The organism is Alkalihalobacillus trypoxylicola, assembly GCF_001590785.1.
Lineage (GTDB): Bacteria > Bacillota > Bacilli > Bacillales > Bacillaceae_D > Alkalihalobacillus > Alkalihalobacillus trypoxylicola.
Window position 1 is genome coordinate 554454 of sequence record NZ_LTAO01000012.1, and the last position, 57671, is coordinate 612124.

48 protein-coding genes, 2 tRNA genes and 2 other annotated features (2 of these 52 cut by a window edge) are annotated in these 57671 nt (G+C 36.5%); of the genes, 44 read left to right on the forward strand and 6 right to left on the reverse strand.

All coding sequences use genetic code 11. The annotated features are described in order from the left end of the window. Positions 1-69, forward strand: a tRNA-Gly gene (locus AZF04_RS09805) (it extends 2 nt beyond the left edge of the window). A gap of 23 nt (positions 70-92) precedes the next feature. Beyond that, positions 93-169: transfer RNA gene (locus tag AZF04_RS09810), tRNA-Arg, on the forward strand. Positions 170-357: 188 nt separating this feature from the next. Here AZF04_RS09810 and AZF04_RS09815 read toward each other — a convergent pair. Next, the gene (locus tag AZF04_RS09815) at positions 358-1539 is read right to left on the reverse strand and encodes a restriction endonuclease (RefSeq protein WP_061948547.1); all 1182 of its coding nucleotides are present in this window, start codon (positions 1537-1539) and stop codon (positions 358-360) included. A 298-nt stretch (positions 1540-1837) separates the two neighbouring features. Between AZF04_RS09815 and AZF04_RS09820 the strand changes: the two genes are divergently transcribed. The 6 genes from AZF04_RS09820 to AZF04_RS09845 all read left to right on the forward strand — a co-directional run bounded on the left by AZF04_RS09820 (position 1838) and on the right by AZF04_RS09845 (position 8549). Continuing rightward, positions 1838-2371: a GNAT family N-acetyltransferase gene (locus AZF04_RS09820; RefSeq protein WP_061948548.1), complete on the forward strand. Its 534-nt coding sequence runs from the start codon at positions 1838-1840 to the stop codon at positions 2369-2371. A gap of 1250 nt (positions 2372-3621) precedes the next feature. Continuing rightward, positions 3622-4560 carry an aldo/keto reductase gene (locus AZF04_RS09825; RefSeq protein WP_061948549.1) on the forward strand — a complete coding sequence of 313 codons (939 nt, stop codon included), beginning with the start codon at positions 3622-3624 and terminating at the stop codon, positions 4558-4560. A 320-nt stretch (positions 4561-4880) separates the two neighbouring features. Continuing rightward, positions 4881-5993, forward strand: coding sequence for an acyl-CoA dehydrogenase family protein (locus AZF04_RS09830; protein WP_235599955.1), 1113 nt, complete (start codon positions 4881-4883; stop codon positions 5991-5993). 19 nt (positions 5994-6012) lie between these two features. After that, positions 6013-7044: a methionine ABC transporter ATP-binding protein gene (locus AZF04_RS09835; protein WP_061948551.1), complete on the forward strand. Its 1032-nt coding sequence runs from the start codon at positions 6013-6015 to the stop codon at positions 7042-7044. Continuing rightward, complete coding sequence (locus AZF04_RS09840; protein ID WP_045480682.1) at positions 7044-7703, forward strand: methionine ABC transporter permease; 660 nt, start codon at positions 7044-7046, stop codon at positions 7701-7703. The genes AZF04_RS09835 and AZF04_RS09840 overlap by 1 nt, the downstream gene beginning before the upstream one ends. 21 nt (positions 7704-7724) lie before the next feature. Continuing rightward, complete coding sequence (locus tag AZF04_RS09845) at positions 7725-8549, forward strand: MetQ/NlpA family ABC transporter substrate-binding protein (RefSeq protein ID WP_061948552.1); 825 nt, start codon at positions 7725-7727, stop codon at positions 8547-8549. A 5-nt stretch (positions 8550-8554) separates the two neighbouring features. Here the strand turns inward: AZF04_RS09845 and AZF04_RS21185 are convergent, their stop codons facing one another. Beyond that, complete coding sequence (locus tag AZF04_RS21185) at positions 8555-8713, reverse strand: hypothetical protein (RefSeq protein WP_156479507.1); 159 nt, start codon at positions 8711-8713, stop codon at positions 8555-8557. A 305-nt stretch (positions 8714-9018) separates the two neighbouring features. Continuing rightward, entirely contained in the window at positions 9019-9180 is a 162-nt protein-coding gene (locus AZF04_RS21190; RefSeq protein ID WP_156479508.1) for a hypothetical protein, read from the reverse strand. Between the two features lie 352 nt (positions 9181-9532). Between AZF04_RS21190 and ytxJ the strand changes: the two genes are divergently transcribed. The 3 genes from ytxJ to AZF04_RS09860 all read left to right on the forward strand — a co-directional run bounded on the left by ytxJ (position 9533) and on the right by AZF04_RS09860 (position 11046). Beyond that, positions 9533-9853: a bacillithiol system redox-active protein YtxJ gene (gene ytxJ, locus AZF04_RS09850; RefSeq protein ID WP_412459203.1), complete on the forward strand. Its 321-nt coding sequence runs from the start codon at positions 9533-9535 to the stop codon at positions 9851-9853. Further along, a complete protein-coding gene (locus tag AZF04_RS09855; protein WP_061948554.1) occupies positions 9850-10089 on the forward strand; it encodes a glutaredoxin family protein in 240 nt (79 codons plus the stop codon). Before ytxJ ends, AZF04_RS09855 begins: the two co-directional genes overlap by 4 nt. Positions 10090-10197: 108 nt before the next feature. Further along, positions 10198-11046 (forward strand): patatin-like phospholipase family protein, encoded by an 849-nt coding sequence (locus tag AZF04_RS09860; protein WP_061948555.1) that lies wholly within the window; start codon positions 10198-10200, stop codon positions 11044-11046. 21 nt (positions 11047-11067) lie between these two features. Here the strand turns inward: AZF04_RS09860 and AZF04_RS21195 are convergent, their stop codons facing one another. Together AZF04_RS21195 and AZF04_RS09865 are read right to left on the reverse strand one after the other, a co-directional pair. Then, a complete protein-coding gene (locus AZF04_RS21195; RefSeq protein ID WP_156479509.1) occupies positions 11068-11235 on the reverse strand; it encodes a hypothetical protein in 168 nt (55 codons plus the stop codon). A gap of 25 nt (positions 11236-11260) precedes the next feature. After that, the gene (locus AZF04_RS09865; RefSeq protein ID WP_061948556.1) at positions 11261-11674 is read right to left on the reverse strand and encodes a hypothetical protein; all 414 of its coding nucleotides are present in this window, start codon (positions 11672-11674) and stop codon (positions 11261-11263) included. Positions 11675-12062: 388 nt separating this feature from the next. On the opposite strand from AZF04_RS09865, the gene ilvD reads away from it, so the two are divergent. The 31 genes from ilvD to AZF04_RS10015 all read left to right on the forward strand — a co-directional run bounded on the left by ilvD (position 12063) and on the right by AZF04_RS10015 (position 53930). Further along, on the forward strand, positions 12063-13730 hold the full coding sequence (gene ilvD / locus AZF04_RS09870) for a dihydroxy-acid dehydratase (RefSeq protein ID WP_045480665.1): 1668 nt from the start codon (positions 12063-12065) through the stop codon (positions 13728-13730). A 2-nt stretch (positions 13731-13732) separates the two neighbouring features. Continuing rightward, positions 13733-13984 (forward strand) — a binding site (T-box leader). Between the two features lie 125 nt (positions 13985-14109). Continuing rightward, positions 14110-15834 (forward strand): acetolactate synthase large subunit, encoded by a 1725-nt coding sequence (gene ilvB / locus AZF04_RS09875; protein ID WP_061948557.1) that lies wholly within the window; start codon positions 14110-14112, stop codon positions 15832-15834. Next, a complete protein-coding gene (gene ilvN, locus AZF04_RS09880) occupies positions 15831-16355 on the forward strand; it encodes an acetolactate synthase small subunit (RefSeq protein ID WP_045480659.1) in 525 nt (174 codons plus the stop codon). The genes ilvB and ilvN overlap by 4 nt, the downstream gene beginning before the upstream one ends. Before the next feature lie 122 nt (positions 16356-16477). Continuing rightward, positions 16478-17500, forward strand: a complete 1023-nt coding sequence (gene ilvC / locus AZF04_RS09885) for a ketol-acid reductoisomerase (protein WP_045480656.1) — start codon at positions 16478-16480, stop codon at positions 17498-17500. Between the two features lie 109 nt (positions 17501-17609). Continuing rightward, entirely contained in the window at positions 17610-18698 is a 1089-nt protein-coding gene (gene leuB / locus AZF04_RS09890) for a 3-isopropylmalate dehydrogenase (RefSeq protein WP_061948558.1), read from the forward strand. A gap of 31 nt (positions 18699-18729) precedes the next feature. Further along, positions 18730-20151, forward strand: coding sequence for a 3-isopropylmalate dehydratase large subunit (gene leuC / locus AZF04_RS09895; RefSeq protein WP_061948559.1), 1422 nt, complete (start codon positions 18730-18732; stop codon positions 20149-20151). A gap of 13 nt (positions 20152-20164) precedes the next feature. Continuing rightward, a complete protein-coding gene (gene leuD, locus AZF04_RS09900) occupies positions 20165-20749 on the forward strand; it encodes a 3-isopropylmalate dehydratase small subunit (protein ID WP_045480647.1) in 585 nt (194 codons plus the stop codon). Between the two features lie 138 nt (positions 20750-20887). After that, positions 20888-21928, forward strand: a complete 1041-nt coding sequence (locus AZF04_RS09905; protein ID WP_045480644.1) for a tetratricopeptide repeat protein — start codon at positions 20888-20890, stop codon at positions 21926-21928. Positions 21929-22132: 204 nt separating this feature from the next. Beyond that, complete coding sequence (tig, locus tag AZF04_RS09910; protein WP_061948560.1) at positions 22133-23437, forward strand: trigger factor; 1305 nt, start codon at positions 22133-22135, stop codon at positions 23435-23437. 475 nt (positions 23438-23912) lie between these two features. Beyond that, positions 23913-25187, forward strand: a complete 1275-nt coding sequence (gene clpX / locus AZF04_RS09915; protein WP_045480637.1) for an ATP-dependent protease ATP-binding subunit ClpX — start codon at positions 23913-23915, stop codon at positions 25185-25187. 138 nt (positions 25188-25325) lie between these two features. Beyond that, a complete protein-coding gene (locus AZF04_RS21770; protein WP_268753416.1) occupies positions 25326-25448 on the forward strand; it encodes a hypothetical protein in 123 nt (40 codons plus the stop codon). 208 nt (positions 25449-25656) lie between these two features. After that, positions 25657-27327, forward strand: coding sequence for an ATP-dependent protease LonB (gene lonB / locus AZF04_RS09920; RefSeq protein ID WP_045480634.1), 1671 nt, complete (start codon positions 25657-25659; stop codon positions 27325-27327). A 166-nt stretch (positions 27328-27493) separates the two neighbouring features. Continuing rightward, entirely contained in the window at positions 27494-29824 is a 2331-nt protein-coding gene (gene lon / locus AZF04_RS09925; protein ID WP_045480631.1) for an endopeptidase La, read from the forward strand. Next, positions 29821-30408, forward strand: coding sequence for a ribosome biogenesis GTP-binding protein YihA/YsxC (gene yihA, locus AZF04_RS09930; RefSeq protein ID WP_045480629.1), 588 nt, complete (start codon positions 29821-29823; stop codon positions 30406-30408). The genes lon and yihA overlap by 4 nt, the downstream gene beginning before the upstream one ends. Before the next feature lie 539 nt (positions 30409-30947). After that, the gene (gene hemA / locus AZF04_RS09935; RefSeq protein WP_061948561.1) at positions 30948-32336 is read left to right on the forward strand and encodes a glutamyl-tRNA reductase; all 1389 of its coding nucleotides are present in this window, start codon (positions 30948-30950) and stop codon (positions 32334-32336) included. 17 nt (positions 32337-32353) lie between these two features. Then, complete coding sequence (locus tag AZF04_RS09940) at positions 32354-33163, forward strand: cytochrome C assembly family protein (protein WP_045480623.1); 810 nt, start codon at positions 32354-32356, stop codon at positions 33161-33163. A gap of 106 nt (positions 33164-33269) precedes the next feature. Then, positions 33270-34202, forward strand: a complete 933-nt coding sequence (hemC, locus tag AZF04_RS09945) for a hydroxymethylbilane synthase (protein ID WP_061948562.1) — start codon at positions 33270-33272, stop codon at positions 34200-34202. A 9-nt stretch (positions 34203-34211) separates the two neighbouring features. Further along, positions 34212-34985, forward strand: a complete 774-nt coding sequence (locus AZF04_RS09950; RefSeq protein WP_061948563.1) for a uroporphyrinogen-III synthase — start codon at positions 34212-34214, stop codon at positions 34983-34985. Next, complete coding sequence (gene hemB / locus AZF04_RS09955) at positions 34982-35962, forward strand: porphobilinogen synthase (RefSeq protein ID WP_061948564.1); 981 nt, start codon at positions 34982-34984, stop codon at positions 35960-35962. The genes AZF04_RS09950 and hemB overlap by 4 nt, the downstream gene beginning before the upstream one ends. A 15-nt stretch (positions 35963-35977) precedes the next feature. After that, a complete protein-coding gene (gene hemL, locus AZF04_RS09960; protein WP_061948565.1) occupies positions 35978-37264 on the forward strand; it encodes a glutamate-1-semialdehyde 2,1-aminomutase in 1287 nt (428 codons plus the stop codon). 239 nt (positions 37265-37503) lie between these two features. Further along, positions 37504-38649 (forward strand): stage VI sporulation protein D, encoded by a 1146-nt coding sequence (spoVID, locus tag AZF04_RS09965; RefSeq protein ID WP_061948566.1) that lies wholly within the window; start codon positions 37504-37506, stop codon positions 38647-38649. A 14-nt stretch (positions 38650-38663) separates the two neighbouring features. Next, a complete protein-coding gene (locus AZF04_RS09970) occupies positions 38664-39590 on the forward strand; it encodes a hypothetical protein (RefSeq protein ID WP_061948567.1) in 927 nt (308 codons plus the stop codon). After that, positions 39571-40587 (forward strand): spore coat protein YsxE, encoded by a 1017-nt coding sequence (gene ysxE / locus AZF04_RS09975; protein WP_061948568.1) that lies wholly within the window; start codon positions 39571-39573, stop codon positions 40585-40587. The genes AZF04_RS09970 and ysxE overlap by 20 nt, the downstream gene beginning before the upstream one ends. A gap of 891 nt (positions 40588-41478) precedes the next feature. Next, entirely contained in the window at positions 41479-44367 is a 2889-nt protein-coding gene (locus AZF04_RS09980) for an extracellular solute-binding protein (protein WP_061948569.1), read from the forward strand. A gap of 12 nt (positions 44368-44379) precedes the next feature. Beyond that, positions 44380-45261: a carbohydrate ABC transporter permease gene (locus tag AZF04_RS09985; protein WP_045480597.1), complete on the forward strand. Its 882-nt coding sequence runs from the start codon at positions 44380-44382 to the stop codon at positions 45259-45261. Between the two features lie 16 nt (positions 45262-45277). Continuing rightward, positions 45278-46147, forward strand: a complete 870-nt coding sequence (locus AZF04_RS09990; RefSeq protein WP_045480594.1) for a carbohydrate ABC transporter permease — start codon at positions 45278-45280, stop codon at positions 46145-46147. A gap of 12 nt (positions 46148-46159) precedes the next feature. After that, the gene (locus AZF04_RS09995; RefSeq protein ID WP_061948570.1) at positions 46160-48199 is read left to right on the forward strand and encodes a YIP1 family protein; all 2040 of its coding nucleotides are present in this window, start codon (positions 46160-46162) and stop codon (positions 48197-48199) included. Next, entirely contained in the window at positions 48186-50561 is a 2376-nt protein-coding gene (locus tag AZF04_RS10000; protein WP_061948571.1) for a DUF5696 domain-containing protein, read from the forward strand. The genes AZF04_RS09995 and AZF04_RS10000 overlap by 14 nt, the downstream gene beginning before the upstream one ends. Beyond that, positions 50558-51418 carry a carbohydrate ABC transporter permease gene (locus AZF04_RS10005; protein WP_064504092.1) on the forward strand — a complete coding sequence of 287 codons (861 nt, stop codon included), beginning with the start codon at positions 50558-50560 and terminating at the stop codon, positions 51416-51418. Before AZF04_RS10000 ends, AZF04_RS10005 begins: the two co-directional genes overlap by 4 nt. A gap of 15 nt (positions 51419-51433) precedes the next feature. Beyond that, positions 51434-52438 (forward strand): carbohydrate ABC transporter permease, encoded by a 1005-nt coding sequence (locus tag AZF04_RS10010; RefSeq protein ID WP_201030530.1) that lies wholly within the window; start codon positions 51434-51436, stop codon positions 52436-52438. A gap of 40 nt (positions 52439-52478) precedes the next feature. Next, positions 52479-53930: an ABC transporter substrate-binding protein gene (locus AZF04_RS10015; RefSeq protein ID WP_061948572.1), complete on the forward strand. Its 1452-nt coding sequence runs from the start codon at positions 52479-52481 to the stop codon at positions 53928-53930. Between the two features lie 82 nt (positions 53931-54012). Here AZF04_RS10015 and AZF04_RS10020 read toward each other — a convergent pair whose 3' ends face one another. Beyond that, complete coding sequence (locus tag AZF04_RS10020; RefSeq protein WP_061948573.1) at positions 54013-54213, reverse strand: hypothetical protein; 201 nt, start codon at positions 54211-54213, stop codon at positions 54013-54015. Between the two features lie 176 nt (positions 54214-54389). Continuing rightward, positions 54390-54619, forward strand: a binding site (T-box leader). Positions 54620-54712: 93 nt separating this feature from the next. On the opposite strand from AZF04_RS10020, the gene AZF04_RS10025 reads away from it, so the two are divergent. Together AZF04_RS10025 and AZF04_RS10030 are read left to right on the forward strand one after the other, a co-directional pair. Further along, positions 54713-57361 (forward strand): valine--tRNA ligase, encoded by a 2649-nt coding sequence (locus tag AZF04_RS10025; RefSeq protein WP_061948574.1) that lies wholly within the window; start codon positions 54713-54715, stop codon positions 57359-57361. Positions 57362-57483: 122 nt separating this feature from the next. Further along, positions 57484-57671: the beginning of a bifunctional folylpolyglutamate synthase/dihydrofolate synthase gene (locus AZF04_RS10030; protein ID WP_061948575.1), read on the forward strand. The gene runs 1141 nt beyond the window's last position; only the first 188 of its 1329 coding nucleotides appear in the window; the start codon lies at positions 57484-57486; the stop codon falls past the right edge of the window.

The following is a 57671-nucleotide window of genomic DNA, read 5'->3' on the forward strand; positions in this document are numbered from 1 at the left end:
GGGTGTAGTTTAGTGGTAAAACCTCAGCCTTCCAAGCTGATGTCGTGAGTTCGATTCTCATCACCCGCTTTCCTATTATATTTTAAAATTTTGTCCCAGTAGCTCAGCAGGATAGAGCAACGGCCTTCTAAGCCGTCGGTCGGGAGTTCGAATCTCTCCTGGGACGCCATTTGAATTATACATAATCCCCTGATATGACAGGGTTTGATACTGATAAGGGATGTTAACACAGATTTAAATACTGTGGGAGCATCTCTTTTTGTCATTTATATATAGTATTTTTTTAGGAATTCTCGCAAGGATTGCAGAATTGTGATTGTTAAATAAATAAAAAATAAGGGATAAATTATAGTTCCCTTATTCTTCAAATTCAAAATAATCGCTATCTATTTTTTTTACAATATATTTCCTTTCTTGACTAACACCGACATTGAATTCAAGCATGTAGCTTCCAAGTTGTTCACCATCTATTAGAACTATCTTTTTTTGTATTCGGTTAATGAACTCTTTTGCTTCTTTAGTGAATTTTGATGTGGTGATAAAAACACCTTTGCGTGCATTTTTTCCTTCCAGACTTCCAGTAAAGGCTTGAATGTCAGGACGCCCAACAGGGTTATTCCAACGTTTAGCTTGTACATAAATTACATCCAAACCAAGTTTATCTTCTTTAATAATTGCATCTACACCATCATCATTACCATAATCTGTAGTTTGTCCGCTACCTATAAAACCACCGTAACCCATAGCAAGAAGTAAATCTAGCACTATAGATTCAAAGTGTTTTGGGGTCACGCTTTTTACTTTCTTTAGTATTTCTAGAGATAATAGCTTATTTATTCTCTTAAATTGTTCATCCATTATTTCATTAGGAGTATTAGTGTCATTTGAGTCTTCATTATCAAGAAAAGAATCAGTAGAAATATCATGCTTAAAATTGTCAATATTTTTTATGAACTCGTTAATCTGTGTTATGCTTGCTACCTTTGGAAATTGTTTCAACACTAACTGGCCTAATTCAGTTATGCGGTATGAATTTGATTCAAGCTGTTCAATTAAACCTGCTACCTGAAGTTCTCTTCTTGCATATCGAGCACGAATTTTGAATTTAGAATCACCGTTGTTTAGGTTAATGTTTTTTTGTTCGACGCTCATAGAAAAAAAGTCTGTTAACCTCTCATTGATTATACTCACATGGTGAATTTGACCATCTTTTAAAACGTACAGATATGGTATGTTTAAATCACGAGGGGTTGGTAAATTCAATGTAAACCTATTTTGAATAAGCTTATTAATCTCATTATATGGAATTGGTTTGGGGTTCTCATCCAAAAAGTTAATTATTTCTTCTTTTTTTAATTGAATGTCTCTAAGTCTTTTTATATAGTGTATAAAGTCAATTGAATCTTCATTAAAATAAGCATTTCCATCATCTATACTTTTAGAAGGTATGTATGCCGAAAAATGGCTATACCAATCTCTTACTGTTGTTCTAGCATAACCACATTTATCTGCAAGTTCTGATATTGTGTATAAATTCATTGATTTTCTCACCTCTTATATTTTTGAAACTTTACTATAAATGTACTATATATTGAGTGTGCTATGTTATATAATTCAAAAAAATATACTCATTACAAGTTTTATTGTTTGAGAGTAATAAAGTGTAGAACAAAGTATCTTCATCTGGAGATAGTTTATAGACTTGTGAGAATGTTTTAAGTGTTGTAAGATTGTGACTTTTAAAGAATTTGTAGAGGGATAGATAAATTAAATGATGTTGTAAAAATTAATGTAGTCTGATATAAAATCAAAGTCAATAGCTAGAGAGGTGAACAAAATGTTTCCAACTTTAGAGACAGAGAGGTTAATACTTAGAGAAATAACAAAAGGAGATACTAATGCTATATTTACTTGTTTTTCCAACGAATTTGTAACTCGTTTTTATGGTCAAGAAACATTATTAAATATTGAACAAGCAGAAGCAATGGTTAATTTTTTTGAAACCAATTATAAGCAAAAAAGAGGTATACGTTGGGGAATTGAAATGAAAGGATACTCAGAAATTATAGGGACTATTGGATTTAATGCGTGGTCACCTAAACATAAAAGAGCAGAAATAGGATATGAAATTCATCCTGACCATTGGGGAAAGGGTTATGCTTTTGAAGCTTTATCCAAAGTAATTCAACATGGTTTTGAAGAAATGCGTCTTACTAGAATAGGGGCAATCGTCTTTATTGATAATATAGCATCCAATAAACTACTATCAAAAATTGGGTTTCGAAAAGAGGGTATATTAAGAGAATATATGTATCAAAACAATCAATCATATGATACCTATGTATATTCATTGCTTAAAAATAAAAGGTAGGACACCTAGTCTATAAAAGGCTTCACCTACTAACAGGCCATTTAAAACTATGATTATGGTATATGCTAGAGCGAAATGAAAATGGTTTTTCTTCATGCATCGAACAAAATTCTACGTTTCATTAAAAAAGTGGTTGAGTACTTGTTTCTTACAATTATGAGAAGGTTTTTCTAAAAAACTTATAAACGAAAAAAAGAATCATGACTATGACTAGTAAAGACGCGATGTCAAAAAAGAGGTCGAAGAATTTAAAATCCCAAACCGTAACATTTACTTTGTCCATTTAAGATGCACACACCTTTGAATTAGTTTTTGAGTTCATTTCATAATTATAAGTAGTTTATAAGTAGATAAAACCGAACAATGATTATCTCGTATGACCACCAAAGAATGAGCGCCGTTTGAAAATCCACTCTGACGACGCTCTGCTTAGTCAGAGTTAGCTGAAGACAAGCCCTTGGGAAAGCAGCTGCCTAAAGTGACAATCATAAATCTAATCGTTCGGTTGTCATTAAAAGATAACAATGATGAAATGGCTTCATTTAATTTAAACATCTTTTTAAAGTAGCTCAAATGCTTATTTACAAATTGTAACAAAAAAATCGCTAATTGTAATCTATTAAGGTTATAAAGGTTTTGTTATGCAGTTTCCTACAAATGAAGCTGAAGCAGTGCTCAGCTCATTATTTTTTGACAATTCAGTGGGATGGTAGCGATTCCGAAAGCCACTTTTAAAAAATGTTCATTCGGCGTCACCTCACCGGACGCCGAGTATCTTATGGGAGCGAAGAGCCCAATACCTATCGTGTGTGGAGTAAATCACCCCCTTATCGTACCAGCCTTCGTTTCAGAATAGATGATTCTAACTGCTGATTTACGCATTTTTGGTAAGTGTCACCCTCCCTCATGTTCAAATTTTTATATATTGAATGAATTTCATCATTGCTTTATAAGTGAACGAATGGTAGCGAATTCACTCTTTGATTGTAACGGTAGGTAGTGACTCCCAAAGGATCAGCGCCGTTTGAAGATTCACTCTGACGAAGCTCTGCATAGTCAGAGTTAGCTGAAGGCAAGCCCTTGGGAAAGCATCTACCTAAAGTGAAAATCAAAAACCAACTCGTGCGGTTTTCATTATAAGATAGAAATGATGAATTTGATTCATTAGAGTAACTTTTATAATTATTAGAATTTTTGTTCTATTTACGAAATAATATGATATACTTATGGCAAAAAAAGAGGTGTTGGAGATGAAATCAATCCAAATTCCTGGTGTTTATAAGCCGGTTACAACTTTGATTCAAGGCTCTGATTATTTTACTCCTTCAAAGTTTGAAAGTGTTTGTGAGGTATTGGACCGTTATGTAGCAAAGGGTGGTACAACGATTGATACCGCTTACATATATTGTGGCGGAGAAAGTGAAGAATCAATCGGTCAATGGTTGGAAGAAAGAAAAAATCGAGAGGATATAGTGATCCTAACAAAGGGGGCTCATCATGATAGACAGGGAGCCCGGGTAAATAAAGAAGCTATTACTCATGATTTACATGTAAGCCTTAAACGATTAAAAACCGATTATATTGATTTATATGCCTTACACCGAGATGACCTGAGCGTTTCTGTGAAAATCATTATAGATACTTTGAATGAGCATATAAGAGCAGGGCGAATTCATGCGATTGGTGCTTCCAATTGGAGTAAGGAACGTATTCAGGAAGCCAATGAATACGCAGCTCGTAATGGGCTAATTGGATTTACCTTCAGCAGTCCTAATTTAAGTTTAGCAAAAGCAAACGAACCATTTTGGCCAGGGTGTATTACAGCAGATGATTCAGATATTCAATGGCATAAAGAGCATCAGCTTCCTTTATTATCGTGGTCTTCCCAAGCGAGGGGATTTTTTACCGGGCTTTATTCAAAAGAAAATAAGAGTAATAAGGATTTAGTTCGTGTATTTTATAATGAGGAAAACTGGGAGCGTTTAGAGCGGGCATCCAAATTAGCTGAGGAAAAAGGAGTAACGACGATTCAAATAGCGCTTGCTTATGTGTTGAATCAATCATTTCCTACATGTGCACTAATTGGTGCTAGAAATGAAGAAGAACTCGATTCATGCTTTGAAGGCTCAAATATCATCTTAACAGATCAAGAAATAGCTTGGTTAAAAGGAGAGGAAGTTATAGCTTAAACGAAAAATTAAAAACGAACCCCTTTTTATTGAATCAAGGAGAATGAATTCTTTCATCACACTTCTTGATTTTTTTCTTTTTAATTTAAAATGGTAGTTATTGGGTAAAGGAGGAGAAGTATTAGTGGGAAAAATTAACGGCTTTTGCATAATAAGGTCGCTGCCAGTTTGAATTTGAAATTTTAAATGAAAAATGATTGACTTCGACATGTTTTTGCATATAATAATCTATATCGTATAAATCATACCTTTTTAATAGGTTTTATGAATTAAAGGAGTGGATTCCTATTTTATTAAAGTTAGATAACCATAAAGAGAGATTGCAATTTTTAGAGCAAAAAAGTGCTGTTTTTAAGGAACGAGCAGCTTTACATGATTTAGAGAATACATTTCCATTTGAGAATTTTGAAGATTTAAAAGAAATAGGCTATCCTGCTTTAACAGTTCCAAAAAGATATGGTGGCCTGGAAATATCATTATTAGAAATGGTTCAATACCAAGAGGTATTAGGGAAAGCGGATGGTTCAACGTCTTTATCAATTGGCTGGCATATGGGGATTATCAAGCATTTGAATGACGAAAAGTCATGGGATGAATCGATGTATGAAAAAGTCGCAAAAAATATCGTAAAAACAGGTGCTTTATTAAATACAGCAGCTTCTGAGCCTGCAACGGGTAGTCCGACACGCGGAGGCAGACCAGAAACAACAGCTATTTTACAAGATGATTATTATATCATTAATGGACATAAAACATTTACGACTTTAGCTCCTGTCCTTCATTATTTTGTAGTAACAACGTATTTGCCTGAAGAAGAAAAGCTAGTTAATTTATTAGTACCTCGTGGGACGGAAGGTCTTAAAGTAGAGGAAACCTGGAATACGGTTGGGATGAGAGGAACAGGCAGTCATGATTTACTGCTCGAAAACGTCAAGGTTCCTAAAGAAAATCTAGTTGAATCTCTTAATAAGGGTAGAAAAGCTGCTGGATGGCTCCTTCATATTCCTGCCTGTTATTTAGGGATTGCACAAGCTGCACAGGAGGATGCGATCCAATTTGCTAAAAGCTATTCTCCAAATAGCATCGAAGGAACGATTGCTGACTTACCTAATGTGAAGCAAAAAATTGGCGAAATGGAATTACTTATACAGGAAAGTAAGCACTTCTTATATTCGGTAGCTCGTAAATGGGATGAATCGTCCTATGAGGAACGTCAAAAAATGACCCCTGAGCTGGGCGCTGTTAAGCATGCGGTTGTTAATCATGCACAACAAATTGTCGATTTAGCAATGAGAGTAGTCGGTGCACAAAGCTTAGCATTAAAAAACCCATTGCAAAGATATTATCGAGATGTAAGGGCTGGACTTCATAACCCTCCGATGGATGATATGACGATTATGCTTTTAGCTTCTGAGGCATTAAAACGCTCATAGAGATAAGGAGGGAACAAGAGTGATAGAGTTAAAAAGAATTTCGAAAACCTTTGAAAGAAAAGGAATTAAAAACGAAGCATTAAAGAACATTGATTTAACGATTAATAAAGGAGATATATTCGGAGTTATTGGCTATAGTGGTGCAGGAAAAAGTACGTTAGTAAGGCTTGTCAATTTCTTAGAAAGACCAACAGAAGGGGAAGTGTGGATTGAAGGCCAGCCTCTTCACAAATATTCTCCTTCGAAGCTTAGAGAAGTAAAAAAAACGATCGGAATGGTTTTTCAGCATTTTAATTTACTTGAAACGAAGACCGTTTTTCAAAATGTAGCGATACCACTCATTTTATCGAAGGAAAATAAAGATATCATTAAAAAAAGAGTAACAGAGCTACTCGAATTTGTTGGCTTAAGTGATAAAATGACGAGCTACCCTAGTGAGCTTTCTGGAGGACAAAAACAAAGAGTTGGAATAGCTAGAGCTCTTGCTTCAAATCCTAAAATTCTTCTTTGTGATGAAGCGACTTCAGCTCTTGATCCTCAGACCACACAATCAATTTTACAGCTATTGAAAAAGATTAATCGTGAATATCATATTACCATTATGATCATCACCCATGAAATGTCAGTTATTAAAGAGGTCTGTAATCGAGTAGCCGTGATGGAGCAAGGAAGTATTGTTGAGCAAGGATCTGTATTAGAGGTATTTGGACATCCTAAGCATGAAACAAGTAGAAAATTTGTGAAGACTGTCATTCATAATACATTGACGGATTCGATGAAAAAAACACTACTGGAAGAAAAACAAAATCATCATGACTCTAAACTATTTAAAATAGAATTAGTTGGGGATTTAGCATCCAAACCGATCATCAATGAGTTAATACAAAATTATCAAGTGAACGTCAACATCCTTTTTGCCAACACGGTCGATATACAAGAGACGGCTTTAGTCATTTTATATATCCGACTAAACGGAGGGGTTAAAAAGGTTGGAGAAGCAGTCCGCTACTTAGAGGGCTTAGGAATTCGCGTAGAGGAGGCGAGCGTATAATGTTCTCTACTTCAGTAACAATGGACCAATTTATGACCGCATTTAATCAAACAGTATATATGGTAAGTGTTTCATTATTATTTGGGGCTTTAATTGGAGTTCCTCTCGGAATATTATTGGTCATAACAAGACCTGGCGGCGTTTTAGAAAATAAGTGGATATATGGGCTGTTAAACCCTTTAATTAATATCGTTCGTTCATTGCCATTTATTATTTTAATGGTCGCGATTATTCCATTTACCCGATTAATTGTTCAAACATCGATTGGGACTAGTGCCGCAATCGTACCTTTAATTATTTATATTGCTCCTTATATAGGTCGGTTAGTTGAGAATTCATTATTAGAGGTCAATCCTGGAATCATTGAAGCAGCAGAAGCGATGGGGGCAACACCCTTTCAAATTATCCGCTACTTCATTTTGCCTGAAGCTTTTGGATCCCTTATTTTATCAATTACGACAGCAACGATTGGATTAATTGGAGCTACTGCCATGGCTGGAACGATTGGTGGTGGAGGAGTAGGTGATTTAGCAATTGTTTTCGGGTACCAACGATTTGATACCTTTGTTATGATCGCCACCGTTATTTTATTGGTCGTACTCGTCCAAGGAGTTCAATCATTAGGAAATATATTAGCAAGAAAAGCTAGAAGAAATTAATCATAGAAAGAGTGAACAGATATGAATAGAAAATTAATCATCTTTTTAATCGTCAGTTTTTCCTTCCTATTATCCGCATGTGGTTCAGCAAGTAATGGAGATGGTGAGGAAAAAACAAGCATTAGTGTTGGTTTTGGAGTAGGAACTTATGAAGAGCAGTTCCGCTTTGGTATTCTTCCTATTTTAGAGGAAAAAGGCTATGAAGTAGAAATGAATGTCTTTTCTCAAAATATGCAAGTAAATCCTGGTATGAAAGAAGGCTCTATTGATGCAAGTGTCTTCCAAAGCACCGCTTATATGGAAGGGATGAACGAAGAGCTTAATATAGAAATGACCCCTATTGCCTATGTTCCTAGTGCTCCACAAGGGCTATATTCTGAGCGCCATGATTCTTTAGATGCCGTCCAAGATGGATCAACTGTAGCAGTACCTAACGATCCAGTTAACCAGGAGCGTGCTGTGAGAATCCTAGAAGATTTAGGCTGGGTCACTGTAGCAGAGGATGCTGGAACCGTTGATTTTAATTTAAACAGTGTTGAAGTCGCTGATTATGATATTGAAATTGTCGTAATGGATCCTGCTCAAATTTTAGTATCATTACAAGATGTCGACTTTGGTGTGGTAAATGGAAATTATATTGCGAACGCTGACCGTAAGATAACGGAAGCTTTACAAATTGAAAACACACCAGTAGAGCATCGCATTATTGTTTCTATTTTAGAAGGAAATGAAGATACTCAATGGGCACAAGATTTAAAAGCAGCTTATGAATCGGCTGAATTCCAAGAGTATATTGAATCTCAGGAAAAATATGATGGCTTTATCATGCCTGAAGCTTGGCAATAATGAAATTAGATAAAGATTGGGATAAAATCAGCAATAAAGGCTAGGATAAAAAATGTTTTAAATGAGCTCATAGCAAAACTTGAAATAGTGTAATGGATGGATATACGTACAGGACCTTCCTTCTTAATTAAGAAGGAAGGTCCTGTTAAATTGGAAGTGGTCATTGGCAGCTCCCAACTAAACGAGGAGTGCCTTATGGAAGCGAACATTCGGACCACTACTATGTGTAGAGCTCTTCATTCCATGCTTATGTCCACTGTCTTTGTATGATAAAAAAACGAGTGGGCAGGCTATCTGATGTGATAACTTTTGTGTTTATTTATGAAGGAGGCAGAAGTCCAAATCCATAATAGAAACATTCATCTCGGTTAATCCCCTAGAATTTATCCTTTTAAAGGGGCAATATCCTCCAATAGAAATGTTCTTGAATGGAATAAAAGGAACGGAATAGTATTGGATGTTAACTTGATCAAATTTTTTCTTTTACCTTTGTATTTTCCGCCTCTAAATCCGTTACACGTTGTTCTAACGCTCTCCTTTTTGCCTTTGACTTTTTAACTAAAAAGAAGATGATACCTCCGATCAATAAAACCCAAAATAAAACTGGGAGAAGTGTTAAAAAGACATCCATGACTTCACCTCCTTGATTTACTATTTTTTGTTAATCATTTACATAACATGTATATGTTACTTTAAGTTTCAAAAATAGTCTAATGATTACTGTAGAGTAAGAGATGTCATAAGGGACTAAGGATAAATAGCTTATTTTAGCATCTATAAAAAAGTTGTTTCATATGAAGAAATTAAAAATGCTTTTATCTGTTTTTGCCTTTCTCTGTTTATCTTTGCATTCTTTACTAGCCATACCTTCTCTTTTTGCTAGTCGTTTGTTATGAGCAATTTGCAGGCAGTGCTTCCACCAATATGTTACAGTAAGAATAGATTCTATTTAAAATTGTTGAATGATAAAGGAGAATGTGATGATGAAACCATTAACATCCATTGAAGATTTGAGAGAATTTGTTGAACAACCAGGACAGCATCTACTTTTTAAACATAGTACAACTTGTCCAATCAGTGCAAAAGCCTTTGAAGAATTTAAATCATTCGTCGAAAATACAAATGCTTCAGCAGCTATTGTGAAGGTTATAGAGAATAGAGATGTATCGAATCAAATCGCAGAGGATTTTGATATAAAGCATGAATCTCCGCAGGTGTTTTTACTTGAAGATAGTCAGGTAACATGGAATACCTCACATTGGAAAATCACAGAAAAGGCATTAAAAGAGGTGACTTCATCATGAGCGAATCGGTGATTGTCTATTCAACAGATGGTTGTGTAGAGTGTAACTATGTTAAAAATATGCTGAAAGAAGAAGGGGTATCTTTTGAAGTTAGGGATATTTTTGAGAAGGAAGAATATCAGCAGGAAGTAGAAAAATTTGGCTTTATGGGAGTTCCGGTAACCGTCTATCAAGAAATGGCAATTAAAGGGTTTACCCCTGAATTAAAGAATTTAATTGCAAAAGCTAAGAATTAACTAATGAGCATCGAGAGTAAAGTATTCTCGGTGCTTAGAGTAGTTGTAGAGATGCCTCTTGTTGACTAATATTTAAGAAAAGAAGAAGTAGGATAAAGGATGTTGACTATGGAAAATACAGGACTCGTTTTAGAAGGTGGAGGAAGCAGAGGCATATTTACGGCAGGAGTACTAGAATATTTAATGAAGCAAAACATCTATGTACCTTATGTTATAGGAGTTTCTGCAGGGGCGTGTAATGGTTCCTCCTACATATCTAAGCAACTCGATCGGAATCGCGCGGTGAATATGGACTTTTTAGATCATCCAGATTATTTATCATACCGTAATTACTGGAAAAAAAGAGAATTGTTTGGTATGGATTTTCTTTTCGACTCATTACCTAATCAGTTAGTTCCGTATGATTTTGATACCTTTGAAAAGGCGGAGGAAGAGTTTGTTGTAGGCACAACCGATTGTATGACAGGGGAGCCCATTTATTACGAAAAATCAAAATCTGCTAAGGATGTACTTACGATTCTTAGAGCATCAAGCTCATTACCGTTTGTTGCACCGATTGTACCCTACGATAACCGAATGCTTATGGATGGTGGAATTGCCGACCCTATTCCGATTAAAAAATCAGTAAAAACAGGCCATACTAAAAATGTGGTCGTTTTGACTCAGCATCGAGAATATGTCAAAAAACCTCAATCTTTTGGATGGCTACTACGAAATAAATATCGCAGCTACCCTGGATTAATTAAGGCATCACAAATTAGACATCAGGTATATAATGAAACGTTACAATATATTCGTGAAGAAGAGAAAAAAGGGAACATATTTGTAATCAGTCCGCAAGAAAAATTAGAAGTAGGCAGAGTCGAAAGAAAAAGGTCTAAATTACTAGCACTTTACCAAAAAGGCCATAACGAAATAGAAAAAATTGCACCAGCTCTAAAAGAGTTTTTAATGTAGTTCATGGTGAAGGAGTCTTGGTTATTGCTTTTCCTCTTCTGGTGCTGGATGGGATTGTAAAAAACCAATTCCAGATAAAACGGCTACAATAGAGAGGATACTAGGTAAAAGCGGTGGCTCCTTCATCATAATAAAGAAAAATACCCCTATCACACCAGCAACAAGTAATAAAATAGAAAATAACTTCATGATTCAACCCTTCTTTCTTCTAAATCTATAATTTAGCAAGTCCATATAAAAATGGTAGCTTGGTTTGAGTGTTCAGAAATTCATCACATTGTTGCTCATTACACAATATTTCCGGCTCGTAAAAATAAACATGCCATTTTTTCTTTTTTAATTGCTTAACTATTTTTTTCTGAGCTTCTTTGCTAACAGCTTCGATAAAAGCTAACCGATATGGCACTAATGCAATATTTATGGATATATTAGCTACGGTTATTTTAGGTGTAGGATAGTACAATTCAGAAAATAACTTTTTGTATAAGATCCTCTCTGCTTCAGTTTGACACTCGCTGTACTGGTCTTTTACTAGAATGAGAGAAGCTCGATGCTGACTTTTTACTATTATAAAAGGAGGCTTTTTTGTAAAAATAATCCTCTTGAATATTTTTCTACGTAAACTCACTGTTCATCACCCCTTTTTAGTTTGTCCATATCCAGCAAAAAATAGACAATGAAATCCATAAATGTCCAAAATAAAAATCATCTCTTGATTTGTGTATCATGTAAACGGATTCAATAAGATTCAACTATTAGAATTAATCTAAATTATCTAATTATTTTTCGAAAAATGGTTGACCAGAAACAAGAATCAGCGTATTATTAACAACAATAATAGTTTCATAAGGAAAAACAAATGTCCTTCTGAAATGGATTATGTTGCATGTTTGCAACTGAAAATTCAGAATAGTAAATGTCGGAAAATAACGATAGCGAATTTTTATATCATATTTATTCGCTCTACCAAACATAAGATTTAGACATAAAAAAGCAAGGAATTGGGAGAGATTTTTATGAGAAGTAATATGATTAAAAAAGGAATAGATCGTGCTCCACACCGTAGCTTACTAAGAGCGACTGGTGTAAGCGAAGAGGATATGAATAAGCCATTCATTGGCGTCTGTAACTCTTATATTGATATTATTCCAGGACATATGCATTTAAACAAATTTGCAGAGGTCGCAAAAGAAGCGATAAGAGAAGCCGGAGGAATTCCTTTTGAATTTAATACAATAGGCGTAGATGATGGAATTGCAATGGGTCATATTGGAATGAGATATTCATTACCAAGTCGTGAAATTATATGCGATGCAGCTGAAACAGTCATTAATGCCCATTGGTTTGATGGGGTTTTCTATATTCCGAATTGTGACAAGATTACTCCAGGAATGCTCATGGCTTCTGTTCGAACAAACGTCCCTTCTGTTTTTGTATCAGGAGGACCGATGGAAGCGGGTCGTTCAAAGGACGGTCAAAGTCTATCCTTAGTATCTGTGTTTGAAGGAGTAGGGGCTTTCTCGTCAGGTAAAATGACAAGAGAGGAATTACTTGAAATTGAACAAAGTGCTTGCCCTACCTGTGGTTCTTGTTCAGGAATGTTTACCGCTAACTCAATGAATTCGTTAATGGAAATGCTTGGGCTAGCTTTACCTGGTAATGGAACAATTGTAGCGACTTCGGAAGATCGTCACCAATTAATAAAAGATGCTGCTAAGCATTTAATGAATTTAATAGAGAAAGATATTAAACCTCGTGATATTGTCACGAAAGAAACAATCGATGATGCCTTTGCACTTGATATGGCGATGGGTGGTTCGACAAACACGGTTCTTCATACATTAGCTATCGCACATGAGGCTGAAATTGAATATGATTTAAATCGTATTAATGAAGTGGCTGAACGAGTCCCTTATTTATCTAAAATTAGCCCAGCCTCCGATTACTCTATGGACGATGTTCATAAAGCTGGAGGAGTGAGCGCTATTATTAAAGAGCTTTGTAATATCGAAGGCGCGATTCATCCAGAGCGTATAACCATTACAGGGAAAAGCATATACGAAAACATCAAGGATGCAGAAATTACAAATGATGATGTTATTCGTCGCAAAGACAATCCGTATAGTCCTGTTGGAGGATTATCCATCCTGTATGGAAATATCGCACCAGACGGAGCCGTTATTAAGGTAGGAGCCGTTGATCCTTCTATCCAGGTTTTTGAAGGAGAAGCGATTGTATATAACTCACAAGAAGAAGCCCAAGATGGCATCGATAATGGTGAGGTGAAAGAAGGCCATGTCGTTGTCATTCGATATGAAGGACCAAAGGGTGGACCAGGAATGCCGGAGATGCTTTCTCCGACTTCGAAAATTGCCGGTAAAGGCTTAAGTACGAAAGTAGCGCTTATAACAGATGGAAGATTTTCAGGAGCATCTCGGGGAATTTCGATAGGTCATATTTCGCCGGAAGCAGCTGAAGGAGGTCCTATTGCCTTCGTTGAAAATGGTGATAAGATTCGAATTGATTTGACAAATCGTTCTCTTGAATGGCTAGTAAGTGCAGAAGAGCATGCGATAAGAAAAGAAGGATTTGTTGAGCCTGAACCAAAAGTGAAAAAAGGATACTTGGCAAGATACGCTAAACTAGTAACCTCCGCTAATACTGGTGGAGTCATGAAAATCTAAAAATAAAAACGTTGATGAGGAAAGTAATGGTTTGAATGACATCTACAGAGAGCCGTAGCTGCTGAAATACGGTGTTGTCACATTCGATGAAACTCCCCTCTGAGTGTTGGTCTGAACGCATAGCTATTAAGATCAACCGGGTGTTCACTAGCACTCGTTATTAAAATGGGTAAGCACAAGTTTACCCGCTAAGATCAAGAATATCTTGATGAATAAGGGTGGTACCGTGGAAAGAGAATCTTTTCGCCCCTTCGTTGGTCGTTTTATGACGATGTAACTGAGGGGGTGGAAGGATTTTTTTTCTTTCTAGTTAGCTAAAATATCAAAATAATGAGTCCATAAAGAGAGAAAGCAGGACAATAAACGAGGAGGATATAGGATGAAAATGGAAGTGAAAAAAGAGAGAAAGCATCAGGTAACAGAGGGACAAAAAATGTCAGGCTCTAGTATGTTAATTAATGCTTTATCGCTTGAAGGTGTTGATGTTATTTTTGGCTATCCAGGGGGAGCTATCCTTCCAACGTACGATGAAATTTTTAAAACAGGTATTCGTCATATTTTAGCTAGGCATGAGCAGGGTGCCGTCCATGCTGCTGAGGGTTATGCTAGAATATCCGGTAAACCAGGGGTATGTGTGGTAACTTCAGGTCCAGGTGCCACAAATGTTGTAACAGGAATTGCCGATGCGATGATGGATTCTTTGCCGCTTGTGGTTATTACCGGGCAAGTAAGTACATCCGTTATTGGTACAGATGCTTTTCAGGAAGCAGATGTTATTGGCATTACGATGCCTATTACAAAGCATAATTTTCAGGTGCGCACAGTTGAAGAACTACCTCAAATTATTAAAAAAGCGTTTCATATTGCAACAACGGGTCGTCCCGGTCCTGTATTAATTGATTTACCTAAAGATGTTTCACAAGGAGAAGGCGAATTCTTCTACGACAAACCACTTGATCTACCAGGATATCAGCCGACTACGATTCCAAACCGACTACAAATTAAAAAGGTAGTTGAAGCGGTCACAGAATCTAGAAAGCCCCTTATTTTAGCAGGAGCAGGCGTCCTACATGGTAAAGCGGCCGAAGAACTAAAACAATATGCAGAGCAACAGCAAATCCCAGTAACGAACACATTATTAGGATTAGGATCATTCCCAGGAGAACATGAGTTATTTTTAGGAATGGCTGGAATGCACGGAACTTATACAGCTAATATGGCTATTTACGAATGTGATTTGTTAATTAATATAGGAGCTCGTTTTGATGATCGTTTAACGGGTAATCTTGAGCACTTTGCCCCAAATGCAAAAGTGGTTCATATTGATATTGATCCAGCTGAAATTGGTAAAAACGTGGAAGTTGACATACCTGTTGTAGGAAATTCAAAGCAGGCGATTGAAATGCTACTGGAAGCAGATGGTGAAAAAGGCGAGCACGCGCTTTGGAGAGCTGATTTAAAACAGTTAAAGCAGGAATATCCACTTTGGTATAAGCAGGATGGAGAAGTCATTAAGCCTCAGCAATTAATTGAGCTTATTCACGAAGTGACAGAAGGAGAGGCGGTTGTCACAACGGATGTTGGGCAACATCAAATGTGGTCCGCTCAATATTATAAGTTCAACAAACCGAATCGCTGGGTCACATCAGGTGGCTTAGGAACGATGGGATTTGGTTTCCCTGCTGCAATTGGTGCTCAGTTCGCTGAACCGAATCTGCCTGTTGTAGCGATTATTGGTGATGCTGGATTTCAAATGACGGCTCAAGAGCTTTCGATATTACAAGAGTTAAATTTACCTGTCAAAATTGTGATTGTAAATAATGCGGCACTAGGAATGGTCCGTCAGTGGCAGCAGTTATTTTATGGAGAACGCTACTCCAATTCTCTATTCCCTATCCAACCAGACTTCGTTAAGCTTGCTTCTGCCTATGATATTAAAGGAATAAAGGTAGAGAACTTATCAGAGGTAAAGGATGCTCTAAAAGAGATGATGGATTATGATGGTCCTGTTTTAATGGACTTTAGAGTAGCTCAGGTTGAAAATGTCTATCCAATGATTTCGCCAGGAAAAGGGATTCATCAAATGGAGGGGGTTAAACCATGAAAAGAACATTAACAGCCCTTGTAAATAATAGCTCAGGAGTTTTGAATCGAATAACAGGACTGTTCGCAAGACGTCATTACAATATTGAGAGTATTACGGTTGGAGTGACAGAAAACCCAGCTATTTCAAGAATGACCTTTGTCGTGCAAGTGGATAACATGAGTAATATCGAACAAGTAACAAAGCAACTAAATAAGCAGGTTGATGTTTTAAAAGTAAAAGATATAACAGATGAATCGATTATTGCTAGAGAGTTAGCTTTAATTAAAATTGTCGTAACACCTCAGCAAAGAGCAGAGGTCGCAGCGCTAGTAAATCCTTTTCGGGCATCGATCCTCGATGTTGGCAAAGAGTCTATGACCGTTCAAATTACGGGTGATGATCAGAAGGTTGAGACCTTTATTGATTTGTTAAAGCCTTATGGAATTAAAGATATAGCTCGCACTGGAATTACGGCATTTAATAGAGGCTCAAGCAAAAAATCAAGTCATGATATAAACCGTTTAACGCTTATTAACTAAGAAGCTGTTAGAACATTTTCTATAAGGAAGTTATGTTTAGAAGAAACACATTTCATCAACTGAGTGAAAAGTTTCTACTATTATATAAATATAAAACTGATCAATTTAAAGGAGAGATTATAATGGCAAAAGTTTATTACAATGGAGACATTAATGAAGCGGTATTACAAGGGAAAAAAGTAGCGGTAATTGGATATGGATCACAAGGTCATGCTCATGCTCTTAATATGCGTGAAAGTGGAGTAGAAGTAGTCATTGGTTTACGCCAAGGGAAATCATGGGATAAAGCGGTAGAAGATGGCTTTAGTGTTTATTCTGTTAAAGAAGCAGCTGAGCAAGCTGATTTAATTATGATTTTATTACCAGATGAATTACAGCCAACTGTATACAAAAATGAAATTGAGCCAGTTCTAACAGAAGGAAAAACGTTAGCATTTGCGCACGGATTTAATATTCATTTTAATCAAATTGTGCCACCAGCTAATGTAGATGTTTTCTTAGCAGCTCCTAAAGGACCTGGTCACCTTGTTCGTCGTGTATTTGAAGAGGGAGCTGGAGTACCTGGTTTAATTGCTGTTTATCAAGATGCTACAGGTTCAGCAAAGGATATAGCATTAGCTTATGCGAAAGCAATTGGTTCTGCTAGAGCAGGAGTTATTGAAACAACTTTCCAAGAAGAAACAGAAACGGATTTATTTGGTGAGCAGGCTGTGTTATGTGGAGGAACCTCAGCACTTGTAAAAGCTGGTTTTGAGACATTAGTAGAAGCTGGTTACCAACCCGAAGTTGCTTATTTCGAATGTTTGCACGAGTTGAAATTAATTGTTGATTTAATGTATGAGGGTGGACTAGAAACGATGCGTTATTCCATTTCAGATACAGCACAATGGGGAGATTATGTAGCTGGTCCTCAAGTAGTAACGGATGAAACGAAGAAAGCGATGAAAAATATTCTTTCTGATATCCAAACAGGTAAGTTTGCTAAAGGATGGATCCTTGAAAACCAAGCTAATCGTCCTGAATTTACAGCAATCACGAGAGCTGAAAGTCAGCATCCATTAGAAGTTGTTGGAAGAGAGCTACGTGAAATGATGCCATTTGTAAAAAATAAAACAAAAAGTCCTGTAAGCAGCGGAAAAAATTAATTGACTAGCGTCTTGGAGTTACAGATTGGAAGTCGAGTTTCCAGCTCACTCCAAGACGTTGTTTTCTTAATAAGGATGAGACGGATGTGTCAAATACGGGAGGATTTATATGAGAAAGAAAATTGCAGTTCTACCAGGTGATGGAATTGGTCCAGAAGTGACAAGTTCAGCATTAAAAGTTTTAAATATTATAGGTGAGAGGTTTGGTCATGAATTCACTTATGAAGAAGGCTTGATTGGAGGAGTGGCGATAGACCAAACTGGAAATCCACTACCTGAAGAAACGGTTGAGCTATGTAAAAAAAGTGATGCTATCTTATTAGGAGCGGTTGGAGGTCCTAAATGGGATCAGCTTCCAGGTCATCAACGACCAGAAAAAGGACTACTTGGATTAAGAAAAGCACTACAACTTTTTGCTAATCTTAGGCCAGTAACAACTTTTAGTAGTTTAACGGAAGCTTCTACCTTGAAGAGTGAAGTTATTGAAGGGGTAGATTTGATGATTGTCCGTGAATTAACCGGAGGTATTTATTTTGGTGAACCTCGAGAAAGAATAGAAAAAAATGGTGAAGAACATGCAATCGATACATTAACTTATTCTAAATCAGAGATTGAAAGAATAGTAAGGAAAGGCTTTGAGTTAGCGCAGGTTCGAAATAAAAAGGTTACTTCTGTTGATAAAGCTAATGTTCTAGAATCAAGTCGTTTATGGAGAGAAGTGGCCGAGGAAGTAGCAAAGGACTTCCCGGAGGTTTCATTAGAGCATATGTTGGTTGATAATTGTGCGATGCAGCTTATTAGAGCACCTAAGGCGTTTGACGTTATTGTTACAGAAAATATGTTTGGTGATATCTTAAGTGATGAGGCTTCTATGTTAACAGGTTCTTTAGGTATGTTACCATCTGCTAGTTTATCAGCAACATGCTGTGGTTTGTATGAACCCATTCATGGTTCAGCTCCAGATATTGCTGGAAAAGGCTTGGCAAACCCGTTAGCAACGATTTCATCATTATCAATGATGCTAAAATATGAGTTTGGATTGGAACAAGAAGCGGAGGTTCTAAATGAAGCTGTAAACCAAGTATTGAGTAATGGTGCTAGAACAGCTGATTTAGCAAAGGATGCATCGCATGCTCTATCAACCGATGAAATGACAGAGAGAGTAATAGCAGCATTAAGTGTAACGAGCTATACATGATGAATAGTTAATCTTTCAAGGAGGGAATGGCATGGCGCCTAAAACAATTATAGAAAAGATATGGGAAAAGCATGAAGTGATAGCAGAAGAGGGAAAGCCTAGCCTTTTATATATTGATCTTCACATGGTACATGAAGTGACTTCTCCTCAAGCATTTGAAGGTCTAAGGTTAGCTAAGAGAAAAGTTCGTAGACCTGATTTAACGTTTGCTACTATGGATCACAATGTGCCAACCGTTAATCGTTATGATATTAGTGATATAATAGCCAAAAAACAAATGGAGACACTTCAAGAAAACTGTCAAGATTTTGGTATTGATATTGCCGATTTAAAAAGTCCGGATAATGGAATTGTTCATGTTATTGGACCAGAATTAGGTTTAACACAACCAGGTAAAACGATTGTTTGTGGTGATAGTCATACTTCTACTCACGGAGCCTTTGGAGCGTTAGCTTTTGGTATTGGTACGAGCGAGGTTGAGCATGTTCTTGCTTCCCAAACATTGTGGCAGTCTAAACCACAAACGCTTCAAATTAAAATTAATGGCCAATTAAGTGCAGATCTTTCGGCAAAAGACGTGATTTTAGCGATAATTGCGAAGTTTGGTGTAGATGTAGGAAATGGTTCAGTCATCGAATTTACTGGTGATGCGATACGCGGGATGACAATGGAAGAAAGAATGACAATTTGTAACATGTCGATAGAAGCGGGTGCAAAGGCTGGTCTTATAAGCCCAGATCAAGTTACGTTTGATTACCTAGAAGGAAGAAAGAATGTACCAACTGGCGAGAGCTTTAAAGAACTTGTAGAAGAATGGAAGCAACTAGCAACAGATGAAGGAGCTATTTTTAATAGAACCGTTGAGATTGAAGCGAATGAAATAGAACCAATGGTAACCTGGGGAACGAATCCGTCTCATGGAGTCGGTATAAGCCAAAGTATTCCATTCCCTGAAGATGCTAAAAGTGAAGCTGAAAAACGAGGAATCTCACAAGCGCTAGAATATATGGAATTGCAACCAGGAACCCCTGTTTCAGATATTTCAATTCAACATGTTTTTATTGGATCCTGTACGAACTCTCGTATAAGCGACATTCGTGCTGCTGCTAGAATTGTAAAAGGACAAAAAGTAGCAGAAGGCGTTAGAGCAATGGTTGTTCCAGGGTCGCAAAAGGTAAAGAAAAAAGCCGAGGAAGAAGGATTAGACCAAATATTTATAGACGCTGGATTTGAATGGCGTAGCTCAGGTTGTAGTATGTGTTTAAGCATGAACCCTGATGTAGTCCCTGAAGGAGAACGCTGTGCTTCAACTTCCAACCGAAACTTTGAAGGAAGACAAGGTAAGGGAGCTAGAACACATCTAGTCAGTCCAGAGATGGCAGCAGCAGCAGCAATTGCCGGACATTTTGTTGATGCACGCTCATTTCAGAAACAGTCACTAACGAAAGGGTAAGGGGGAAGACATAATGGAACCAATTATTTTACATGAAGGGAAAATTGCTGCTCTCAATCGCGTAAATGTCGATACGGATCAAATTATACCGAAGCAATTTTTAAAACGAGTTGAGAGAACGGGGTTCGGTCAATTTTTATTTTTTGATTGGCGTTTTTTAAAGGATGGAAGTGAAAATCCTGAATTTGAATTAAACCGACCACATACAAAGGGAGCATCTATATTAGTGGCTGCTCATAATTTTGGCTGTGGATCATCAAGAGAGCATGCTCCTTGGGCTCTTCACGATTATGGATTTAAAGTCATTATTGCTCCAAGCTTTGCCGATATTTTTTATAATAACTGTGTGAAAAATGGAATGCTACCAATACGTCTAAATGAGGAGCAAACCCTAGAGTTATTAGATCGTGGTGCAGAGCATGAATTTGAGTTAAGTGTTGATTTAAAGCAACAAACTATAACGGGGGCTGATTTTAAAGCAACCTTCGATATTGACCCTTATTGGAAGGAAATGTTGCTTAATGGCTGGGATGAAATCGGATTAACTTTGAGGTATGAAGAAGCAATAACTAAATATGAAGAGCAACATTCCCGTTAATTAGATTTGGCAGAACTGTTTCTGCCAAATTTTTTTGTTAAAACGAACGAACTAAATTGTTATTTTGCTTAACAACTGATAAAATAATGAAAACGTTCTAGACAAAGCGGATGAAAGGTCAAAACTTGGAGAGTTATTATGAGTGAAAAAGGCAATAAACCAACATCAAAAATTATTCCTTATCCAGGATTAGTACGCAGATTAATTGAAAAAGGCATGGATTCCTTGAAAGAGAAAAATCCACAATATGCTTATCAGCTTTTTAAGGAAGCGTCTAACTATGAACCAGATCATCCTCAAGTGAGATTTGGAATCGTACTATGTTTAGTTGAGCTTGGAAGACTAGAAGAAGCGGTTGAAATGACAACAGCATTATTACATGAGGATATCGGAGATTATTATGATAATTTGCAAGTACATATTTCATTACTTGTTCAATTATCTAGATATCACGAGGTGGTCGAGCTCTTGGATGCTGTATTATCAGAAAATCGTCTACCTGCAAATCATGCTGAATCTTTCTATCAGCTCCTGCACTTCAGTCGGCAAATGATAGCAGATGATTCCTCTCTATTACAAATAGAAGAAACACTCGTAGTAAATGAGCATGCACTGTCTATGCTTCATTCTGAAAAGGTAAGTTTGCAATGGCAGGGATTGCAGCTTTTAGAAAAAATAGAGGAAGAGTATGCACATGACGCGCTAATTGCTTTTATTGAAAATACAGAGAATGATGACTTACTTCGTTCCATCGCTTTAGAAATTTTACATAACCATCAAGTAAAAAAGGTCATACATATTGAAAAGTTTAGTCGTTCGAAAGAGGTCTCTCCTAAAGAGTTGTTTACCGTATATAATAGTCCGTTCGGACAAGAGGTCTCTCAAGTATTAGAGGATTTTTTAGAATCGGAAAATCCAAACTTATTAGAAATGATTTCTCAGCTAGTATGGTCACATTTTTACGCTCTTTATCCATTTAATCCTATTCCAAACACGCCAAAAGTTTGGGCATGCTGTTTTTATTTAGTGATGGCTCAAAGAATGGGTATAGATGTTGACAATGAATGGGTAGAAAAAACGTCAAATCATACGGTTGAACAACTAATGCCTTATTTAAAAGAAATTGAGGACGTTGAAAGCTCCACCTTTTCAATGTTTGACTTTATTCATAAAAGCTAAAGGTTAAAAAGGTGTGGTAGCGTCGATTCATCGCCTTATTAGAGTTTTTCTAATGATGATGACCTTAACAAGAGAGTGTATTTTAAACTTATAGTAAACCATTTGAAAAGAATAGGCTTTATGTTATAATGATGGGGTTGTCAAAGTTGAAACTTAGATAAAATGTTCGGAAACGAAGATGTATATAGTTGGAGGGAAAGATTAATGACTGCAAAATGGGAAAAGCAAGAAGGAAATGAAGGAGTCTTAACGGTTGAAGTAGGTGCTAGTGAATTAGCAAATGCACTAGATGTTGCTTTCAAAAAGGTTGTTAAGCAAGTAAATGTACCTGGCTTCCGTAAAGGGAAAATGCCACGTCCATTATTTGAAAAGAAATTTGGTGTAGAGTCACTATATCAAGAAGCAATTGATGTATTATTACCAGGTGCTTATTCAAAAGCGATTGAAGAAACAGGTATCGAGCCTGTAGATCGTCCTGAAATCGATGTAGAATCGATTGATAAAGAAACTGGTGTTACATTTACAGCGAAAGTAACGGTAAAACCTGAAGTAACTTTAGGCGATTACAAAGGCTTAGAGGTAGAAGAAGTTGATACAACTGTTACTGATGAAGATGTAGAGCAAGAATTAAAAAATCTTCAAGAGCGTAAAGCTGATTTAGTTGTAGTAGAAAACGGTACAGTTGAAGACGGTGATACAGCTGTTATTGATTTTGAAGGTTTTGTTGATGGAGAAGCATTTGAGGGAGGAAAAGGTGAAAACCATTCCTTAGAAATTGGTTCTGGTCAATTTATTCCTGGCTTCGAAGAGCAGCTTGTTGGCTTAAATGCAGGAGATGAAAAAGAGGTTGAGGTAACCTTCCCTGAAGAATACCACTCAGAAGATCTTGCAGGTAAAGCAGCTACTTTCAAAGTCAAAGTACACGATATTAAAAGAAAAGAATTACCAGCATTAGATGATGAGTTCGCTAAGGATGCTAACGAAGAAGTAGAAACGTTAGAAGAATTAAAAACAAGCATTAAAGAAAAGTTAGAGCATGACAAAAAGCATCAAGCTGAGCACAAAGTCCGAGATACGGTTGTAGAAAAAGCAGCTGAAAATGCAACGATTGATGTACCAGATGCTATGGTTGCAACTGAGGTTGACCGTATGGTTCAAGAATTTGAGCAACGTTTACAAGCACAAGGTTTAAACCTTGAAATGTATGGCCAATTCTCTGGACAAGACGAGGCTGCACTTCGTGAACAATTCCAAGCTGATGCAGGCAAGAGAGTGCGTGTCAATTTAACTCTAGAAGCGATTGCTAACGCTGAAGAAGTAGAAGTGAGCGACGAGGATGTTGAAAAAGAATTTGAAAAAATGGCAGAAATGTACCAACGTTCAGTTGATGAAATTAAAGCTATTCTTTCAGCGCAAGGTGGAGCAGATGCTATTAAGGGTGACTTGAAAATTCAAAAAGCTGTTGAGCTTTTAGTTGAAGAAAGCAAAACAGTACCAGCGGCTGAGTAACCCTCACGTTGACATAATAAATGAAGGGAGCAAGGCATGATTTAATTCGTGCCTTGCTTTTCCTTCATTTTACATAGTAGTTGAAGATTTCAATTTATAATATGTATGATCCCTTCTTGAAATGAACAAGCTGTTAAATAAGGGGGATTAGGAAATTGAAGAAATTCATGGGCAAAAAAAGGAATTTAAGGATTAGATCTTGAATGTATTATAAATCCACACATAAACATAAGTAACTGGGTAACTTGTTTTTGCATACGTTGTAAATGAAGTTTTCTTCATTTATTATGTAGATCCGTACATAGAAGTATAAGATAGTTTTGCTTTTGATCGTTCTGTGGTACAATAGCTGAAAATCTCGACTGTCAATTTCCGTTCTTCTTAGGTGGATGTACATCATTCAAACTAAATGAACAAGACCTAATAGAAGAAAAAAATAGTTTGAAATGGTACAATATTTTGAGGGGTGATTTGAATGTTTAAATTTAACGATGAAAAAGGGCAGTTAAAATGTTCTTTTTGTGGGAAAACTCAAGATCAAGTCCGCAAATTAGTTGCAGGACCTGGTGTGTATATATGTGATGAATGTATCGAGCTTTGTACGGAGATTGTGGAAGAAGAGCTAGGTACAGAAGAAGAAGTGGAGTTTCAAGAGGTTCCAAAACCTTCTGAAATTCGTTCGATTTTAGATGATTATGTAATCGGACAAGAAAGAGCGAAAAAATCTCTTTCTGTAGCTGTATATAATCATTACAAGCGTATTAATGCATTAAATCGTTCTGAGGAAGTTGAATTATCTAAAAGTAATATTTGTATGATTGGGCCAACAGGTAGTGGGAAAACTCTACTTGCTCAAACATTAGCGAGAATTTTAAATGTTCCTTTTGCGATTGCGGATGCAACTTCTCTTACTGAAGCAGGCTATGTAGGGGAAGATGTAGAAAATATCCTTCTTAAGCTGATTCAAGCTGCTGATTATGATGTTGAAAAAGCAGAAAAAGGAATCATTTATATTGATGAAATTGATAAAGTTGCACGTAAATCTGAAAATCCATCAATTACAAGAGATGTTTCAGGTGAGGGTGTACAACAGGCGTTATTAAAAATCCTAGAAGGAACAACGGCAAGTGTACCACCACAGGGAGGCAGAAAGCATCCACATCAAGAATTTATTCAAATCGATACGACCAATGTTCTCTTTATTTGTGGAGGTGCATTTGATGGCATCGAGCAAATTATTAAACGTCGTCTAGGTAAAAAAGTGATAGGCTTTGGTTCTGATTCAAGACAAGATGATTTGAAGCCAGGTGAATATTTAAGTAAAGTTTTACCAGAGGATTTACTTCGCTTTGGATTAATTCCTGAATTCATCGGAAGACTTCCGATTATATCAAGCTTAGAACCACTTGATGTTCATGCTTTAGTTGAGATTTTGACGAAGCCAAAAAATGCACTAGTCAAACAATATCAAAAGCTATTAGAGCTTGATGATGTAGAGCTAGAGTTTACAGATGAAGCGTTAAAGGCTATTTCTAATCAAGCTATTGAAAGAAAAACCGGTGCAAGGGGCTTACGTTCTATCATTGAGGGTCTTATGCTGGATGTGATGTTTGATTTACCTTCGAGAGATGATATTGTTAAATGTATCATTCATGATAAATGTGTCACCGAAAACGCAGCACCTATTTTAAAAACGGAAGACGGCTCCGAAATTGAATTGACTAAGTCAGAGCCTAAAGAAAGTGCTTAATAATCGGGGCTGGGACAAAAACGGTTTATAAATGAGCTCATTCTGTGAAATTTGAAATGGTGTGTAATACACAATAACGAATAGGACCTTCCTTCTTATCAAAAGAAGGAAGGTCCTGTTGGAATTGTAGATTTTTTAATGAAAGACGTAGTCGTGCGAACACAAGGTACGGAGACAAAAGTGGAAAAGTCGAAAGGAGCATTAAAAAAGTTAGTTTGGCAATACCCTACCGGACGCGAAGTGTCTTGGGGAAGCGAATAGCCTGGCACCTAACATGTATGGAGCTCTTCATTCTTGCGTATAATCCCACCTCTCTTTCTTGTTTTATAAGAAGTTATGAAATGGATCTCTAGTTAATAATTTGAATTATTTTCCTCTAGTTACATCCTTTTCATTGCTTAATATTGGGTTAGTCATTCCTTTCAAGGTCATACTATAAAAAAGTAGTGATGATGTAGGAGGATGAAGGATGAACTGGACAGGTATTGCATTACTTATTCAATTATTTTTTGGAATCGTCATTGGCTTGTACTTCTTTAATTTATTAAAAAATCAGAGAAGTACCCGTGTTTCCATAGACAAGGAATCTAAAAAGGAGATGGAGCAGCTTAGAAGAATGCGCTCGATTTCTTTAAGTGAGCCTTTATCAGAAAAAGTAAGACCTTCCACTTTTAAAGAAATTGTTGGACAAAAAGAAGGCATTCGTTCATTGAGAGCAGCATTATGTGGTCCAAATCCACAGCATGTATTAATATATGGTCCTCCTGGAGTTGGAAAAACCGCTGCAGCACGATTAGTATTAGAAGAAGCAAAGAAAAATGTTACTTCTCCTTTTCAGCGTAATGCCGTTTTTGTTGAATTAGATGGAGCGACGGCTCGTTTTGATGAAAGAGGGATCGCTGACCCGTTAATTGGTTCTGTTCATGATCCAATTTATCAAGGAGCTGGTGCGATGGGGCAGGCAGGAATTCCACAGCCAAAGCACGGAGCAGTTACAAAGGCTCATGGGGGTATGTTATTTATTGATGAGATAGGTGAACTACATACCATACAGCTTAATAAATTATTAAAGGTTTTAGAGGATAGAAAAGTATATTTAGAAAGCGCTTATTATAGTGAAGAAAATCAGTCAATACCGAGACATATTCACGATATTTTTCAAAATGGATTGCCAGCTGACTTTCGTCTAATTGGAGCCACAACGAGAACTCCTGACGAAATACCACCTGCGATTCGTTCACGCTGTCTAGAGGTTTATTTTCATGCATTAAAACCAAACGAAATCATCCAAATTACCGAAAAAGCTGTTGAAAAAATCGGTTTTACTGCTGAGGATGGCACACTTGAGAAAATAGCCAAATATGCGACAAATGGTCGCGAATCTGTAAATATTGTGCAAATTGCGGCAGGGATTGCAATGTCAGAAGGAAGAAAAACCTTAACGTTCTCTGATGTGGAATGGGTCCTCCATGCAAGTCAAATGAGCCCGCGTCCCGAAAAGAAAATTCATATCGAGTCTTCGGTTGGGATTGTAAATGGCTTAGCCGTATTTGGACCGAATATGGGAGCGCTACTTGAATTAGAAGTAAATGTCATTAAAAATGAAAATAAAGGCAGCATTAATATTACCGGGATTGCAGAAGAAGAACAAACAGGAAATCAAATGCGTTCGATTAGAAGAAAAAGTATGGCAAAAGGTTCGGTTGAAAATGTTGTAACCGTTCTAAGAAGAATGGGGATTCCTACTTCAGACTTTGATATTCATGTAAATTTCCCAGGAGGTGCTCCTGTTGATGGTCCATCTGCAGGGATTGCGATCGCCACGGGGATTTTCTCGGCGATAGAAGGTATCAAGGTTAAACACACTGTTGCAATGACAGGAGAGCTAGGCATACATGGTTCTGTTAAACCTATAGGTGGAGTCGTAGCCAAAGTACAAGCAGCTAAATTGGCTGGTGCAACAACCGTTATTATTCCTGAAGAAAACAATCAAGCCATCCTTCAGGAAATGACTGATATTGAAGTCATACCTGTAAAGCACTTAGACGAGGTTTTAGATATAGCCTTAGAAAAAGAACAAACAGAAGAGGAAGTGATTCCTGCTATGAATCCTTCAGTTGTTCCGACTACCATTTTATAAATATTTCTATTATTAGACAAAGGTTTAGACATAAGATAAAATTAATGATATCTACTTGTAAGGAGCAGGTCTATTTTTTAGCCTGCTCACGGTTTTTATAAAAAAATCCTAAGTTACATTTTTAAATGTAGGAGAAATTGGAATAGGAAGATGGAGGTGTATGCGGATGGTCGATCGACAAAAACGACATATTCCGCTTCTGCCTTTACGAGGGCTTTTAGTGTTCCCATCTATGGTTCTACACCTTGATGTAGGAAGAGCAAAGTCTGTTCAGGCATTAGAATTTGCGATGGAAAGTGAAGCAGAACAAGAAATATTATTAGCTACCCAAAAGGATATTGCAATAGACGATCCAAGCAAAGATGAAATTTACTCAGTAGGTACAGTAGCCAGAATTAAGCAGCTACTAAGGCTACCTAATGGGACAGTTCGTGTTCATGTCGAAGGTCTATCACGAGCTAAAATTAATCATTATTTGAAGAATGAAGATTTTTATGAAGTAGACATCTCGATATTAAATGATGAAGAACCATATAAATCTGCTGAAGTACAAGCAATCATGCGTAATATGCTACAAATGTTTGAACAGTACTCAAAGGTATCTAAGAAAATTTCAAACGAAACGGTTACAATGATCAAAGAAATTGCTGAGCCAAGTCGTTTAGCCGATGTAGTTTCTGCTAACTTGCCATTAAAAATAACGGAGAAGCAGCAATTATTAGAAATGATTTCAGTTAGAGACCGTCTAATTCATTTAATTCAAATTTTAAATAACGAACAAGAAGTACTAGGTTTAGAGAAGAAAATTGGCCAGCGTGTCAAAAAATCAATGGAAAAAACACAAAAGGAATACTATTTGCGCGAGCAAATGAAAGCCATTCAAAAAGAATTAGGCGATAGAGAAGGCCGCACAGGGGAAGTTGCCTCTATTAAAGAGAAAATCGAATCAGCGGACATGCCAGATTACATTTATTCGAAAGCTATTAAGGAATTAGACCGCTACGAAAAAATGCCTGCCAACGCAGCAGAAAGCTCTGTCTTAAGAAATTATCTAGATTGGTTGATTCAGTTGCCATGGAAAAAAGAAACGGAAGACCAACTAGATGTTGAGCGAGCGGAAAAGATTTTAGATGAGGATCACTATGGATTAGAGAAAGTAAAAGAAAGAGTATTGGAATATTTAGCCGTCCAAAAATTAACTCGGAAGCTAAAAGGCCCGATTCTTTGTTTAGCTGGACCTCCTGGTGTAGGTAAGACTTCTCTTGCCCGGTCGATTGCTAAATCATTAGGTAGGGAATTTGTCCGAATTTCTTTAGGGGGAGTTCGTGATGAAGCCGAAATAAGAGGTCATCGACGTACATATGTTGGAGCAATGCCTGGAAGAATCATTCAAGGAATGAAAAAAGCAGGAAGCATTAATCCTGTATTCCTTCTAGATGAAATAGATAAAATGGCGAATGACTTTAGAGGAGATCCGTCTTCTGCTCTATTGGAGGTCTTGGATCCGGAACAAAACAATTCCTTTAGTGATCATTATATTGAGGAAACTTATGATCTCTCAAAGGTGATGTTTGTAACGACTGCAAATAATATCGGTACGATTCCAGGTCCATTGTTAGACCGGATGGAAATTATCACGATTGCGGGATATACAGAGCTAGAAAAAATGCAAATAGCTAAAAATTATTTGTATAAAAAGCAGCGTGAAAATCACGGATTAACGGGTAATATGATTAGAATAAATGACGAAGCCCTTTTAAAAATCATTCGTGAATATACACGTGAAGCAGGGGTACGTTCTTTAGAGCGTCAGCTAGCAGCTATATCTAGGAAAACGGCTCGACTAATTGTATTAGGAAAACAGAAGCGAGTCATGATTACAGAGAGTCTAGTAGAAGAAATGTTAGGCAAGCCTCGTTTTCGATACGGGTTAGCAGAACAAGAGGATCAAATAGGAGCAGCAACAGGGTTAGCGTATACGACCGCTGGTGGGGATACATTATCAATAGAAGTATCGCTCTATCCCGGAAAAGGGAAGCTTACGCTAACTGGAAAATTAGGCGACGTTATGAAAGAATCTGCACAAGCAGCATTTAGTTATATTCGATCTCGTTCCGAACAATTGCAAATAGACGCTAATTTTCATGAAAATTATGATATTCACATTCACGTTCCAGAAGGGGCAACTCCAAAGGATGGACCTTCAGCTGGGATTACGATGGCTACCGCTTTAATTTCTGCTTTGACGGGGAAACCAGTAAAAAAAGAAGTAGGAATGACAGGTGAAATTACACTAAGAGGTCGTGTATTGCCAATCGGTGGATTAAAAGAAAAGTCAATGAGCGCTCATCGAGCTGGGTTAACGACTATTATTATTCCAAAGGATAATGAAAAGGATTTAGAAGACGTCCCAGAAAGCGTTAAAAAAGATATAAAGTTTATATTAGTTTCACATTTAGATGAAGTACTAAAGTATGCTATAGGAGAGGTACAATGAAAGTTACAAAATCAGACCTCGCAACAGTAGCGGTCAAGCCTGAACAATATCCGAACACATTAATGCCTGAAATAGCTTTAGCAGGACGTTCTAATGTTGGAAAATCATCCTTTATTAATAAAATGCTGAATCGAAAGGCATTAGCTAGAACCTCAGGTAGACCAGGTAAAACTCAAACTTTAAATTTTTATATGGTTAATGAGCTATTTTACTTTGTCGATGTACCCGGCTATGGATTTGCGAAAGTGTCTAAAAAAGAGCGAGAGGCATGGGGAAAAATGATTGAAACGTATATCCAATCAAGAGAGCCGTTAAAAGCGGTTATTCAATTAGTCGATATACGCCATAAGCCCTCTCAGGATGATAAGATGATGTATGAATGGTTAAAGCATTATGAGATACCGGTCATTATTGTGGCTACCAAAAGCGATAAAGTACCAAAAGGGAAATGGAAAAAACATCAAAAAGTAATCGAAACAGAATTAAACAAACATCCTGATGATCCGGTTGTCTTATTTTCATCAGAGTCAGGGAATGGTAAAGAAGAAGCTTGGAAAAAAGTTCAATTTTACTTAAATCAATAAGTATGACATAGAATAGACTAAAAAAGCGAAGTGGAATGAATGTTCCATTTCGCTTTTTCTATTTCAGATTCTGATGATGCAAGTCTTCCGCTGCAATCTTTCTTATAATGTGTGAACGAGATTTTATCATTCCTTTACGTTAGAAATTGTTACATTAGAATGATTCTAAAATTTATGGTAAAATGTTATGGGTTGGATACAAATAGGATAAGATAACATAATAAGGGATAACCTAAAGAAGAAAAATTAGAGGAAAATCTTGATACATAAAGAAAATGAAACGCCATAAAAATGAAATCGATCCTTCATGCATTGTTCACATTTTATTTTTTGTGTATGTGTCGTTTCATGTTATAATAATTATTATAAATAAGGACAATCTTTTTCTTTTGTCCTATGAACAAGTTTCGGACTAGAAATAGCTTGATTGATCACGAAGGATTTCGTGGTGCTTCTTTTTTTGTTTAAATGAGTTTTTCGTTTAATGAATAGAGAGAAAGCTATTTTATGGCTAAATTATTTAGGGGGTGAGCGTCAGGATGCATACGTTAATGATCGGTTTAAATTATAAAACGGCTCCTGTCGAAATGAGAGAAAAGTTCACATTTACGAATGATGAACTACCCATCGCTTTATCAACATTAAGAAATTCAAAAAGTATTTTAGAGTGCGTTATTATATCTACATGCAATCGTACTGAAATTTACGTAGTAGCGGATCAGCTTCATACAGGGCGTCATTTTACGAAAACATTTTTAGCGGAATGGTTTCAATTACCGAAGGAGGAATTCACTCCTTTTTTAAACATTAAAGAAGGCGACCAAGCAATCGGGCATTTGTTACGTGTGACAAGTGGTCTTGATTCGATGATCCTAGGTGAAACGCAAATTTTAGGACAAGTTCGATTTAGTTTTTTTCTGGCCCAGGAGCAACAGGTAACAGGGACGATTTTTAACCATCTTTTCAAACAAGCCATTACCTTTGCTAAAAAAGCTCATTCTAATACGGAGATCGGAAAGCATGCCGTATCAGTTAGTTATGCAGCGGTTGAGCTAGGTAAGAAAATTTTTGGTGACTTTACTAAAAAGAATGTTCTTATTTTAGGAGCAGGCAAAATGAGTGAGCTGACTGCGAAGCACTTACATGGAAATGGTGCGAAGGAGGTTACCGTTATTAATCGAACGCGCGAAAAAGCAGAAGAATTAGCTCAACGATTCTCTGGCATCGCGATGCCTTATCATAAGCTAGAAGATACTTTAGTCAAAGCAGATATCCTTATAAGTTCTACAGGTGCTCGAGATTTTGTCATTACAAAAGAAATGATTTCTAACGTATTGGCAAAAAGGAAGGGCAGACCTTTATTTATGGTTGATATAGCTGTTCCTCGTGATTTAGACCCTGCCATTTCCGACTTTGAAGATGTTTACCTCTATGATATTGATGATTTACAAAATATTGTAGAAGGAAATTTAGCAGAGCGACAAAAGGAAGCACAGAAGATAGAGCTGCTTCTAGAAGGGGAGCTTGATGAGTTTAAGATTTGGCTTAATACTTTAGGCGTTGTTCCAATTATTACGGCCCTTCGCACAAAAGCTTTAGCGATACAGGCAGAAACGATGGAAAGCATCGAACGAAAGCTACCTGGATTATCTATTAGAGAAAAAAAGGTGTTAAGCAAACATACGAAAAGTATAGTGAATCAATTATTAAGAGAGCCGATTACTAAAGTGAAGGAATTGTCTGGGGAAGACCAAGCAGAAGAAATGCTCGCTCTTTTTACGAAAATATTTGCTTTAGAACAAGAATTAGAACAGCAAAAGAAACAAGAGCGAATAAATGAAGCTGAAGAACAGTGGATAAGGATGCTTGAAAAGCAAGAAGTGGTAGCTGCTTCGTCACCTAGACAAGAAATGACGATTCGTTCATGAATAGAGGATGATGTCGTGTGAACTGGATTTATCCGCTTACGATCATATTATATAGTATAAGTGTATTATGCTATTTTATTGATTTTTTGTATAGCAACCGGAAGGTCAATATAACGGCTTTCTGGTTGCTTTCGCTTGTATGGGGTACGCAAACCTTTTATTTTATATTTCAGTTTCTTTTCGTTGAAGAAGCTGCTTTTAATCCATTAGAGGGATTGTTTTTATATGCGTGGCTTGTTGTCACCTTATCATTAGTTATTCATTGGCTCGTAAAAGTAGATTTTGTTATTTTCTTTACAAATCTAGTTGGCTTCATCATGATGGCTTTTAGTTTATTTTCATTTAATCAAAATATACCAACCGAGATGCAGGAATTATTAAGCTCAGAACTATTATGGATTCATATCTCTTTCATTTTTTTAGCTTATGCTGCATTTACTTTAGCCTTTGCTTGTTCGATTATGTACATTATTTTGCACCATATGTTAAAAAGGAAAAAATGGAATAAGCGATTACAGCGTTTTGGCTCTTTACACACTTTAAATCAATTTGCTTTTTTGGCAACGCTTATAGCAGCTCCTTTGCTCATAGTTGGACTTATTCAAGGAATGGTTTGGGCTTCTGTTCAATTAGAATACTTTTACTGGTTTGATTCAAAAGTAATTACATCAATTATTACCTTATTGATTTACCTTTATTTTCTATATAATAGAATGCTTAAAAATCGAACTGGCTATGATTATGCTTTATTAAATGTTATTGCTTTTATCGTTTTGGTCATGAATTACTGGCTTTCCGGACAGTTTTCAAATTTTCACTTATGGTAGTGCCTGATTGATTGGAAAAACAGCAAAGAAATCGTAGAATAACTATAAGAGAATCTTTTTATAGGAAAGCTTTTACGGAATAAAAAGCAAGAACGGAGGAAATGTCATGAGAAAAATCGTCATTGGTACAAGAAAAAGTAACCTAGCATTGACACAAACGAACTGGGTAATCGAACAATTAAATGCTTTAGGTCTTCCATTTGAGTTCGAGGTTAAAAAAATTGTCACAAAGGGAGATCAAATTTTAAATGTAACTCTTTCCAAGGTTGGAGGTAAAGGTCTATTTGTTAAAGAAATAGAACGTGCTTTAGCTGATGGGGAAATCGATATGGCTGTACATAGTATGAAGGATGTTCCTTCCCAATTGTTGAGTACGTTTACGATTGGTGCTGTACCTGAAAGAGAGGATCCAAGAGATGCTCTTATTTCAAATAACCATGTTAAATTAGCTGATTTACCTAGTGGTTCTATAGTCGGAACGAGTAGCTTGAGACGTTCAGCACAAATTTTATCAGAGCGACCTGATTTAGTTGTAAAATGGATTAGAGGAAATGTTGAAACACGCTTAAGTAAATTAAAAAGTGAGGATTTCGATGCGATCGTATTAGCGGCAGCAGGGTTGAAACGCTTAGGCTATTCAGAGGAATTAATCACTGAATATTTAAGTGTCGAAACATGCATTCCTGCCGTAGGACAAGGTGCGCTAGGTATTGAGTGTCGAAAGGACGATGAAGAAGTAAGGGAGCTGCTAGCTAAAATAAATGATGCTAAAACAGAGCGTATTGTTTCAGCAGAAAGGGCATTTCTACATAAAATTGAAGGTGGCTGCCAAGTTCCTATTGGCGCTTATGCTCAAATAGTAGAAGATGGAAAGCTAACTTTGACAGGTTTAGTAGGTTCACCAAATGGCGAGCAAATCTTAAAAGAAACGATGGTAGGTGAAGACGCTATTCAATTAGGAGTAGCGGTTGCTAATCGTTTATTAGAGCAAGGTGCAAGAGAAATACTAGAAAAGATTCAAGTAGAGCAAGACCGTTAGAGTGGCAAGATGATAGGAAAGCAAATTATTGTTACAAGAGCAAAGGGGCAATCTCAAGAATTTATTAAACAGTTGGAGAAATATTCCTTTCAAACAATAGAGTGGCCCTTAATATCATTTGAGAAATTAGCTTTAAAGGAAGCAGAACTCACTTATTTAAAAAATGTAACAAGCTTTGATTGGCTTGTTTTTACAAGCGCAAATGGAGTTCATTTTTTCATGGAAGCTATAGGTAGCTTAGGTGTTACGATTACTCAGTGGCCGAAGGTGGCTGCCGTTGGCAAAAAAACGAGCGATGTCCTCCTTTCTTATCATGTCAATGTCGATTTGAAACCAGAGGAATTTGTAGCCGAGGAGCTTTTAGCTGAATTGAAAAAAAAGGTTTTTGAAGGGTCAAAGGTTTTATTAGCAAGAGGAAAAAGAGGAAGACCATTAATAAGAGAAGATTTGCTTCATAATGGGGTTAAAGTCGTCGATTTGTTATTATACGATACCGTTTTGCCGAAGGAATCTTTGGAGCAGTTTCACGAGATGAATATCGTTGATGAGGTGTTGTTTACCTTTACAAGCTCTTCGACCGTGCATCATTTTATGAAAGTAGTCGACCATTTTCAAATAAATGTAGAACAAAAAACATGGAAATTTGCTTGTTTAGGGCCCATTACAAAAAAAACATGTCTAGATTACGGACTAACTGTAGTTGTTCAGCCGTCCAGTTATACGGTACAAGACTTTGCAAAAGCAATTGTTCACTATTATTTAGAGGAGGAGAATCAAAGATGAAAGATTTATTATTTCAGCGTCATCGTCGTTTAAGATATAGTGAAGGAATTAGAAGTATGGTTCGGGAGACACAGCTTCAGGCGGAGGATTTTATTACTCCTATTTTCGTTGTAGAGGGTGAAAACATAAAAGAAGAAATTCCTTCCATGCCTAATGTTTATCACTGGTCATTAGATCGCTTAGATGAGGAAATCGATGAAGTCGTATCATTGGGTATTCCTGCTGTTATTGTGTTTGGAGTTCCAAGCTCAAAAGATGAATGGGGAACATCTGCTTATGACGACGAAGGAATTGTACAAAAAGCGATTGCTCATATTAAAAAACGAGAGCCCAACCTAACGGTTATTGCCGATACATGCCTATGTCAATTTACCGATCACGGGCACTGTGGAATCGTACAAAACGGCAAAGTATTAAATGATGAAACGCTCGATTTATTAGCGAAAACGGCTGTTTCACAGGCGAAAGCTGGAGCCGATATTGTCGCCCCATCTAATATGATGGACGGTTTTGTTGCGGCGATCCGTTTCGGCCTTGATGAAGCTGGTTTTGAAGATGTACCGATTATGTCATATGCTGTGAAATATGCTTCTGCATTTTATGGTCCGTTTCGTGATGCTGCCCATAGTACTCCACAATTTGGCGACCGAAAAACCTATCAGATGGATCCTGCCAACCGTCTTGAAGCATTAAGAGAAGCGGAATCTGATATGGATGAGGGAGCTGACTTTTTAATTGTCAAACCGGCGCTTTCTTATTTAGATGTGATACGTGAAGTGAAGGATTTTTCGGGATACCCTGTGGTTGCCTATAATGTAAGTGGTGAATATGCCATGATAAAGGCCGCTAGTCAAAATAATTGGGTCGATGAAAAATCAATTGTCCTAGAGAAGCTTACTAGTATGAAGCGTGCAGGAGCAGACATTATCTTAACGTACCATGCAAAAGATGCGGCAAGGTGGCTACTAAATCAGTAGAAGGAGGAAATATCCATGCGAAGTTTTGAAAAATCAACACAAGCCTTTAACAAAGCAAAGCCTTTAATGCCGGGTGGAGTTAACAGTCCAGTCCGTGCTTTTAAATCTGTCGATAGTAATCCAGTGTTTATGGAAAGTGGGAAAGGCGCTAAAATATATGACATTGATGGAAATGAATATATTGATTATGTGCTTTCTTGGGGACCTTTAATTTTAGGTCATGCAGATGAGCAGGTGGTAGAAAAGTTAAAGATAGCTACTGAAAAAGGAACGAGCTTTGGTGCACCAAGTGAGTTAGAAACGAAGCTAGCTGAGCTTGTCATCGAAAGAGTACCTTCGATTGAAGTCGTAAGAATGGTTAATTCAGGAACAGAAGCTACGATGAGTGCTCTACGTCTAGCAAGAGGGTATACCGGAAGAAATAAAATCTTGAAATTTGTTGGCTGCTATCATGGACATGGAGATTCTTTGTTGATTAAGGCTGGTTCAGGTGTTGCCACATTAGGTTTACCGGATAGTCCTGGTGTACCAGAAACAGTTGCGCAAAACACCCTAACTGTACCTTACAATGATATTGAAAGTGTCGAGTATGCTTTTGAAAAATTTGGCGATGATATTGCCGCTATTATTGTAGAGCCTGTTGCTGGAAACATGGGGGTCGTGCCACCATTACCAGGATTTTTAGAAAAGCTTAGATCCTTAACAAAAGATAATGGTAGCTTGCTCATTTTTGATGAAGTCATGACAGGTTTTCGAGTAGGATATGAATGTGCACAAGGAGAATTTGGTGTCACACCTGATCTAACATGCTTAGGAAAAGTAATAGGTGGAGGGTTACCTGTTGGTGCATATGGTGGCAAGCGAGAAATTATGGAGCAAATCGCGCCAAGTGGTCCTATATATCAAGCTGGTACACTTTCAGGAAATCCATTAGCTATGACGGCGGGGTATGAAACACTCTCTCAGCTAACACGTGAGGATTATCAACATTTTGATTACTTAGGAAAAAGATTAGAAAAAGGTTTACATGAAGCGGCAACCCGCCATGGAATTCCTCATCATATAAATCGAATCGGTTCTATGGTGGGTTTGTTTTTTACAGATAAAAAAGTAACTAATTTTGAAGAGGCACAAAGCTCCAATCTAGACTTCTTTTCACAATATTTTAAAGAAATGCTTAATCAAGGAGTTTCCATTCCACCTTCTCAATTTGAAGGAATGTTCTTATCAACAAAACATACGGAAAAAGATATTGATTTTACGATAGAAGCAGCAGATAGAGCATTCGCCCAATTAAAATAAACAGTATGTAAAGAACATGTTATTCATTTACAAAATGAATGGCATGTTTTTTTATTATGGAAAAGCAAGCTATTCCAATACTTATTGAGCTTTTTTTTAATAATATGGCTTAATAGATTTGTTTTTTTAGGTAATGATTCATAAACGACTGTAACTTGTCATAAAGTGTTATTGTACTGATCATGATTCGAGAGCTTAGCGCGGTATAGAAAGGTTAAAGAAAAAAGGAGGTCGTGACAATGACACAAGAACACCCATCAAAACTATCTTTTTCTATTGAAGAATCTGTGTGGTTGAATAAAGGGCAAGAGGTAAAAGAGATTCTTTCGATGTCTTTAGAGCCAGATATTGTAATCGAAGAAAAAAATCAGCATGTTTATATTAAGGGTGGATTGCAGTTAGTTGGTGAATATAAAGCAGTTAGTAAAGAAGAAAGTGATTTAAATCCAGAAGAATCATTAGAAGAACAGTTAACTTATAGGTCGGTTGAGGAAGTGGAAGTTGATGAAGAAGGTAAGGGAGAAATCAAGCATTTCTTTCCTATTGATGTAACCATCCCACTAAGTAGAATTCAAAATTTAGATGATATTTTTGTAGACGTTGAAAATTTTGATTATGATTTACCAGAGAAAAGCTGCATCCAATTGACAGCAGATATTGGGATTAGTGGAATGTCAACGGTTCAGGATGCTCCAGTGAATACTACTATTGAAGAAGAGGCAGAAGAAGAAACAGAAGAAGAGACAGTAAGAGAAACAGAGGATGAAAAAAGCTTCTCCTTTGATGCAAGAAAGGAAGCACAAACGATTGCTCCATTAAATGTAGTGAATACGGAACCACCACAAGAAATAGATCATAATCCTACTGAACCTTCCAATGATCTTTTACTGGAACCGAAGAATTCAGAAGAGGAAGAAACAGAAGTCAAAGGTCAGTATCAGCAAAACTTTGAAGAAGAGAAGCTATCAACCATTATTGATTCTATAGAAGAGAAACAGAAAGAAGAACAAAGAAAACAGCCTTCAGCAAATATTAAGCAACCAGAGGAACAGGTAAATTCGAAAGTAGAGAGAGTAGAACAAAAGAAAGAATTAGAGCTTATGAGAACAGTCAGTGAGGAAATAGAGGAAGAAACTGAGGAAGAGACAGTTGAACATACACCTCAAAGAAAATCTGAAAATGCATTGTATTTAACGAAGATGCTGACAAAAGGGGAGGAGAATTTTTCTCGCTGGAAAATGTGTATTATACAAGAGAATGAATCTTTAGATTCCATTGCAGAACGTTATGAGATATCTACAACTCAGCTCGTCCGATTTAATCGATTAAAAGAAGAGAAGGTAGAAGAAGGTCAAATACTTTACATTCCAGTTACGAATCAATAAGAAGGAGTCTGTATATGGAATTGTTAGATTGGCTCAAGGATCAGTATAAATGGAAGGAAGCCAAATTTATCCATCAAGCATTAATTGAAAGTGATCAAGGATCTAAGAAAATTCACTTTTGGCTTAATAAAGATTTATTAGATTGGCATATTGAATGGCGTGACAAATGCAGTGTCACGCCATGTGTTATAGTGGATCGAATGATTCGAACGAAAGACCAAAAAGCCTTTATTGAATGGAAGGATGGTTGGATAACCGTACATGACCATGTTTCTGAGGGCTATCCAGAAAAAGGGCATGAAGTAGAATGGGGAAGTCTTATAGGAGCCATGATTAAATATGGCCAGGAAACGAATTCTTCTCTACAGCCTATTCAGCGTACAAAAAATAAATATTCACAATTAGAGCAGCTCCTACCCTTAATTTCTAGTGAGCAAAGAGGACTATTAAAAGATTACTTACAAGAAAAAAATTTCAGAATGAAAAAAAGCGAGCAATTAACAGAGTTATGCGATCAATCACCGCCTTTGATCGATTGCTTCTATTCAGTTAATCAAGCGAAAAAAATACATGGTGTATTATTATGGAATGGAACCGTTGAACCACCTGAGCAAAGCTATCACGGGATACGTCATTTTTTAATGTATTGGTTAAAGGAGCATGGAGAAGATTCGTTTCATAGGCTACTAGAATCCATATCAGATATGGGAGGGCTTAATGAAGAGCAAATGTACTTGTTGCTATCAGAATGCTTAAAGCCTTATGAAATGAATTTAGTGGTGGAAACCATACAAAGAAACGAAAAAAGTGAACAGGATATTAAAAATGCTATTCATTATTCTTTGAGTGAATGGAAACATTCAAAAATTCTAGTTAACCTATTGAGTAAGTGGTTTGATTCGAGAAAAAGGGGTTCAAAAGATGAAGCAAAAACAGGCTGATCAGCTATACACATCTATTTTATTTTATTATGATTTATATCCAGAGCATATTGAGGATTTCGGTAAAATAAAAAGGGTGGAGTCCAATCATGGCGTCTTTGCCTTAAAGGAAACTCAGCTTACTCCTCTTCAAGCCGATGAATTTGTTCAAGCTATGAGAATGTTAACGAAGCATAATTATCAACAGGTAGTGCCGATAATTCCAACAAAATATGGTGAGTATGTCGTATCAACGAAAGAGCACAGTTATTATTTAATGCCATGGGTGGAGCCTGTTGAATATCTAGGAAGGGAAACCCAGGAAGAAAAAATTGTTGCACAAATGGCCATTATCCATCGGCTTACTGTACAAACACAAAAAATATCAAAGGAAAAAATCGATAAATCCTATCAATCATTATTATCTCATTGGGAGCATAGAAGAATGGAATTATCTAGATTTACAGATAGATGTGAAGCGAAGACGTATATGTCTCCATTTGAACTATCGTTCGTTACCCATTCTTATATGCTAGACCAAATGGCCGAAAGGGCTCAATACCATTTAGAAAAGTGGTATGAAGCTTGTTCTGAGAAAGAGAAATATCGAATTGCTCTTTGTCATAGTCGTTTAACACGCTCTCACTCTATATTTAATTTAGAAAATGAGCCATTATTAATTAATTTTGAAAGAGCAAGCTTAGATACTCCAGCTCGAGACATAGCTGGCTTCTGCCGGTTTAGTTTTCCTAAAGCGATGTGGTCAGAGGATGAAGTGATGAAATGGTTTTATCGTTATGAAAGGCATCTTCCATTATTGGATGAAGAGAAGCATTTGATTTGTGCTTATTTGAATTTTCCTGAACCTATTGTCTTTGCGGTTGAATTTTATTTGAATCAAAGACGGAGTATTAGTGAAATAGAGCACGTACAAAGATTAGAAAAAAGATTGTTGGCTATGAGAAAAGTACAACGCTTAACTCAAAAATTAATTGTAGAACAAGATGAAGAACAATAGCATACATGAAGCTTATCGAACCCAATCTAGGGTGTACGGTAAGTTTTTTTATGTGTTCCGATTAATCAATTTGAAAACCAAAATTAGGTGAGTGAATTTCATCATTGCTTTATAAACGAATAAAACCGAATGTTTATTATAAAATATGTTTTAAATGTTTGTAATTTACTTCTTGATTGAAACGGTAGTAGTGACTCCAAAAGGATCAGCGCCATCTGAAGATCCACTCTGATGAAGCTGTTCGTAGTCAGAGTTAGCTGAAGACAAGCCCTTGGGAAAGCATCTACCTAAAGTGAAAATCAAAACCAAATCGTTCGGTTTTCACTAAAAGATAGAGATGATTAAATGGGTTTAAGTGATTCAAACAGACCATTCATTATAAATATGTTTTAAACGTTTGCGAATTAACTTCTTGATTGAAACGGTAGGTAGTGACTCCCAAAGGATGAGCGCCGTCTGAAGATCCACTCTGATGAAGCTGTTCGTAGTCAGAGTTAGCTGAAGACAAGCCCTTGGGAAAGCATCTACCTAAAGTGGAAATCAAAAACCAAATCGTTCGGTTTTCATTATAAAGGTACATAAAAGTATGGTCTCGATTAAATGAAAGAATTAATTTACTAGTTTGCATTGACATTAAATAAGAGTACAAATATAATTGGTTATATTAATAATAAGATAAATTAGTTTACTTAAATATTAACATAAAGAATATTTTTATTTTTTATAGGTTATGTAAGCGCTTATAATTAGAGTTTCTTTCATCATATCATATAAATTTAACTTCTATTTATATATTTATTAAGAATTAATAGTGTGTTTTGTTTCAATGTTAAGAGGTTGTTAATCTGTTCATAAATTTTAAAAGAGTATTTTATTAATGGGGTGGATGGAATGAATGGCTTTAATATGAAAAAGTATTCTATTTTGTTTAGTCTAATTTTTATGACTTTCTTTATAGCTAGCCCGGTCTTGGCAAATGATCCATTATCTGAAGCAGAAACGAATTCATCTATTTTTCAAAATCGCTATAGTAGCTATAAAGAAGAAAGACAGGTACCCGCTTATAATGGGGAAAAAATGATTTATGATGATGTAAAACAATTAAACGTTCAACCTGAGCATTTAGCAGAATTAAATGGCAACCAAACCATTTTTGTTGAACGAAATCAAGATGTACATATCGAAGTGGAAGCCCCAGAGAATGCCCTTTATCAAATTGGTTTTCAATATATCATTGCCAATGATCACGTACTACCCACCCAACTAGAAATGAGAATTAATGATTCTCTCCCATTTTATGAGTTAGGCAATCTAACTTTTGAATCGAGATGGGGTACTCCTGAGGAAATTCCAATTGATAAATATGGTAATGAAATTGTTCCCCAACCTGAAAAATTAAAAGTTTCTCAATTAAAAATGATTAATGATTCTAGCTTTCGTTCATCAGAGCCTTTTCTTATAGAGCTTGAGGAGGGTAAAAATACACTGTCTTTTCGCGTAACGGAAGGAAGTATGAATATTGAAGCTGTCATTCTTTCAGCAGAAGAAATGCTTAATGTGCACGAACCTCACGAAGTAAATGGGGATGAGTTGATGATTATTCAGGCGCAGGATATCGCCTATCGAAATGATTCATCAATCCGAGCTGGTGCTTCGTTTAATAATGATTTAGTTCCTTACAATGCTAGTCGCCGAGTGTTGAATTACCTAGATGACCAATCATTCAAGAGACCAGGTCATCGAGTGACATATGAGTTTGAAGTAGAAGAAGAGGGATATTATTACCTCGGCATGGATTATCGACAAAATGTTAACGCTGATTTTCCTGTATTTTTTAATATTTATTTAAATGATCAAATTCCCTTTGCATCTTTCAAAAATTACCCAATACATTATCAAAATACATTTGCATTCAACTCTTTCATAGATTCAGAGACTCAAGAATCGATTCCTATCTATTTAGAAAAAGGGATTCACACACTTGGATTTGAGATAAGCTTAGCTCCTTTAAAAGAAACGATAGAGCATGTTGAACAGGTAATAAGGGATATACAAGCCCTTTCGCTTGAGCTGACGAACCTGGCTGGCCCAAATGCCGATCGTCATCGTGATATTGATGTTGAACAATTTATTCCCGGTGTAACGAATCAATTAGTTTCTTGGGCTGATGAATTAGGAGAGAGATATGAAGCCTTGTTGATTTTTTCAGAATCATCTTCTGAAATTGGTGCTTTTGCTGCTTTAACAATTGCTGAATCACAATTAAGAAGCTTAGCAGATGAGATAGACAAGTTAATTGTTCGTAAAGGAGAGCTAGCTACTGGAGCTAATTCTATAACCTCTCAGCTATCTAATTTACTGCAGGAAACAAATGATAATGGAGTAGCCATTAATCAATTTTTTATTTATCAAGACCCTGCTGATATACCATCAAGCAAAGGTTTCATATCAAAGCAATTTGCTAACGTAGAAAGACTTTTTCGCTCTTTTGGGGACCAAGATTATGAAGTGAACAATCGAAACCCCGAGCATTTACAGGTGTGGATTAATCGTCCAAGACAATACATTGAAATTATCCAGCAACTGATAGATGAACAATTTACTCCTGAAACAGGAATTGAAGTAGATATTTCCTTAATGCCTGATCAAAATAAACTAATTTTAGCGAATGCAGCTGGAGAAGCTCCAGATGTAGCGGTAGGTGTAAATTATGCTCTTCCTTTTGAAATTGCTATAAGGGGAGCCTTGAAGGATTTAACTGAATATCAGGATTTTCCAGAGGTGAAAAACAGATTTCCAGAAGGCTTACATGTACCAGCAACCATCGATCAAAGCATTTATGCCTTACCTGATACGATGAATTTCTGGGTGATGTTTTACCGAAAAGATATTTTAGAGTCAATGGGTCTGCCTATTCCAAATACATTAGATGAAATAAGGACGTTTCTGCCCGAATTACAAACGAGGGGAATGAACTTCTTTTATCCGACAGCAGGTATGCCTGGTCTTAAAATATTTGCTGGTACGATGCCGATCATTTATCAAAATGGGGGTCAATTTTATGGAGAAACGATTCATCGGACTACCTTAAATGAAAACGCTTCAATTGAAGGGATGAGAGAATTAACGGAATTATTTACGATTTATAATATTCCTTATGATGTTCCAAGCTTTTATCAACAATTTAAAGATGGGACTTTGCCAATCGGGATCTCAGATTATTTTATGTATAACTTAATTTTAAATGCAGCACCAGAGATTGCTAATTCATGGGATATAACCTTAATGCCCGGAATTGAAAATGAAGAAGGTGAAATCGAAAGATGGTCTGCGGGTGGTGCTGAAAGTAATATTATTTTCGATGATTCAGATAAATCTGATCAGGCTTGGGAATTTTTGAAATGGTGGACGAGTACAGAAGTACAAGTGACATTCGGTAACGTACTACAAACAACCTACGGTGAAGAATATATTTGGAATACGGCTAATATAGAAGCCTATGAGAATTTACCATGGATTACGAGCCATAAGGAAGTAATTTTGGCACAAACACAATGGGTAACTGAAGTACCGCGGGTTCCAGGTAGTTATATGTTAGAAAGGGAAGTAAGTAACGCCTATAACTCTGTTATTTTAGATGGCAACAATTTGCGTACGGCTATTGATTTAGCAAGTAAACGAGTAAATCGAGAAACCTTAAGAAAATTAGAGGAATTTGGTTTTATAACAGATGGGCAAATCAATGAACCATATACAAATCCAGAATTTATAACCGAGTAAGGGTGGAGTGACATGAATAAAGGTCGAAATAACCCGTATCTCTTTTTGCTACCGTATATTTTATTATTTATATTATTTATTATCATTCCAATTATAATGGCTATCTTTCTATCTTTTACCAACTTTAATACAATTGAAGCGCCTGATTTTACTGGAATGATGAATTATATCAATCTACTAACGCAAGATGAGATATTTATGCAATATGTACTACCTAATACTGTGTTATTTGCTTTACTTGTCGGGCCGGGGGGCTATGTCTTAGCCTTCTTTCTCGCCTGGTGTTTAGCGCAACTTACTAAAGTTCCACGAACGATTTTAGCTCTTGTTTTCTATTCGCCTTCTATGACCTCTGGGGTGGCGATGGCTGTTGTATGGACAATTATTTTTAGTGGTAATCAATCTGGCTATATGAATAGTGTTCTTATGAGATTAGGAATCATTACAGAGCCCATTATTTATTTACAAGATACACGTTTTATTCTACTCATCATGATTGTAGTTGCACTTTGGAGTAGTATGGGAGTTGGTTTTTTGGCGATGCTAGCAGGAGTGTTAAATGTGGATAAATCACTCTACGAAGCTGGCTCTATAGATGGGATTCGAAATAGATTTCAAGAATTAATTTATATTACGATTCCATCGATGAAGCCACAGATGCTATTTGGAGCTGTTATGGCTATCGTTAATACATTTGCAACAGGGGCGATAGGAGTAGAGTTGACAGGCTCTAATCCAACGCCTAATTATGCCGGACAATTAATCGTTAACCATATTGAAGATTATGGTTTTATCCGATTTGAAATGGGATATGCGGCTGCATTATCTGTTGTCCTATTAGGAATTATTTATTTATTTTCATATATTGCCAAAAAATTATTTAGTGACTCATGAAGAAAGGAGAGATGACATGGCGCTTAAAGTGAGTGGGGCAAACCCTAGGAAATTTCATAAAAGTCAATTAAAGTTCTATATTTTCTTATTACCTTTTGCATTGTTTATGCTTTTACCAATCGTCTTTATTTTCAATCATGCATTTAAACCATTAGATGAGCTATATGCCTTTCCACCACAATTTTTTGTGTATAACCCGACGGGTAATAACTTTTCAAACTTATTTGACCTAGCTAATTCATCTGGTATTCCGTTAAGTCGATATGTTCTGAACAGTTTTATCGTGACGGTTTCAGTGGTTTTCTTATCCGTATTTATTTCAACCTTAGCTGGTTACGTTTTATCAAAAAAGCAGTTCAAAGGTAAAGGATCGTTGTTTGAAATTAATAATATGGCGTTAATGTTTGTACCTATCGCTGTATTAATTCCAAGATTTTTAACCGTTTCTTTTTTAGGAATAGAAGATACCTTTTTTGCTCATATTCTGCCTTTATTAGCAATGCCTGTCGTACTCTTTCTAGTGAAGCAATTTATCGACCAAATTCCTGATTCTCTTATTGAGGCAGCTGTCATTGATGGAGCAAGTGATTTTAAAATTTACATAAAAGTCATTCTACCATTAATTAAACCAGCGATAGCAACAGCTGCGATACTTGCTTTTCAAATTGTTTGGAATGACTTGGAAACTTCAACGCTTTATACAACAAGTGAAAGTATGAGGACATTAGCGTTTTATATGAGCACTTTAGTAGCGCAAACGAATGTAGTGGTTGGACAGGGAATGGCTGCTGCTGCCTCTCTCATCATGTTTTTACCGAACTTAATCTTATTTATCATATTACAAAGCATGGTCATGAATACAATGTCACATTCTGGTTTAAAGTAGGTGAGCGAATTAATGAATAAACGAATAAAGATAGTGATAATCATAAGCTTACTTCTCTCTACCCTTCTTTTTCCGAATAGTGTCGTTGTAGCGAATACCGCCTACAAAACCTTTACAGAAGATGGGTATGGAAATTATGTAGAAACACAAACAGCCTATACCGTACGAGACACCATTGTTCAGTTTGAGCAAGAATCATTTAGTCAATCAGAAGATTTAAAGATTGGTAGAGATGGCTTATTATATGTGGCGGATACAGGCAATAGAAGAATAATAGTAGGTACGAGACAGGGTGAATTGGTTCGAATCATAGAAACGGAAGAAATGCAAAGACCGACAGGAATATTTCTTTCGGAGGATGATAAAATTTATGTTGCCGATGAAGTAGCAGCTAAGATATTTGTTTTTAATCTTGAAGGTGAGCTTTTAGATGAATATGAACGACCAGATAGCCCCTTATTTGGAGCTTCTAGTTCATTTGTTCCTGAGAAAGTGGCAGTAGACCGAAGAGATAATATCTATGTGATTTCAAGAGGGAATTCTAATGGGATTATTCAGATTAATGCAAATAATGGCGAATTTATCGGTTATTTTGCACCTAATAGAACGGCAGTATCTCCATTAACTATGTTTCGCCGAGCGATATTTACGGAAGAACAATTAAGTCGAATGATTGATATGATACCACCGACGGCGAACAATTTAAATATTGATGAAAAAGGGTTAGTTTATACCGTGACACAAGGGGTCGCTGACCCGATCCGCAAGCTAAATGTTGCTGGAAATAATTTACTAGATTTGAAAGTGGCGGATTCTTTTCCGTCCTCCATCGATACTGGCTCATTAGAAAATATTTTTGTCGCAAGTGAGCACGGCTTTATTTACGAATATACAAGCGAAGGCAATCTATTATTTGTTTTTGGCGGGAGAGATGATGGTAGACAGCGAGTTGGTCTATTTGGAAAAATTTCAGCTATAGCGATTGACCAGGATGATATTATTTACGCTTTGGACCCAGAAAAAAACCAAATTCAACTTTTTCAGCCGACAGAATTTGCGAATACCGTGCATGATGCACTAAACCTCTATCAGAATGGAGATTACACGGCTAGTAAAGAGCCCTGGCAAGAAGTAATTCGCTTAAATAGTTTATTTGATTTTGCTAATTTGGGTTTAGGAGAAGCTTATTTTAAAGAAGAGAATTATGATTTAGCTTTAGAGCAATTTAGACAAGCGAAGTATAAAGATGGATACTCGGATGCTTTTTGGGAAGTTAGAAATTTATGGATGCGTGAAAATATTATCTATCTTATTTATCTAGTCATTGCCGCTTTGGTCATCAAAAAAATAGGCCAACGGATAGAGAGGAAGTACCACATACTTCATAGGTGGAAAAAACGATATGAGGAAAGTGAACGTATTTCTTTCATTAAACAGGTATTGTTTTTAAAGAATCTTATTCGTCATCCGATTGATAGCTTTTATAGCATTAAGTATGAAAATAAAACAAGCCTACTATCGGCAACCTTTTTAATGGGATTATTTTTTGTACTTTTTATACTTGATAAATATTACGCTGGATTTATTTTTAGTAACGTAGAAGAAGGAGATTTTCGTTTAGGATCTGACTTCGCATTGGTTTTTGGTCTGCTACTTTTAACGATTATATCTAATTATTTAATCTGTACCATAAATGATGGTGAGGCTAAATTTAAAGACCTTTATAGTGGATTTATTTATTCATTTGCTCCTTACTTTTTTATTAAGCCATTTTTAATTTTAATAAGCAACATCTTTACTTACAATGAAATGTATTTGCTTCAATTTGCCAACGTTTTTATTTATACATGGGTTGGAGTTTTGGTCTTCCTGATGATCAAAGAAATCAATGATTATTCAATGAAAGAAACGATAAAAATTATTCTTTTAACGATTTTTACGATGTTAATAGGAGTCCTTCTACTATTTATTGTGTATGTACTTGTTTCGCAAATGCTTTCATTTGTTGTTTCTATCTTTAATGAAGGGGTGTTCCGTTTTGAAAACCGTTAAATTTAGAACCATTTTGAAAGGCATTCTATTTCTAACCTTTGCAGGAATTTTCCTTTACGTTGTATTTGGTAGTGAGAGTGAAAGTATTGAGGTTAGTTCACCTGGTGCTCCACCTGTTCCAACAGAAACTCCAGCTGAAACGGAGGAAGAAGTTGAGGGAGACATGGTGGAGGAAGGGGAGGAAAGTCCACCCATTGTAGAAGAGCCTGAACAAATTGAAATCGATGATAGTGAGGATGGACCTGAGAATCGTGAAATATTGATCGATGAAAAACAAAATGAAATTGATGGACATCAGTACTTGGTTGAAAATAATCAGTTAGAGCTTTATGTAAAAGAGGAAAACCTATCGATTTTAATCAGAAATAAAAGCAATGGTGCGGTTATGTATTCGACTGTTGATCAAACAGTTGGTAGCAACGAAGAATGGGCTAATTTTACCCAATCATCTGTAGTCATGGAATATTTAGTCGGAACGAACATCGTCACCTATCGAGCTGATATGTATACAGGTAACCCAGAAAAATCAATAGAGTATACAGAAAATGGTTTCGAGGCAACGATATTTTATCCCGAGTTAGAAATTTCGTATGTATTAAAGGTAAGCTTAACCGATGAGGGAATTGTTGCGGAAATTCCACAGGATCAAATTTTAGAAGAAAATGATCGTTTCAAGGTTGGGGGATTTTATGTTTATCCTTTTCTCGGGTATTCAAAGCTCGGTGAGCGAGATGGTTATATGTTTATCCCTGATGGTTCTGGTGCTTTAATTCATTTGAAAGATAATGAAGGTAAGTATAAACAGCCCTATTCTAAAATGGTGTATGGAAGTAATGTAGGAGTTGATGATCCGTATGTGCTTTCTCTATTTAATCGAATGAATCCTTTCAATGAACCTGAAGATATTTTAGCGCCCGTTTTTGGAATGGTACAAACAGATTCAGAAATGGGATATTTAGGAATTATTGAGGAAGGACAATATCATGCGATGGTTGAGGCTTATCCAAGTGGGGCAATCTTGCCATATAACTGGGTAACGGCAAAATTTATTTATAGACAGGTGTATAATCAGCCTACGAGTCAGGACTCTGGAACAATGGTTGTGAGACAAAGAATGATGAATAACTTTGATATTCGTGTTCGTTATGATTTTGTATCAGAGGATAATGCGACTTATTTCGGGCTAGCAGAAAATTATCGTAATTATTTGCTTCATAACGATATGATTGCAGCTAAAGAGGAAGAATTTAAAGCTCGGATTGATTTATTTGGAGTAGATGTAGAAGATGGTTTATTGTTCAAAAATAAAGTAAGTATGACAACGTTTGGCCAAGCTAATAAGATTTTCAATGAGCTTCAAGCTAGTGGTGTGGATAACATTCTATCGATTTATAAGGGTTGGCAAAATCGAGGTTATTATGCAGGACTACCTATTCGGTCCTTTAATCCAGACTCTACACTAACAGATGATTATCAATTAAACGAACTAGTTGAGGCGTCTAACGAACAGGGAATTGAGCTGTTCCTATATCAGGATGCATTAAGAATTAATTTAGAAGAGTCGGGTAACAATCGTTCGAGTGTTATGAGGAAATTCAATAAAAGACAGCACAATGAAAATGTGTATGGAAATGTATATAACACTTTTCATTTCTTACATCCAGAAGCAACAGTCGACATTCTAAAATCGGTCAAAGACGATTACCAAAGTAATCAAATTCACGAAGTTGCGCTAGGAGGTATTACGAATCAATTATTCTCTTATAGTGAGAGAAATAAAGAGCATGACCGGATAACAACTAAGCAGTATTATGAATCGATTATTTCTGAATATGCTGATTCCTTTCAGCTCATATTAGATCAACCATTCTCTTATCTATGGGGATATACAGAGAAGATGGTAGATGTCCCATCTCAATCTTCAGGATATGTATTTACCGATGAAGATATCCCTTTTATTGCTTTGACACTAAAAGGAATTGTGCCTATGTATTCGGAATATATCAACTTTCAAGCCAATCAAGACTTTTTCTTTTTACAATTAGTAGAGCAAGGATTAAATCCATCCTTTTATATTACCTATGAAGACCCAGCTTCTTTAAAAAATACGAATTCATCTCATATATATAGCTCACAATTTGAGTTGTATGAGGAAGTTATCACGGACTATTATGAGCAGCTAGGAGCTGTTTTTGAACAGACAAAAGGAGCACTCATTTCCAATCATGAGAGAGAAGGTAATTTGACAAAAGTCACTTATGATAATGGAATCATCATCTATTTAAACTATTCAGATGAAGTACAAAATTATGAGGGACATACGATTGAAGGCCTTTCTTATAAGGTGGTGCATGACGAATGAAACGTAAATTGAATCGAAAAAGCTTATATGGTTATTTGTTTATATCACCATGGCTCATTGGTTTTTTTCTACTAGTGCTGTGGCCTTTAATTCAATCCTTTTATTTTAGTTTAAATAATATGAGGATTACACCTACAGAACTTCAATTTCGATTTGTTGGTTTTAATAATTACTTAAATGTATGGCTACAGGATATGTTTTTTATTCAGGAGCTTGTTCAATTTATTTTAAATACGGTTCTTCGTGTGCCTGTCATCGTTGTTTTTGCTTTAATTATTGCGATGCTGTTAAATGAAAAAGTTCGCTTTCAAGGGGGCTTTCGAACGATATTCTTTTTACCCGTGATTGTAGCTAGTGGACCGGTAATACATCAGCTTATTTCACAAGGAGCAACCACCGTTCCAATGGCAAATCCAGAGATGATTACTAGTCTATTAGTCAATATCTTTCCGATTTGGATAGCTCAAGCGATTTCCGAGTTATTTAATCAAATTATCATTATTTTATGGTACTCAGGTGTTCAAATTCTTATTTTCTTGGCCGTCCTACAAAAGGTCGATCCTTCACTATATGAAGCGGCTAAAATCGACGGTGCTTCTGGCTGGGAATGCTTTTGGAAAATCACGCTTCCGACCATTAAGCCTATTGTTTTGATTAACATGGTGTACACCTTAGTGTCGTTAGCGAATAGTAGTCAAAATCCAATTATTAATCTTATCTACTCCAATATGTTTTCTGCAACTAGAGGATACGGTTTTGCATCGGCAATGGCTTGGATGTATGCCTTAATTATTACCATTTTACTACTGATGATCGTTTTGGTGTTTAGAGAGAAAAAGAGTAAGCGATATGCATAAGGGAGGTGGATGAAAATGAAGATAAATGAAGCGAAAACCGGATTAATACCGATGCTGCGTAATGAAAACATTGGAAAGAAAGAAAAGCTGAGATTAATTTTAGTTAAAATGAATCGGTTTTTATTTGGCTTTAACAATCGAAGAGGCTTTTTATTGAAGTTCTTTATTTATACACTGCTGATTACGATTGGTTTTGTCTATTTGTACCCGATGATATACATGTTCATTACAAGCATGAAATCTTTAGAAGATTTATTAGATACATCGATTAATTGGATTCCATCCTCTCTTTATCTTGAAAATTATCAACAGGCCTTTTCGGTTATGAATATTCGAGATTCTTTTGTAGGGAGTATGCTAATTGCGGCGGTTCCGACCATTTTTCAAGTAGTAGTGGCTGCATTAGCGGGTTATGGATTTGCTAGATTTCAATTTCCCTTTAAAAAATTATTTTTTGCTCTTATGATTTTTACGTTTATTATTCCACCTCAAATTCTAATGATGCCAACTTATCGACTGTTCAGTACCTTTGAATGGACGGGTTCTTTGAATGCTTTTGCGATACCGGCGGCATTAGGGCAAGGGCTAAATAGTACCATCTTTATTTTAATATTTTATCAATTTTTTAAACAAACCCCTCAATCTCTTTATGAAGCGGCTGAGGTAGATGGAGCTAATCCATTAACATGTTTCTTTCGGATTGCGATTCCGATGGCTGTGCCAGCCTTTATCATCTCTTTTTTATTTTCCTTTGTATGGTATTGGAATGAGACGTATTTAACCACTCTGTATTTAACGAGTCGAAATACCGATTTGACAACTATTTTATTGCAGCTCCAGCAATTTGAGCAAAATTATGAAGCAATGTATCCAGTTGTTGAAAACAGCCCAAATAAAATTAATGAAGGAATTAAAATGGCAGGAACGATGATTAGCTTATTACCATTATTATTAATTTATTTCTTTATGCAACGATATTTTGTGGAAAGTGTAGACCGTTCTGGTATTGCTGGTGAATAGTCACCGTAATATAAATCATTTTAGAAATAGGGGGATTAAGATGAAAAAGAAATCTTGGCTTGTGACAATGATATTCAGTTTTATGTTTCTATTTTTAATGATTGGTTGTTCGAATGATAGTTCAGAAGATGTGTCATCAGAAGGTGGTAATGAGAGTACGGAAGAAGGAGGAGGAGCGGATGGAGCAGCTTTACAGGAAATGACGACTGAAGAAATTACGTTAAGCTATGCTTCATGGGCTAATCATAATCTTAATCAATTTTTAGCAGACAAATTTATGGAGAAATATCCAAACATTACAGTTGAACTCGTTCAAATGGAGCAAGACGGTTGGAATGATCACCTAATGAACCTTGCTAGTACAGGGGAAATACCAGATGTTTTTTGGTATATGGGTAATGTTGATATTGCTGTTCGAAATGGTTGGCTAGGAGATATGACTGAATATTTTGAGGCGGATCCTGAATCGGATATGATTTTAGACACCTTAAAGGATGTAGGATACTTTGATGGAGAAAGAAAACAAGCAGCAGCTGCCGCTTACTTACCTTATACGATTTATTTAGATGAAAATTTATTTAACCAATTGAATGTTGACATGCCATCACCTGATTGGACATACAGGGAAATGATTGATTTAATGCAGGAGATGACAGTACCAGAGCAAGGGATTTTTGGCTACAATACATTTACAAAGCTTGTGACAATGGCTCCAATTGTTAATCAGGATGCATTTGGTGAGTTTGGATGGGATGGTGAATCCTACGACTTAACAGCTGATTGGGCAGCGGCAATGGATCAGCACGGACAATTTGTTAGAAGCGGAGTGCATTCTCCTTTTTATGATACAGATGAAGCAGAAGCGGCATTTGGAGACAGACTTTTGTGGGCAGCAAGTTCGGGCCGTTTAGCCATGCAATTAGATGCATGGTGGACTATGGGACTATTTGCCGAGCCAGAGTTTATTGATAAAGGGATAAAGTGGGTTCCTTATACAGTACCAAAAGGAGACAACGCAACGACTGAGCATAAACCAGCCTTTATTGATTTTGGCACGATCTCTCCGTCTTCAGAAAATCCTCGTGAAGCTTATGAGTTATTAAAATTCTTTGGTTGGGGTAAAGAAGGTTGGTTAGCCAAAATCGAAGCTTTTGAAACATTAACGAACGAAGATGGATCTCTGATGTTTGCTCATCCAGATGGGTTACCCATTATTAATGACACTGAAATTTGGGATGCGCTAGCTGATTTACTCCCTGATACGGAGTATGTAGCTAATTTCTTAGAAAGAGCAAAGGAACCTATCCCGCTAGGTGGAGCAGCACAGCCTGGATTCCAAACGTTTTTAGATGAAGTTTATTTTGGTGGTGAATATGGTGATGTGGAAGCGGCCATTGCAAATGGTGAAGTAAATCCTCATGACATTGCTCAAAACCTAACGGAAATGATTAATTTATATCGAGAAGAAGCTTTAGAGGAGCTTTTTTGGTAATACGATATAGGTGAAACAAAACCGCTTATCCCTTTTTTGAACAAAGGGAAGCGGTTTGTTTTTTACGAGTAAAAAGTGAGTTTTAAATTAATTTCAACCATATAGCAAGATATAAAACGACCATTAAGGTTAAAAGGAAAACATCAAACACAGTTGGAAGAAAAAGAGTGCGAATAAATTGAAAGCACAGAAGTGGAATGAGAATTTGGGCAGCAATTCCGCGAATTCGACACCACCATGATGGCTTTTGGTTAGGATAATACCGGCTTTTGTTAAAACTCATTCGGGAAAACCTCCCTTTATTAAAAGGTTTATATGGATAGACTATGCACCTAATGAGAAAAAGGAGATAAAAGTCGTACAATATTTTCCTTAGGTTGAATAAAAGCAGGTAAATTAGGCGAAGCTGATATTGACATAATGATGACTATTGATTAAAATAACGATACAAATTGATATTAAAAGACGTTGAGTAGGAAGAGTATATTCAGAAGCTTCAAAGAGAAAGAAATCCTAGGCTGAGAGATTTCTTAAGATGGATGAATAGAAGGTCGCCTATGAGTCACTTTGTTGAAATAAATTAGGCAGAGTCGGAGTAACCGTTAACTTTTTTGAGTGTGTACATCTTCAGTATGGATAGATGTACAAACAAAGGTGGTACCGCGAATATAACTCTCTTCGTCCTTTGGATGTAGAGGGTTTTTTTATGTTCTAAAAAGAAATAAATCTTTACAAAAGATGATGGATTTGATGATTATATTCATAGAAATGGAGTGTATGAAATGGATAAAGAAATTCAAGAATTGGAAATGCCTACAAAATATGATCCGAAAGAAACAGAAAAAAAGTGGTATTCGAAATGGCTAGAAGGTAAGTATTTTGAAGCAACGGGAGATCCGAATAAAAAGCCTTACTCCATTGTTATTCCGCCACCTAACGTAACAGGAAAGCTTCACTTAGGTCATGCTTGGGATTTAACACTCCAAGATATTATTGCAAGAACAAAAAGAATGCAAGGATATGACATGCTTTGGTTACCAGGAATGGACCATGCTGGAATTGCTACACAAGCAAAGGTTGAAGCCAAGCTAAAAGAAGAAGGAACCAATCGATATGAGCTTGGACGTGAGAAGTTTTTAGAGAAGTCATGGGAATGGAAAGAGGAATATGCTAGCTTTATCCGAGATCAATGGTCAAAGGTAGGAATTTCAGTTGATTATTCAAGAGAACGATTCACTTTAGATGAGGGACTTTCCAAAGCGGTTCGGGAAGTTTTTGTTTCACTTTATCAAAAAGGTCTTATTTATCGTGGTGAATATATCATTAACTGGGATCCGCAAACTAAAACCGCTCTTTCTGATATTGAAGTCATCTATAAGGATGTTCAAGGCGCTTTTTATCATATGAATTATCCTTTGAGTGATGGAAGTGGTTCGATTGCAGTAGCGACCACCCGTCCAGAAACGATGCTTGGTGATACAGCAGTTGCTGTTCATCCAAATGATGAGCGCTATCAGCATCTAATTGGAAAAACGGTAACGTTGCCGATTACGAATCGTGAGATACCAATCGTTGCCGACGACTATGTAGATATTGAATTTGGCTCAGGTGCGGTAAAAATAACACCAGCTCATGATCCGAACGACTTTGAAATTGGTAATCGTCATAATCTAGAACGTATCTTAGTAATGAACGAAGATGGAACGATGAATGAAAATGCAGGCAAATATGATGGGTTAGATCGCTTCGATTGCCGTAAACAAATCGTTAAAGATTTACAAGACGCTGGCGTTCTTTTTGAAATTGAAGAACACATGCATTCTGTAGGTCATTCTGAGCGAAGTGGCGCGGTTGTTGAGCCTTATTTATCGACACAATGGTTTGTCAAAATGCAGCCATTAGCTGATGAAGCGATTAAATTACAGAATTCGGAAGAAAAAGTGAACTTCGTCCCAGAGAGATTTGAAGGCACCTACTTACGTTGGATGGAAAATATCCGTGATTGGTGTATTTCTCGTCAGCTTTGGTGGGGACATCGCATACCTGCTTGGTATCATAAAGAAACAGGTGAGCTTTATGTGGGACATGAAGAGCCTAGTGATATTGAAAATTGGAACCAGGATGAGGACGTTTTAGATACATGGTTTAGCTCTGCTTTATGGCCTTTCTCAACGATGGGATGGCCAGATGAGAACGAAATTGACTTTAAACGGTATTATCCAACCAGTGCTCTTGTAACTGGATATGATATTATTGCTTTCTGGGTATCCCGAATGATATTCCAAGGCTTGGAATTTACAGAAAAACGCCCCTTTAAAGATGTATTAATTCATGGATTAATCCGAGATTCAGAAGGGCGAAAGATGAGTAAGTCACTTGGTAATGGAGTCGATCCAATTGAAGTCATTGATAAATATGGTACTGATGCACTTCGCTATTTCTTAGCTACGGGCAGCTCGCCAGGTAATGATCTTCGTTTCTATTGGGAAAAGGTCGAATCAACTTGGAATTTCGGGAATAAAATTTGGAACGCTTCTCGTTTTGCCTTAATGAATATGGAAGGTTTAACTTATGATGAAATTGATTTAAACGGTGAAAAATCGATCGCTGATCAATGGATTTTAACCCGTCTTCAGGAAACCATCTCTGATGTAACTCGATTAACAGAGGTATATGAATTTGGGGAAGTAGGAAGAATTTTATATAACTTCATTTGGGATGATTTTTGTGATTGGTATATTGAAATGGCAAAGCTTCCATTATATGGTGAGGACGAAGCGGCAAAGAAGATGACTCGTTCCGTTTTAGCTTATGTGTTAGATCAGACGATGCGTCTACTGCACCCATTTATGCCGTTTATTACCGAGGAAATATGGCAGCACTTACCTCATGAAGGAACGTCAATAACAGTAGCGGCATGGCCTACACACCAAGAGGAATTTGTTTTTCCACAGGCTAATCAAGATATGCAGCTGCTTAAGGAAATCATTCGTTCTATTCGCAATACCCGCTCAGAGCTTAATGTACCTATGAGTAAGCAAATCGAAATGCTACTACAAGCAAAAGATGAACAAATTTTGGAACAGCTAAAACGTGGAGAAACTTATTTAGAAAAATTCTGTAACCCAAGTAAATTAGAACTAGGGACGAATGTAACGGCTCCAGAAAAATCAATGTCGAATGTTTTAAGTGGAGTAGAAGTTTATCTACCACTTGCCGGACTATTAGATATTGAAGAGGAAGTGAAACGTTTAGAAAAAGAAGTAGAAAAGCTTAATAAAGAGGTAGAACGTGTAGAGAAAAAGCTTTCTAACCAAGGTTTTCTTGCTAAGGCACCAGAAAAAGTGATTGAAGAAGAAAAAGCAAAACAAAAGGATTATTCTGAAAAGCGCGATGCTGTAAAAGCAAGAATACAAGAATTACAAAGCTAATGGATTAGAGAAGTGAGCTTAAGAGCTTGCTTCTCTTTTTAATACCAATTAAATGGATAGAAAAAAGCTAGAGGTCTTTGTATAATAGAGTAGTCAAGTCAATTATTTAGGGGTTGGAATTCGTGAAAAAGTCAGAAGAGGTTATAGATTGGATTCATTCTTTATTATCTTTTGGCATTAAGCCAGGGCTAAAAAGGATGGAATGGATGCTCGATACTTTGGGTAATCCAGAAAAGAAATCAACCTTCATTCATATAGCAGGTACAAATGGAAAAGGATCAACCGTTAGCTATTTAAGGAATGTTTTACA

Excerpts from the sequence above, each read along its gene's own strand:
- hemL (WP_061948565.1), top strand. The coding sequence starts at position 35,978 with ATGCGAAGTTTTGAAAAATCAACACAAGCCTTTAACAAAGCAAAGCCT.
- AZF04_RS21770 (WP_268753416.1), top strand. The coding sequence starts at position 25,326 with ATGAAAGACGTAGTCGTGCGAACACAAGGTACGGAGACAAAAGTGGAA.
- AZF04_RS09840 (WP_045480682.1), top strand. The coding sequence starts at position 7,044 with ATGTTCTCTACTTCAGTAACAATGGACCAATTTATGACCGCATTTAAT.
- AZF04_RS10005 (WP_064504092.1), top strand. The coding sequence starts at position 50,558 with ATGAAACGTAAATTGAATCGAAAAAGCTTATATGGTTATTTGTTTATA.
- spoVID (WP_061948566.1), top strand. The coding sequence starts at position 37,504 with ATGACACAAGAACACCCATCAAAACTATCTTTTTCTATTGAAGAATCT.
- ytxJ (WP_412459203.1), top strand. The coding sequence starts at position 9,533 with ATGAAACCATTAACATCCATTGAAGATTTGAGAGAATTTGTTGAACAA.
- AZF04_RS10015 (WP_061948572.1), top strand. The coding sequence starts at position 52,479 with ATGAAAAAGAAATCTTGGCTTGTGACAATGATATTCAGTTTTATGTTT.
- AZF04_RS09995 (WP_061948570.1), top strand. The coding sequence starts at position 46,160 with ATGAATAAACGAATAAAGATAGTGATAATCATAAGCTTACTTCTCTCT.
- AZF04_RS09950 (WP_061948563.1), top strand. The coding sequence starts at position 34,212 with ATGATAGGAAAGCAAATTATTGTTACAAGAGCAAAGGGGCAATCTCAA.
- AZF04_RS09815 (WP_061948547.1), bottom strand. The coding sequence starts at position 1,539 with ATGAATTTATACACAATATCAGAACTTGCAGATAAATGTGGTTATGCT.
- AZF04_RS10020 (WP_061948573.1), bottom strand. The coding sequence starts at position 54,213 with ATGAGTTTTAACAAAAGCCGGTATTATCCTAACCAAAAGCCATCATGG.
- ilvC (WP_045480656.1), top strand. The coding sequence starts at position 16,478 with ATGGCAAAAGTTTATTACAATGGAGACATTAATGAAGCGGTATTACAA.
- AZF04_RS21195 (WP_156479509.1), bottom strand. The coding sequence starts at position 11,235 with ATGAAGTTATTTTCTATTTTATTACTTGTTGCTGGTGTGATAGGGGTA.
- AZF04_RS09845 (WP_061948552.1), top strand. The coding sequence starts at position 7,725 with ATGAATAGAAAATTAATCATCTTTTTAATCGTCAGTTTTTCCTTCCTA.
- ysxE (WP_061948568.1), top strand. The coding sequence starts at position 39,571 with ATGAAGCAAAAACAGGCTGATCAGCTATACACATCTATTTTATTTTAT.
- AZF04_RS09980 (WP_061948569.1), top strand. The coding sequence starts at position 41,479 with ATGAATGGCTTTAATATGAAAAAGTATTCTATTTTGTTTAGTCTAATT.
- hemB (WP_061948564.1), top strand. The coding sequence starts at position 34,982 with ATGAAAGATTTATTATTTCAGCGTCATCGTCGTTTAAGATATAGTGAA.
- AZF04_RS10025 (WP_061948574.1), top strand. The coding sequence starts at position 54,713 with ATGGATAAAGAAATTCAAGAATTGGAAATGCCTACAAAATATGATCCG.
- AZF04_RS09985 (WP_045480597.1), top strand. The coding sequence starts at position 44,380 with ATGAATAAAGGTCGAAATAACCCGTATCTCTTTTTGCTACCGTATATT.
- AZF04_RS09990 (WP_045480594.1), top strand. The coding sequence starts at position 45,278 with ATGGCGCTTAAAGTGAGTGGGGCAAACCCTAGGAAATTTCATAAAAGT.
- AZF04_RS21190 (WP_156479508.1), bottom strand. The coding sequence starts at position 9,180 with ATGGATGTCTTTTTAACACTTCTCCCAGTTTTATTTTGGGTTTTATTG.
- AZF04_RS09820 (WP_061948548.1), top strand. The coding sequence starts at position 1,838 with ATGTTTCCAACTTTAGAGACAGAGAGGTTAATACTTAGAGAAATAACA.
- leuB (WP_061948558.1), top strand. The coding sequence starts at position 17,610 with ATGAGAAAGAAAATTGCAGTTCTACCAGGTGATGGAATTGGTCCAGAA.
- ilvN (WP_045480659.1), top strand. The coding sequence starts at position 15,831 with ATGAAAAGAACATTAACAGCCCTTGTAAATAATAGCTCAGGAGTTTTG.
- hemA (WP_061948561.1), top strand. The coding sequence starts at position 30,948 with ATGCATACGTTAATGATCGGTTTAAATTATAAAACGGCTCCTGTCGAA.
- ilvB (WP_061948557.1), top strand. The coding sequence starts at position 14,110 with ATGAAAATGGAAGTGAAAAAAGAGAGAAAGCATCAGGTAACAGAGGGA.
- AZF04_RS09970 (WP_061948567.1), top strand. The coding sequence starts at position 38,664 with ATGGAATTGTTAGATTGGCTCAAGGATCAGTATAAATGGAAGGAAGCC.
- leuD (WP_045480647.1), top strand. The coding sequence starts at position 20,165 with ATGGAACCAATTATTTTACATGAAGGGAAAATTGCTGCTCTCAATCGC.
- yihA (WP_045480629.1), top strand. The coding sequence starts at position 29,821 with ATGAAAGTTACAAAATCAGACCTCGCAACAGTAGCGGTCAAGCCTGAA.
- clpX (WP_045480637.1), top strand. The coding sequence starts at position 23,913 with ATGTTTAAATTTAACGATGAAAAAGGGCAGTTAAAATGTTCTTTTTGT.
- AZF04_RS10010 (WP_201030530.1), top strand. The coding sequence starts at position 51,434 with ATGAAGATAAATGAAGCGAAAACCGGATTAATACCGATGCTGCGTAAT.
- AZF04_RS09855 (WP_061948554.1), top strand. The coding sequence starts at position 9,850 with ATGAGCGAATCGGTGATTGTCTATTCAACAGATGGTTGTGTAGAGTGT.
- AZF04_RS09860 (WP_061948555.1), top strand. The coding sequence starts at position 10,198 with ATGGAAAATACAGGACTCGTTTTAGAAGGTGGAGGAAGCAGAGGCATA.
- hemC (WP_061948562.1), top strand. The coding sequence starts at position 33,270 with ATGAGAAAAATCGTCATTGGTACAAGAAAAAGTAACCTAGCATTGACA.
- ilvD (WP_045480665.1), top strand. The coding sequence starts at position 12,063 with ATGAGAAGTAATATGATTAAAAAAGGAATAGATCGTGCTCCACACCGT.
- lonB (WP_045480634.1), top strand. The coding sequence starts at position 25,657 with ATGAACTGGACAGGTATTGCATTACTTATTCAATTATTTTTTGGAATC.
- tig (WP_061948560.1), top strand. The coding sequence starts at position 22,133 with ATGACTGCAAAATGGGAAAAGCAAGAAGGAAATGAAGGAGTCTTAACG.
- AZF04_RS09825 (WP_061948549.1), top strand. The coding sequence starts at position 3,622 with ATGAAATCAATCCAAATTCCTGGTGTTTATAAGCCGGTTACAACTTTG.
- lon (WP_045480631.1), top strand. The coding sequence starts at position 27,494 with ATGGTCGATCGACAAAAACGACATATTCCGCTTCTGCCTTTACGAGGG.
- leuC (WP_061948559.1), top strand. The coding sequence starts at position 18,730 with ATGGCGCCTAAAACAATTATAGAAAAGATATGGGAAAAGCATGAAGTG.
- AZF04_RS21185 (WP_156479507.1), bottom strand. The coding sequence starts at position 8,713 with ATGACCACTTCCAATTTAACAGGACCTTCCTTCTTAATTAAGAAGGAA.
- AZF04_RS09905 (WP_045480644.1), top strand. The coding sequence starts at position 20,888 with ATGAGTGAAAAAGGCAATAAACCAACATCAAAAATTATTCCTTATCCA.